This window comes from Pectobacterium peruviense, assembly GCF_003312355.2.
Lineage (GTDB): Bacteria > Pseudomonadota > Gammaproteobacteria > Enterobacterales > Enterobacteriaceae > Pectobacterium > Pectobacterium peruviense.
The window spans coordinates 3,285,619-3,343,289 of record NZ_CP161826.1 but is presented as its reverse complement, the minus strand read 5'-3'; the positions used below and the strand labels follow the sequence as shown (position 1 = coordinate 3,343,289).

Sequence of the window (57,671 nt, the reverse complement as noted above, 5' to 3'; positions counted from 1 at the left end):
CCAGAATCGAACCACTCCTGCATCTTGTTGGCGACTTGCTCCTGCAATGCACCAGAACGTGTCCAGGCTTGCAGCATGTCGCTGAAAGCCGGTAGATCGAAGAAGAAGTGTTCTGATTCACGCATCTCCGGCGTCGCACCAGAAACCGCGGACTTCGGTTCGATCAGCTCCGTTGTGCTGTAGGTTGCGCCACACACTTCACAGTTATCGCCATATTGATCGGCAGCCTTACATTTCGGGCAGGTGCCTTTAACGAAACGATCCGGCAGGAACATACCTTTCTCTGGATCGTACAACTGAGAAATCGTGCGGTTTTTAATAAAACCGTTCTCTTTCAAACGACCATAAATCAGGCCTGACAGCTCACGGTTCTCTTCGCTATGCGTAGAGTGGTAGTTGTCATAACTGATATTGAAGCCGGCAAAGTCCTGTTGATGCTCCTGACTCATTGCTGCAATCATCTGTTCTGGCGCAATCCCCATCTGCTGTGCTTTCAGCATGATCGGCGTGCCGTGAGCGTCGTCCGCACAGATAAAGTGAACCTGGTTGCCGCGCATTCGCTGGTAACGAACCCAGATATCGGCTTGAACGTGTTCAAGCATATGACCGAGGTGAATCGAACCATTAGCGTAAGGCAGCGCGCACGTTACCAAGATTTTCTTTGCGACTTGAGTCATGAGGAACTTGCTTTCTTTTGTGAATAGAGGGAGATCGATGTTAACCGATAGCGCCTTGCTGCGTAAACCGCTGGCGTGAGTAAAAACGGCAGGAAACACCCTGGCAGATTCTATTTTGCGTAGCGTTTCCACGTTTTTGATGCCGAAGGGCGTCAGGTGACTATGGCTCTGATATGCTATACACGATCTCAACGGTAAAATATGAGAATTTCAAGGAGCCGGAATGAACGCTACAGTCCCCGAACAACGTCCTGAAGCATTGCGTGCGATGGTCACCGGGGTTTTATCTACTTTTCAGCACCCGACACTGAAAAACAATCTGACGACACTGAATGCGCTACGCCATTGTGCGTTGCTGGATAATGTCTTGCACATCGAACTGACGATGCCGTTTGTCTGGCTCAGTGGTTTGGCAGTATTAAAAGAAACGGTTAGCGATGAGTTATTACGCTTATCAGGCGCGAAGGCAGTCGAATGGCGCTTAACGCACGATATCGCTACGCTGCGCCGGGTTAACGATCAGGCTGGCGTGAAGGGCGTGAAAAACATCATTGCCGTCAGTTCTGGTAAAGGTGGGGTCGGCAAATCGAGTACGGCGGTCAACATGGCGCTGGCATTGGCTGCAGAAGGTGCGAATGTGGGCATTCTGGATGCCGATATCTACGGCCCTTCTATTCCGACCATGCTGGGTTCTGCCAGTGAGCGTCCAACGTCGCCTGATGGTCAACACATGGCGCCGATTATCGCGCATGGCCTGGCAACCAACTCGATTGGTTATCTGGTGACGGACGATAATGCGATGGTGTGGCGTGGCCCGATGGCCAGTAAAGCGTTATTGCAATTGCTACAGGATACGCTCTGGCCGGATCTGGATTATCTGGTGTTAGATATGCCGCCGGGCACGGGTGATATCCAACTGACGCTGGCGCAGAGTATTCCTGTCACCGGTGCGGTTGTCGTGACGACGCCACAGGATATCGCGCTGATGGATGCCATGAAGGGCATCGCGATGTTTGAAAAAGTCAGCGTGCCGGTGCTGGGTATCGTTGAGAACATGAGCGTACATATTTGCAGCAACTGTGGTCATCTGGAACCGATCTTCGGAACGGGCGGTGCGCAGAAGCTGGCGGAAAAATATCACTGTTCTCTGTTAGGTCAGCTTCCTCTACATATTTCCCTGCGTGAAGACCTTGACCGTGGTGAGCCGACTGTGGTTAGCCAGCCGGACAGTGAGTTTACTTCTCTGTACCGTGAACTGGCGGGACAGGTTGCCGCTCAACTCTACTGGCAGGGGAACGTTATCCCCAGTGAGATTTCTTTCCGAGCGCTGTAACGCTTCTATCAATGCCGGGCATCGTCCCGGCTTGTTGACTGCATCAGTGCCTTGTTTCCCCTGACGCAATACGCGGAAAGGGTGGCGTGAAGGGGGCTAACTCCCTATAATTGCCGCGTCAAAGCGCCTGTTGGCGCATTCCCCTCTCTTTTATTTATGTTAATCAGGTCGTTAATACCATGACTGATCAGTCTCACCAGTGCGTCATCATCGGGATCTCAGGAGCGTCCGCTTCGGGTAAAAGTCTTATTTCCAGCACCTTGTATCGTGAATTGCGCGATCAGGTTGGTGATCAGCATATCGGGGTGATATCTGAGGACAGTTATTATAAAGATCAAAGCCACCTGACCATGGAAGAGCGAGTAAAAACCAACTATGACCACCCAAGCTCGATGGATCACAGCCTGCTAATCAAGCATTTACAGATGCTGAAATCGGGTCAGGCCATCGAAGTCCCGCAGTACAGCTACGTCGAGCACACCCGTAAACAGGAAACAGTGCATATTGAACTGAAAAAGGTCATTATCCTGGAAGGTATCCTGCTGCTGACGGATGCGCGCCTGCGCAATGAGATGAATTTTTCTATTTTTGTCGATACGCCACTGGATATTTGCCTGCTGCGCCGTATGCGTCGCGACGTTAATGAGCGTGGCCGTTCAATGGACTCCGTGATGGAACAGTATCAAAAGACCGTGCGCCCGATGTTCCTGCAATTCATTGAACCCTCTAAGCAGTATGCCGATATTATCGTGCCGCGCGGCGGGAAAAACCGCATTGCGATTGATATTTTGAAAGCCAAGATAAGCCAGTTTTTTGAATAATATGTCCTGAATCATTCAGGTTGCGTGACAAAACGTGAGCGTTTTGAACAACGCTCTGCGTTGGTCCTTTAGGACAAGGCCGTATGGCCTTGTAACGCGGCAATCGAGCGAATCCCCAGAGCTTACTCAGGTAAGTGACTGGGGTGAGTAATAGCCGCCAACGCATAAGTAGCGTGAAGTATGACGGGTATGGATGAGGTTTATCTGATAGATACCGGTGTCGAATGGAGAATAAGATGAGACTGTGTGACCGTGACATTGAAGCCTGGCTGGATGATGGCCGACTGGTGATTACGCCCCGTCCGCCAACTGAGAGGATCAGTGGTGCGACAGTTGATGTTCGTTTGGGAAATCAGTTTCGCGTCTTCCGCGGACACACTGCGGCTTTCATTGACTTAAGCGGCCCGAAAGATGAAGTCAGCGCGGCGCTGGATCGCGTCATGAGTGATGAAATTAATTTGCCGGAAGGTGAGGCATTCTTCCTGCATCCGGGAGAATTAGCACTGGCAGTGACGCTTGAGTCCGTAACGTTGCCGGATAATTTGGTTGGCTGGCTGGATGGTCGTTCTTCGTTAGCCCGTCTGGGATTGATGGTCCATGTCACCGCGCACCGTATCGATCCAGGTTGGCAAGGAAGAATCGTGCTGGAGTTCTATAATTCAGGTAAGTTGCCGTTGGCGTTACGCCCCGGCATGATGATTGGCGCACTGAGTTTTGAACCGCTTTCCGGGCCGGCTGCTCGTCCGTACAACCGCCGTCAGGATGCCAAGTATAAAGATCAACAGGGTGCGGTAGCGAGCCGGATCGATAAAGACTGAGCGTTTGGCGACAGGCCTGTAACGTAAAACACAGGTAGCCGTGCGTTTCGCAATGAGGATGGCATGAGAAGATTTCTGACGACGCTGGCAATTCTGCTTGTGGTGCTGGTGGCAGGAATGACGGCCTTGGTCGTACTGGTTAATCCAAATGACTTCCGCGCTTACATGGTGAAGCAGGTTGAGGAACGTAGCGGCTATCGTTTGCAATTGGATGGCGATCTGCGTTGGCATGTGTGGCCGCAGCTGAGTATTTTATCTGGCGGTATGTCATTAAGTGCGCCGGGTTCGAGTGCGCCTATTGTCAGCGCTGAGAATATGCGCCTTGATGTGCAACTGTGGCCGCTGCTGTCGCACAAGCTAGCAGTCAAACAGGTGATGCTAAAAGGAGCGATTATTCGCCTGACGCCGGAAAGTGAGGCCAAACAGTCGAACAATGCGCCCATTGCTCCTTCAGGTTCGCAGGCTCCATCTGAAGAACGACGCTGGCGGCTGGATATCGATAAGATAAAAGTTGCCGATAGTCTGTTGATTCTACAACGTAGTAATAATGAACAGATTAATGTTCGCGATATTAATCTTGCGATGGAGCAGAGCAGCGATCGCCAGATCAATATCGAATTATCTAGCCGTATCAATCGCGATCAGCGCGATATTGCCTTCTCTCTCGCCGCAGATGTCGATTTGCTACATTTTCCTCAGCAGGTCAATGCGAATATCACCAAACTGGATTATCAGCTCCAAGGGGCAGGGATACCGGCAAATGGTATCAGCGGAACGGGAAGTGTACTGGCGAGTTATCAACAGCAGCCTGAAAAAATCACGTTTAGCCAGCTTTCACTCAACACCAATAATAGCCAGTTATCTGGGGCGGGTAGTGTGACGCTGGGTGATATCCCGCATTATGAATTGGATCTGTTGTCTGAAAAACTGGATTTGGATTCTCTGCTGGGGATCGCGTCGGTCAAAGAGAACAACGCTCCTACGGTGGCTGTTAAACCATCTGCTCCCGTTATTTCAAATGAAAGTGGTGCAGCTAAGCCAGAAGATAGCCTACAGCAATTCACTGCTCGTCTGTCGTTACAGGCCGCATCACTGATTTACCGTGGACTGGATGTGCGACAATTTGCGCTACGGGCGGACAATCAGCCAGGGTTATTAGACATCACTACTTTAAGTGGCGAACTGGGGGACGGACATTTCTCATTACCCGCTAAAGTCGTGACAAAATCATCAACTAACATTACGTTACGGCCAGATCTCAAGAATATTGAACTGTCTCAGTTGATGTCCGCGTTTGCGCTGCCTGCTGAGACGGTCAGCGGAAAATTGTCGATGGCGGGACAATTTAGTGGCAATAGCTTTGCGCTTCCTGCATTGCTCCAACAATGGCAAGGAACGGCGACGCTGCAAGCCAATAATGTGCGTCTACAGGGCTTAAATATCCAGCAAATGGTGCAGATGGCCGTGGCGCGTAGCAACGGAAATGTACGTGGGCAAGAGCGCTACGAGCGTTATACCGAACTGCAACAACTGACCGGAAAAGCACAGTTGAACGCGGGTAAGTTGCGTCTTACCGAACTCAATGGTCGCTCAGAGTTGCTGTCACTAAGCGGTGTCGGCCAATTCGATTTGCCAGCTCAGACGTGTGACGTCAATTTGAATGTCTCTATCACGCAGGGGTGGCAGGGCGATGAGCAACTGGTCAGCGTGCTGAAAAATACCGCGATCCCATTACGCGTCTATGGCGAGTGGGATAAATTGAACTACCAGCTACAGGTGGATCAATTGTTGCGTAAACGTCTACAGGACGAGTTGAAGAAACGCCTAAATGACTGGGCAAGCCAAAATCAGCAAAACCAGAAGGGCAAAGATCTGAAGCAATTGCTCGATCGCCTTTAATTTTCAGACGCGCTGCGTTCTGGGCCGATTTGCTGTTTCCTGTCAGCAAATCGGCGGCTTCTCCCTAATACCTTTCCTTATCTGCCACCTTTCCCCAGACAAACTTTGTGCATGATGTCTCTTTTTTAACTCCGCATATTGATATTTTTCTCTTTTTTTATTTTCTAAAGCAGTAAACTCCGCTCCCTGTTTTCGGTGCGGTGCGACTCCGCTGCCGGGGAATTTCTGTCAGATAATTTATTACTCAGGTATCGAAACTCACTATGCTCGAACTTTTGATTGGTGTTGCTGTAACGATTCTGGTTGGTCGTTACATTATAAAAGGGTACTCCGCGACTGGCGTGTTGCTGGTGGGGGGCCTATTACTCTTGGCAATCAGTGCCATGCTGGGGAAAAACATATTGCCAGCCAGTGCGAAGGCGACGGGCTGGAGTGCGACGGATATTGTTGAATACGTAAAAATTTTGCTGATGAGCCGTGGTGGCGATCTCGGCATGATGATTATGGTGCTGTGTGGTTTTGCGGCTTACATGACGCACATCGGGGCGAATGATGTCGTCGTTAAGCTGGTTTCACGCCCGCTTAAAATGATCAACTCGCCTTATTTGCTGATGATTGCGGCCTATTTTGTCGCGTGTCTGATGTCGCTGGCGGTGTCATCAGCCACTGGGCTGGGCGTGTTATTGATGGCAACGCTGTTCCCTGTCATGGTGAACGTCGGTATTAGCCGCGGCGCGGCTGCGGCAATCTGCGCATCCCCTGTGGCGTTGATCCTGTCGCCAACGTCGGGCGATGTGGTGCTTGCTGCACAGGCATCGCAGATGAAATTAGTGGATTTTGCCTTTAAGGCCACGCTACCGATTTCCATCATTGCTATCATGTGCATGGCCGTCGCGCATTTCTTCTGGCAGCGCTATCTGGACAACAAAGCGAATGTTAGCCATGAGATTCTGGATGTCAGCGAAATCACGACGAATGCCCCGCGTTTTTACGCCATTCTGCCGTTTACGCCGATCATAGGCGTACTGGTCTTTGATGGTAAATGGGGGCCGGAGCTTCACATTATCACCGTACTGGTTATCTGTATGGTGCTGGCCGCGGTGTTGGAATTTGTCCGTTCGTTCAATGCTCAAAAAGTATTTGATGGGCTGGATGTCGCTTATCGTGGCATGGCAGATGCTTTCTCTAGCGTCGTAATTCTGCTGGTCGCGGCCGGTGTCTTTGCTCAGGGGCTTGGCACGATTGGTTTTATCAGCGGACTGATTAGCCTCGCGCAGTCATTTGGCAGCGGTGGGTTGGTGATTATGCTCGTGCTGGTGGTAATCACGATGCTGGCAGCGATGACGACAGGTTCAGGCAATGCGCCATTTTATGCGTTTGTTGAGCTGATTCCGAAACTGGCATCGCAAATGGGTATCAACCCTGCCTATCTGGCCATTCCGATGCTTCAGGCTTCCAATTTAGGCCGTACCATTTCCCCGGTATCCGGCGTGGTAGTTGCGGTGGCGGGGATGGCGAAAATATCGCCGTTTGAAGTGGTGAAACGCACATCGGTTCCGGTGCTGGTTGGGCTGATTGTGGTGGTGATTGCCACAGAAATTATGATACCTGCCTGATAACACATAGCAAGCAGCCCCTACCGTTCTGGAAGGGGCTGTAAGTACGGATATGCTGTCGGCTGTGCTAGATCGTCATCATCACACTTCAAAATCAGTCTGTGGCTCGTCGTTCGGCGTGATGCGGACCTCCACGATACGATGGCTTTCTACCGCCAGAATAGTGAACTGGTAATTATCGATTGATAATGTATCGCCCACTTGCGGAACCCGCTGCGTGTGCTCCATCAGCAGCCCTGCCAACGTATAGTATTCGCGTTTTTCATCCAGCGTCAGCGGAACATACATCGTCAGATCTTCCAGCGGAATATAGCCGTTTACGGTCCAACTGCCGTCGTCATTTTGCTGAACGCTGTGGCGCGCATCGCGATCTTCACCTTCGCGCGGTAGGTTACCTGCGATGGTTTCCATCACGTCGCTTAATGTGACAATACCTTCCATTGAACCAAACTCATCAACGACAAACGCAAAATGTGTCCTTCCTTCTCTAAACTGTTCTAACGCCTGCAAAAGCGAGAGTTGTTCGGGGAACACCAGCGGCTGACGGATCAGAATGCGTGGATTAAACGGCTCGCGGTTTAGCTGCTGCTGTAGTAAATCGGCAACATTTATGATGCCCAGCGGCTCGTCAGAGGTATTGCTGTCGGTGACCACGAGCCGAGAATGCTGGTTGGTCGTTAACAGCTTAGCAAGCGCACCCTGCGTAGTATCCAACTCAACCGACTCAATATCATGCCGCGACGTCATAATGCTGCTGATGGTTCGCTGTGCCAGCCCCAATACCCGCTTTATCATCCGGCGTTCCTGGATATTGAAAACCTCCCGGCCTGCTCGGGTGTTGTCGGCAATCATCGACGAGGTTTGATTGTCCAGCTCAGCTTCTTCATGATTGCCGCGCAAAATACGCAAAACAACCTCTGCGGTGCGCTGGCGTAGCGGAACCGTAGAAGAAAGAAAGCGTCGGCGGTTAAACAGGGAAACTTGATTTAACATCTCGATCAGTACCGAGAAACCTATCGCAGCGTAGAGATAGCCTTTGGGGATGTGGTAACCAAAGGCGTCCGCCACTAGGCTGAAACCAATCATCAACAGGAAGCTGAGACACAGGATAACGATGGTCGGGTGTTCCGCGACAAAACGGGTCAGTGGCTTGCTGGCCAGCAGCATCAGGAGAATAGCAATCGTCACGGCGGACATCATGACCAGCAGATGGTCGGTCATGCCGACGGCGGTGATCACGGAATCCAGCGAGAATATCGCATCCAGTACCACTATCTGAGCGACTACCGGCCAGAAACGTGCCCCTTTACGTTGGGCTTGCTGATCTTCATCCTTTCCTTCGAGACGCTCGTTGAGCTCCATGGTGGCTTTAAAGAGTAGAAATAGCCCGCCAATCAGCATGATGACATCTCGAGCGCTGAAGGTATGTTCAAGGAATGTGAAGAGGGGGGTCGTCAACGATACCAGCCAGGAAATAGACGCCAGCAAGCCCAGCCGCATAATCAGGGCAAGAAGCAGGCCGACGACCCTGGCTTTATCGCGTTGTTCTTTTGGTAATTTCTCAGCCAGAATGGCAATGAAGATAAGATTATCAATGCCCAGAACCAGTTCTAGGACAACCAGCGTGGCCAACCCGGCCCATATCGTTGGATCAGCGATCCACTCCATATCTATTTTTTCACCTTTAAATGAACATAACCCCGATAGCGTATCAGGGCGTGCACAGATGAACCAGAATTTGCAGGGATATTCTTTAGCGTGCGGTGCCGTCAGTAGAAACTATGGCGTATTTTTGTACGTTTTTTATGTGTATTAGGTCAGGTTAAGATTGACTAATGTTAAAAAATCCCATTATCGACCTTAAACAAAATTTTATGCTGTATAACGGCAATACAGTTCGTAACATTTGATCATGCTATGTATCCGAGCATAGAATAACGCGCCGTTGCTAAACTCCACATAATTATGTGGTTTTGCACTCGAGCAGCGATTTTTATAACTGGAACTGGCTGGCTGCAGTCTTTTAGTCGGTTTTTTATACTTATGGAGGTTTGCCACAATGGATGTTCATAGTCTTATTCCTAAAAGCCCTTTCCTAAACATCTTATTCTTGTGCTCCCACTTGGGTGGTTAATACTATGTTAGTTCTTTTGACTGAGCCATATCCCTCACTACGAGTGATTTGGACTGTCTGATGTATCTGTTGCCATAAGGGTATCCGGTTGACGGTATACTCTGCCTGTACAATAAAAATCATAATAAATACGTAACTTAACGCTCTAAAATTTAAACCACAGGACAGGGGCCGTACTTTGATAGTGCATTGGTAGCTACAAGCCAAGGGCGGTAGCGTGCCTGATGCATAACACACAACGGTTAATGATGGTGTAAAAAATGCAAGAATTCATAGTGATCTTTCTAAGCGCTTTCGCCGCACTTTTCTTAGCAAGAAAAGCGGCAATCCGTGTTGGTTTAGTCGACAAACCCAATGTACGCAAAAAGCACCAAGGCCATATTCCCCTTGTTGGCGGTGTGTCCATCTATCTTGCGCTATGGGTTTTATATGTGCTGCAGCCAGATTGGCTACCTGATTTCTCTCTCTATATGATTTGTGCCACCACGCTTTTGGTCGTTGGTGTACTAGATGATCGTTTTGATCTCCCTGTATTACCCCGCGTGGGATTACAAGCGGCTGTGGCTGCGCTAATGATGTATGCAGGGCTGTACTTAGAGACATTGGGAAACGTTCTCTTCGGACATGAGCTTGCCCTCGGTATCTTTGGCTACACGGTGACATTATTTGCTGTGTGGGGAGCTATCAATGCCTTCAATATGGTTGACGGTATTGATGGCTTACTGGGGGCGCTATCCTGTGTGACGTTTGGCGCACTTGCTATTGTGTTCTACCTTGGTGGTCATCATGAGCTAGCACTCTGGAGCGCCTGTCTGCTGGCCGCAACATTGCCTTATATCCTCCTTAATTTAGGTATATTGTGGGGGCGGAAATTCAAGGTATTCATGGGTGATGCAGGTAGTACGCTGATCGGTTTTACGGTGATATGGTTACTGATGCTGGCGACGCAGGGGGAAAATGCAGTTATTCGTCCGGTCACGGCGCTCTGGCTTATCGCTGTTCCTCTCATGGATATGGTAACAATTATGGTTCGCCGTATTCGACGTGGTGATAGCCCGTTTAAGCCCGACCGTGAACATTTGCACCATATCTTAATGCGTGCGGGCTTGACCCCGCATCAGGCTCTGGTTGTTATTCTTTTTGTAGCGATGCTATTTTCAGCTATAGGTATTTTAGGCGAGCGTATTGGCATCGCTGAGTCTATTATGTTTAGTGTATTTATGATGGCTTTCTGCGGTTATTTCTGGATGATCAGCCGGATATGGCGTGTGTTGACATGGTTTCGTAGAACAACGCGGGGTACGAATTCAGGCGTAACGAGCGTCGATAAAAATGGCACCACGCCGTTAAAACGGTGAATTGCTAGTATTTTATACCGTAGACCGCGGGTTAATTTAATAATTTATTCTCTATAATAATTGGCTGTTTTGTAGGGATTTGCGCAATATTCAATCAAGAGCGATGGCATAGACAGGATGATAAAGCACAAACGAAAATTGATGCCCTTGATGGTGTCGGTAGCGCTACTTAGCGGTTGTACCCTGGTTCCTGGTTCCCACCTTTCTACTAGCGGTAAAAATGTAGTTGAGCAGCAAGATGCGGACTTCAATATCGATAAACTGGTCAACGTTTACCCGTTAACACCATATTTAGTGGAAAAAATGCGCCCCAAGCCACTGATTGCGCAAACTAATCCTGCTTTGGAAAAGGAACTGCAGGGTTATGAATACCGCATCGGTATTGGTGATGTCATTATGGTGACAGTATGGGATCACCCTGAACTGACGACTCCTGCGGGGACGTACCGTACCGCGGCAGATACGGGAAACTGGGTTCACTCCGACGGCACGATTTTTTATCCATATATCGGCAAGGTGAGTGTTGCCGGTAAAACGGTCACCGAAGTTCGCGATCAGATTATGGGGCGTTTGGCACAATATATAGAGTCGCCACAGGTCGACGTCAGTATTGCCGCTTTCCGTTCACAGAAAGCTTACGTGACGGGTGAAGTAGCGACATCGGGGCAGCAGCCGATTACCAACGTACCGTTAACGGTGCTGGATGCGATTAACAAAGCTGGCGGGCTGACGGAAAATGCCGACTGGCGTAATATTGTGTTGACCCACAATGGCAAAGAGCAACGCCTCTCTCTTCAGGCGCTGATGCAAAATGGCGACCTTTCACAAAACTATCTGCTCTACCCCAGTGATATCCTCTACATTCCTCGTAACGACGATCTAAAAGTGTTCGTTATGGGTGAAGTCAAAAAGCAAAGTACCCTCAAAATGGACCGTAGCGGCATGACGCTGACGGAAGCGTTAGGTAATGCTGAAGGGATGGATCAAACATTTTCTGATGCTACGGGGATCTTTGTTATTCGTTCATTACGCGGAACACAAGGTCCTAAACTGGCAGATATCTACCAACTTAATGCCAAAGATGCCACCGCGATGGTGATGGGAACGGAATTTCAGCTACAACCGTATGATATCGTGTATGTAACCACAGCACCGATTGTTCGCTGGAATCGCGTTATTGGTCAGCTCGTACCTACTATTTCTGGGTTCAATGAGTTGACCGAGGGTTCGCTGCGAATTCGTACTTGGCCGTAGAGATAATTTATGTTTGATTCAATACTTGTCGTCTGCGTGGGTAATATTTGCCGTTCCCCTACGGGGGAACGGTTGTTGAAACAGGCTTTGCCGACGAAAAGAATCGCTTCTGCTGGATTAGGTGCATTGGTAGGAAAGCCCGCCGATGCAATGGCAACCGAGGTGGCAAATCAGCATAATCTTTCTCTCGAAGGGCATGAGGCGCAACAATTAACCTCTGCCTTATGCCGCCAGTACGACCTGATTCTGGTGATGGAGAAAGGCCATATTGATGGAGTGAGCCGCATGGTGCCAGAGGTGCGAGGCAAAACCATGCTATTTGGTCATTGGCTTAGTCAGCAGGAAATTGCTGATCCCTACCGTAAAAGCCGCGAAGCATTTGAATTCGTTTACTTACAACTTGAGCAGTCTGCACAAAAATGGGTGCAGGCGTTAAATCGTTAATCATCAGAGAATCCGATGACAGAGAAAACTTCAGTAAAAGTATCTGAAACTAATTCAGATGAGATCGATTTAGGGCGTTTATTAGGGACATTGCTGGATAACCGCTGGTTAATTATTGGTGTGACGGCGGTGTTTACCGTTTTAGGTATTATGTATGCCATGCTAGCCACGCCGGTTTATAAAGCCGATGCGTTGATTCAGGTGGAGCAAAGCTCTGGGAATTCTCTACTTAAAGATATTTCTAGCGTTTTGCCCGATGCTAAGCCAGAGTCAGCAGCAGAAATTGAGTTGATCAAATCTCGCATGGTAATTGGTAAAACAGTTAATGATCTTGCGTTGGATGTTAACGTTCAACAGAAATATTTTCCGATCTTTGGCAAAGGACTTAGTCGCATCATGGATGCGGAGCATCAGGAGATTGCTGTATCGCGGCTAGAAGTTCCTCAATCTTGGCAGGATGAAAATATTGAGCTACGTATTCTTGATAATGAAAACTATTCTGTCGAGGTTAGTGATGCCATAAAGTTTAATGGTAAAGTAGGAGAAATTAAAAAACACAACGGCTTGTCTTTACTAGTCAGTGATATCAATGCTGAAGCCGGTACCACTTTTTATCTGAGAAAACTTAATACGATCACTGCGATTAACTTTGTATTGGATAATCTGACAGTTGCTGATAAAGGAAAAGATACTGGGGTACTTGCACTTAGCTATGAAGGCGAGGAGCCAGAGCTAACGAATAAGATACTCAATAGTATCAGTCAAAACTATTTGCAGCAAAACGTTGAGCGTAAATCAGAAGAGGCAGGTAAAAGCCTAGAGTTTTTGAAAGAACAGCTTCCGTATGTTCGTTCAAATTTGGATGAAGCTGATAATAAATTAAACAGCTATCGTCAGAATAACGAATCAGTTGATTTGTCACTTGAAGCTAAGGCTGTTCTGGATACGATGGTCTCGGTAGAATCTCAATTAAATGAATTAACTTTTAGAGAGGCTGAGATTTCTAAACTCTACACTAGAGAACATCCTGCGTATCGTGCACTGATGGAAAAACGGAAAATCTTGGAAGAAGAGCGTGATAAAGTCAATAAACGAGTAGGAGCTATGCCAAAAACCCAGCAGGAAATCTTGCGTTTAACGCGTGATGTTAATGTGGGGCAAGATGTTTACATGCAATTACTGAACAAACAGCAGGAACTGAGTATCAATAAAGCCAGTACGGTAGGTAATGTGCGTATTATTGACTCTGCGGCGATCCAGATAAAGCCAGTTAAACCAAAAAAAATACTTGTAGTGCTGCTTGCGATGATTGTAGGAGGAATGATTTCTGTCGCATTTGTAGTACTCAAAGCTTTATTACATAAAGGCATTGAAAGACCTGAGCAATTAGAAGAGTTGGGAATAAATGTCTATGCCAGCGTGCCACTTTCTGAATGGCAACAGAAAAAAGACCGCGCTTTACTGGGCAATAAAAACAAGAAAGGTAATACTCGGGCGACGGATCTGTTGGCAGTAGGGAATCCTGCAGATTTAGCAATCGAAGCTATCAGAAGCCTGCGCACCAGTCTGCATTTTGCGATGATGGAAGCGAAAAATAATGTGTTGATGATATCTGGTGCTAGCCCTGCGATTGGTAAAACATTCGTTAGTGCTAATTTAGGGGCGGTGATTGCCCAATCAGGACAGCGCGTACTCATCGTCGACTGTGATATGCGTAAAGGTTATGCTCATGAGTTGATGGGGACTGATGGTTCAAATGGGTTGTCAGATATTTTATCCAGTCAGTGTAATGCAGGGAATAGCGTACGCAAAACTGCGGTAGAGAATATGGACTTTATACCCCGTGGACAGGTACCGCCGAATCCATCTGAATTACTGATGCATAGCCGTTTTGCTGATTTTGTAAGATGGGCTGGAGAACATTACGATCTTGTTCTTCTTGATACTCCCCCAATTTTAGCAGTTACTGATGCCGCAATTATTAGCCGCCATGTGGGCACTTCTCTGCTTGTCGCGCGTTTTGAGATGAATACGGTAAAAGAAATTGAAGTCAGTATTCGTCGCTTTGAGCAGAATGGTACTGAAATTAAGGGGGTAATCCTTAACGCGATTGTTAAGCGTGCCGCTAGCTATTATGGATATGGTAATTATAATTACTATACTTATGAGTATAAGTCTGACAAATAATTCGATTTTATAGCACCTGCTAAGATATTTAGCAGGTGCTATAGTGAGTGGGAATTCATATTTTTATTTTTAATCGCTATCTTTACCCTCAGTTTCCCTCCTGTGATACATATCTTCAGCATGTTCTTAAATATTGAAGCCTTTAGTGTTAAACATTGATGTTACGTGTTTAATGTTAATACTTTTATGTGTTCGGAAGGTCGGGCTAAGAGTTTAAGTAATAATGGTGATTAGGTTTTTTATCATAGAATATTAAACAATGAAATATAGCGCTACGAGTGCTGCATAATTCAATTTTCGTAAACGCTTATATTCAGGAGATAACTAGTGAAAGGTATTATTTTAGCTGGTGGTTCAGGTACGCGTCTTTACCCTATTACACTTGGTGTTTCAAAACAGCTTTTGCCCATTTATGATAAACCAATGATTTATTATCCGCTGTCGACATTAATGCTTGCGAATATCCGTGATGTGTTAATTATTACAACTCCAGAAGACAGTTCTTCTTTTTTTCGTTTGTTAGGTGATGGTTCAAAATACGGCATCAATATTACGTACGCAGTTCAACCGAGTCCTGATGGGCTAGCACAAGCCTTTATTATAGGTGAGTCTTTTATTGGTAACGATAAATGTTGTCTGGTTCTTGGTGATAATATTTTCTATGGTCAATCTTTCTCGCGAACCTTGGCTCAGGCTGCTAGCAATGATAGCGGTGCTACCGTATTTGGTTACCGTGTAAAAGATCCAGAACGTTTTGGTGTTGTCGAGTTTGATGATAATAACAAAGTGCTCTCAATCGAGGAGAAACCGAAAAAACCTAAATCTGATTGGGCGGTTACTGGGCTTTACTTTTACGACAATCGTGTAATTGATTTTGCGAAAGCGGTTAAACCTTCCAGCCGTGGTGAACTGGAAATTACTGCTGTAAATCAAATGTATCTGAATGATGGTAGCTTAGATGTTGAATTGTTAGGACGAGGTTTCGCATGGCTTGATTCTGGTACTCACGAAAGTCTGCATGAAGCATCTTCCTTTGTTGAAACCATTGAGCACGTCCAAGGACTTAAAATAGCGTGCCTTGAAGAAATCGCATGGAGAAAAGGGTGGTTGAGTGGTGAAGAGCTCGCCAAGCGCGCTGAGCCGATGCTTAAGAATGACTATGGACAGTACTTAATATCTTTGCTTAAATCTGCCAATTTGTGAGAGTTAAAATGAAAGTGTTAATTACAGGCGCGAATGGTCAAGTTGGCAGCCGTCTGGTAGAACGGTTAAATAGAAAGGCGGAAATATTGGCAATGGACCGAGATGTATTGGACATTACAAATAGGGAAGCTATTTTTAAAACAGTAGAAGGCTTTAAGCCGAATGTAATTATTAATGCCGCAGCTCATACCGCTGTTGACAGAGCAGAGCAGGAGGTCGAGTTATCTTATGGGATCAATCGCGATGGTCCTTTATACCTGGCAGAGGCAGCACAAAGTACCGGTGCTATAATATTACATATCTCTACGGATTATGTGTTTAACGGGGAAAACGAAAAACCGTATGTAGAATCTGATGCTGTAGACCCAAAGAGCATATATGGTAGAAGTAAGTTAGAAGGTGAGTTAGCTGTTGCAAATGCATGTCAGCGCCATATTATTTTGCGAACTGCATGGGTATTTGGTGAAGACGGGAATAATTTTGTCAAAACGATGTTAAGGCTTGGAAAGGAGCGCGATACATTAGGGGTAGTCGCTGATCAATTTGGTGGACCTACTTATGCCGGCGATATAGCGGATGCATTAATTTTGATCGCTGAAAAAACACAATCCCATGATTTTAATCAATGGGGAATATTCCATTTTAGTGGGATGCCTTATGTCAGTTGGTTTGAGTTTGCCGATAAAATTTTCTCGATAGCTATTGAAAAAATGGTCTTAGATAAGAAGCCGACTTTATCTCAACTAACCACTCAAGATTATCCGACCCCGGCACAGCGTCCGAATTTTTCTAAGCTTAACTGTGAAAAAATAAATCATACCTTTAAAATAAAACCTAGTGACTGGATTCGCGCATTAGAAGATATCTATTTATATAAATAAGTGATTAATTATGAAAATCATTGATACAAAAATACCAGATCTTAAAATTATAGAACCTGACGTTTTCGGCGATGATAGAGGTTTTTTCTTTGAGAGCTTTAACCAGAATAAATTCGAAGAGGGTATAGGTTTTTCAGTTAATTTTGTACAGGATAATCACTCTAAGTCAACTAAGGGGGTTCTTAGAGGATTACACTATCAATTAGCGCCACATGCACAAGGTAAGTTGGTCAGATGTGTTGAGGGTGAGGTTTTCGATGTAGCAGTAGATATCCGTAAGCCGTCTTCAACCTTTGGTCAGTGGGTCGGAGTTCATTTATCTGCAGAAAATAAGCGTCAGTTCTGGATTCCCGAAGGATTTGCCCATGGGTTTGTTACGCTGAGTGAGTCGGCTGAGTTTCTTTATAAGGCTACAAATTATTATTCTCCTCAAAGCGAAAGAAGCATTAGATGGAATGATCAAGACTTAAATATAATTTGGCCTCTAAGCACTGTTCTATTATCTGAAAAAGATAAAAACGCATCTTTCATAAAGAATGCAGATTGCTTTAAATAGTGATTATTTAGCCTAAGGAAGTAACTCTCTATGCAGATTAAAATAATTCAACTTCAGACTCATGGTGATGATAGAGGTTCTTTGATTGCTCTAGAGCAGGATCAAAACATTCCTTTTGAGATTAAACGTGTCTATTATTTATTTAGCACAAAAAAAAATGTCAGACGCGGCTTTCATGCACACAAAGAACTTAAACAGGCAGTAGTAGCGGTACGTGGTTCATGTCGGTTCTTACTTGATGATGGCAGTGAAAAGATAGAGTTACTATTAGACAACCCGGCACAGGGGTTATTAATTGAATCTTTTGTGTGGAGGGAAATGTATGATTTTTCAGAGGATTGTGTGCTAATGGTATTGGCTGACAGATTCTATGATGAATCAGATTATATAAGAAATTATGATGAATTCATCGGTTTAATTAAGGTGTAGAATAATGTTTATTCATCCCCTTAGCGATGTTTGCTCTAGTAATATCGGTGAAAAAACAAATGTTTGGCAGTTTTCTGTTATATTAAAGAATGCTGTGATTGGAACGAGTTGTAATATTTGCGCCCATACTTTTATAGAGAATGATGTAATTATTGGTGATAATGTTACTATAAAATGTGGAGTATATATTTGGGATGGGGTGCGTATAGAGGATAATGTCTTTGTGGGGCCTAATGTGACATTTACTAATGATAAAAGACCTCGTTCAAAACAAATTCCTGAAAAGTTTTTGAATACAATAATAAAAAAAGGTGCATCAATAGGGGCGGGCGCAACTATATTGCCTGGCTTAGTTTTAGGTGAGAATTGTATTGTTGGGGCTGGTTCGGTGGTTACTAGGGACGTCCTTCCAAACAGTGTTGTTATTGGTAACCCTGCTAGAGCGATTAAAACGGCGGATGATATAGATGATTAATTTTTTAGATTTGAAAAGTATTAATGAGCAATATAAGAATGAATTAAAAGAGGCATGTTCAAGAGTAATTGATTCTGGTTGGTATATTAATGGTCCTGAGCTAAATGATTTTGAAAAATCATTTGCTAAATATTGTGGTACAAAACATGCTATTGGGGTGGCTAATGGATTGGACGCATTAGTTCTTGTATTGCGGGCCTGGAGAGAGCTTGGAAAACTGAAGGATGGTGATGAGGTTATCGTTCCTGCTAATACTTATATAGCATCTATTTTGGCAATTACTGAAAATAACTTAACGCCAATTCTTGTTGAACCTAATCCCTCAACTTACAATTTATGTCCAGATAATGTTAGGGCGGCTATTAGTTCTAAGACTAAGGCCATTTTACCTGTGCATTTATATGGGTTGATATCCCCTATGCCAGAATTAATAGACATAGCAAATGAGTATAATTTATTAGTTCTAGAGGATAGTGCCCAGGCCCATGGAGCTAGTATCAGCGGTCGTAAAGTTGGCAACTGGGGAGATGCGGCGGGATTTAGTTTTTATCCTGGTAAGAATTTAGGTGCATTAGGTGATGCAGGTGCTATTACAACTAATAGCGATGAACTAGAACAAACAGTAAGAGCACTGAGAAACTATGGTTCTCACAAAAAATATGAAAATATATATCGTGGTGTTAATAGCCGCATGGATGAAATTCAAGCAGCTATGTTACATGTAAAACTCAGCTATTTGGATAAAGAGAACTCTAGAAGGAAAGAAATTGCTAATATGTACATGAATGGCATTAAGAATGTGCATATAACATTACCATCTTCTCCTAATGATGCTGCACATGTGTGGCATTTATTTGTTGTGAGATGTCAATGTCGAGATGAAATTCAAGTCTATCTGGAAGAAAATCAGATACAAACACTAATTCATTATCCAATCCCTCCCCACAAACAAAAAGCATATACTTGCTTTAACAAGAATTCTTTTCCTATCACAGAGAGCATTCATCAGGAAGTATTATCGTTACCAATAGATCCGACGATGCAGAATGACCAAGTCAATTACGTTATTGAAAAAATTAATGGTTTTCTGTATGAAAAAAATATTTAAAGTAACCGCGATGACTGCTGGACTTACCATTATGAGGATGCTAGTAGGATTCGTAATTGCTAAAGTTGTAGCAGTGTATACGGGTCCTACTGGCATCGCGTTGTTAGGACAAGTGCAAAGTACGGTTGCATCACTTACTGGGATAGTTAATGCCTCAACTGGCGCTGGGGTAATACGCTATACAGCTGAGCATAAAGATAAAGGATTTGAGGCTTGTGCCCCGTGGTGGAGCGCAAGTTTGCAGTGGGCTGTGGTCCTGTTGGGAGTAATAATGCCGTTGGGATTATTGCTATCTGAGCATCTTTCCCAATGGCTATTCTCCAGTAGCGGATATTCTTGGCTAATAATCGTTACCGTGATGGTGCTTCCTTTTGCTGTTATAGGAAATTTAATTAATTCAATAATTAATGGTCAGCAATTATATATACGCTATGTTCTTATGGGAGCCGGAGCTGTATTTATATCTGGTACAGTGATGGTAATCCTTATAGCTAAACATAACTTGCAGGGTGCTTTGTTAGCGGCATCAATGCAAACAGGCCTTATCGGTGTTGTCATGTTGCTTTCATCATTACGCCAACCTTGGTTGAAAGTTCGCTATTGGTGGCAATGGAACGTAAGTACACAACGTAAGGCTATCGGCGGTTATATCCTGATGGCGATCACCACTGCGTTAACGGTACCGATCGCATTAGTGTTGGTTCGTAAAATTTTAGTCGCAGAGGTCGGATGGGAACAAGCTGGACAATGGCAGGCAGTATGGAAGATATCAGAAGTATACCTCGGGGTTATTACAATGGCTTTGGGTACGTATTATTTGCCAAAGTTATCGTCTCTAAAAGATCCTGCATCGATACGCAATGAAATTAACCAAACCGTAAAAGTAATTTTACCGCTTGTTGGGTTAATGGCATTTTCCATTTACCTGCTACGAGATTTCGTTATTACAGTATTATTCACTGAGGCGTTTCGTTCATCTCGAGACCTTTTCGCAATTCAGTTGATAGGGGATGTAATTAAAATAATTAGCTGGCTGTATGCCTATCCTATGCTGTCTCGTGGTTGTACTAAATGGTTTATTTCAACCGAAATTATTTTTTCTGTTATTTTTGTATCTTTGTCATATATTTTTGTTCCTATGTTCGGTGTTCTAGGTGCCAATTTGGCTTATTTAATTAACTATACTATTTGCATGTTATATATTATTTTTTTTGTAAAACCATGGTTGCGATAAAGTGTATGAAAAAAAACGTCCTTAAGTTAAAGGAAAAAGTAAAAAAGTTAAAGGGAAATCATATTTTACTTTATTTTTTGATATTAAATATCAAAGAAAAACCCTTGGTAGGGGTATTTGTCTTTATTTATAAATACATTTATTCGTGGTGTATAAGTATGCGTCTTTTTGGAATTACTTTATATCCCCGAGTGTTTTTTTCTAAAAATGTATTTAAAGTGGTAGTTAATAAATCTAGTAGTTGTTTAATAAAATCAACTGAGAAGGTGGCAATAATATTTGAAGGTTTTTTTTCTGGGAATAATGCAACTGTGCTTTCCTTTTCTGATAGCTGCCAGATTAATTTTAACAAAAGGTTTTTATTAGGCGATGGAGTTAAAATGATTGTTCAGAAGAACGCGAAATTATATATTGGTGGTGGTGGAGATGGAAATGTTTCCGGAATAACTTGTAATTCTATAATAATATGCTCCAAGGAAATTAATATAGGAGAGGGTACTATTATTTCTTGGGGGTGTTATATTACGGACACCTCAAATCATAAAATAAATGGGAATATAAAATCACAAACTATCACTATCGAGAATAATGTTTGGATTAGTGAAGGTGTAACTATCTCCGCAGGAAGTGAGGTCGGAAGTGGTTCAATTGTAGGCGCGAAATCATATGTTAATAATAAATACCCTCCAAATTCACTCATTGTTGGGTGTCCAGCGCGTATTAAAAAGGTAAACGTATTTTGGGATAGATGATAAATAAAACTGTATTTGCTAATTTCAACGTTTTTTCCATTGCTTTAATCAGGTTTTAAATATGAATATTAGTGTTTTGGTTCCTGTCTATAATCATTCATTGTATGTTGAAAAATGTTTAGTAAGCATATGTGATGCTTACAGCGGCAATATAGAATTAATTGTTTGTGATGATTATTCAGTTGATGATAGCTATGATGTTGCAGATAGAACCTTAAGGAAATTAAAAGAAAAAAATGGAAAGAGACTGAATTACAAACTATTAAAAAATGATGCAAACCAAGGTGTCTGTTTAACACTAAATCGCTGTGTTTCAGAAATAACCTCTGAATATAGTTACTTAATAGCAAGTGATGATTTTTTGGTAGATAACTCTCTAGATTATGCAGTTGAAGAAATAAAAAAAAATAAATATGATGCTTTAATTAGTGATTGTCATGTTATAGATATGGATGGAAAAATATTATTCCATAGTTCTTTCTTTGATTATAGAAAAGCCTTTAAAAATGGACTGAAATCTAAATATATTCACGATGAGTTGGTAATGAATTGGACTGTGCCGGGGCCTGCACTATTATTAAAAAGCTCAGTATATGGCACTATAGGAAATTACCAAGTAGGTTTGAATGCCGAAGATCGGGACTTTTATCTTCGACTAATATCAAAGTGCAACGTTGGTTTTTCGGAGCATAAGATAGCATGTTATAGAATTCATGGTGATAATATTTCATCAAAACCAGTTTATTTAAAGGGGATTGAAAATGAAATGACACAAGTTAATTTTAAGTATAAAGATAACTTTCATGGAATATCAAGATTGTATCTTAAATCATATGGGTATGATTTAAGATATGGGCGTAATCTTCTGAGCAGAATATATAGAAAGTCATTATATTCATTTTTTCAAATGAAATTGATTTTTTTGAAAAAAATTAAAATGATTTGACCTTACTTTTCTCCTCTCGTACTCGTTAAATATTATAAATAATATTTCCATCTTTATGTTATCTCAAGGAAAATGAACATATGATGCCGATTAGTCGGATGGTTAGGCCTCTATTGTTTTTAATGCTGACTTTTTTTATTATTCCTGCAAAAATAAATCTCTTTAGTATTGAAATAACCACTCCTTATATAGCAATATTTCCTTTTTTATTTTTATATTTATTTAATATAATATATGCTCCACCAAGCAAGAGAGAGTTTTTTATATTGTTCTCTTTTTTAATTGCTCTGTGTTATTCTTTAATTATTATTTTGTTATATGGTGCCGTAGAGTGGTTTGTTTTAAAATTAGTCCTCATTGGGTTTGCTTTGTTTGTTTCGTCAATGCAGATAGTGCGGTTATATTTCAAAATTTATGGTGCCGACGCTGAAAAAATTCTAGTCAATGATTTAATTTTCATTGGAGTGATGAACGCTTTTATAGCAATACTGATGTTACTGTCCCCTAAGGTGTCTGATTTTTTTTATAATTTTATTTCTACTAACGAAAATAACATAACACATCTGCAGCAGGGATATAGATCATCTGGACTTTTTTACGCTGGGGCCTCTATATTGTCGGTGTTTAATGCAATGGTTTTTTTATTATGTGTTTTCCGCTTCGCAAATAATTCGTCCCGTAACAACATGAAAAATTATATGTTAGGGATTATATGTTCTGCAACTTTACTCTTGGGGACGTTCATTTCGGGGCGGTTGGGGATAATATTAATTATTGGAGTTATTGTGGCTGTTTTTTTCATTCCGAATAGCCCTGTAAGCTTCAGAAAAATGCTTTTTATAATTTTTTCTGTTCTTTGTATTAGCATGGCTACTATTTTAATAGTAGTACCATGGGAGCAAATCACTGGTATCGCAGGATGGGCTTTAGAAATCTTCATTAATATGTATAAGTCAGGGAAAATAGAATCTGGTTCTACAGGACTCTTATTCGATACAATGTATTTTCTTCCCAAGAACCCAATAGATATGTTTTTTGGGATGGGGACGTTTGGTCGTGGAGACAATGTTGAGTACATAAATTCTGATGTCGGTTACGTTTTAATGATATTTTTTGGTGGCTTTATTGCTATCCCAATTTTATTCCTACCCTATGTCGCTTGCTTTATTTTTGCAAAAACATTGAAAGATAAAAATATAAAATATATTGTTTGTTTTGTTTTGTTTTTTATTCTTATTGGTAATTTTAAAGATGTATACCTCTATGGCATTAATGGTGTCACACAAGTTTTGTTTATATTGGTTGCTGTTTTTATAATAAAGGGTAAGTATGCGAACATCGATAGTGATAGTTAATTGGAACTCAGGTGAACAGTTGCTCGATTGTGTTAATTCTATTTTTAAATATGGAATGGATTATGCAGATAAGATAATCGTCGTCGATAATAATTCAACAGATGATTCCATTTCTTATTTGCCAAAAAATGAAGAGAAACTGGATGTGATTCTATCTGATACTAACCTAGGTTTTGGTAAAGCATGTAATCTTGGGGCTTCAAATTTAAAATCAGATTTTATTCTTTTCTTAAATCCTGATGCGAAGTTACTAGAGGATACCCTAAGGAAAACAATGGAATTTATGACATCACAATTTGCAAAAGATAAAAAAATAGCAGTTTGTGGTGTTAGGCTTAATAATGAAGTTGGTTTAGTACAGAAATGTTGTACTTATTTTCCCTCTTTAATTACATATTTTGGTCACTCTACTGGTTTGTCAAAATTATTCCCTAAGAAATTCCCTTATATTTTCATGCACGATTTTGATCATCTTTCAAGTAGAGAGGTTAATCATTGCATTGGAGCATATTACTTCATGAGGAGAGATGTCTTTGAGGAACTAGAGGGGTTTGATGAAAGGTTCTTTGTTTATTTAGAAGATCTTGATTTGTCATTAAGGATATCAAACGCTGGATGGAAGGTTTATTATTATTCAGAAGCTACAGCTTTTCATAAAGGGGGGGGGACATCAGAAAAAGTTAAAGCCTTGCGCTTGTTTTATTCCTTACAGAGCAGGATAACTTATAGTTTTAAGCATTTTTCTAAGGTTGATGCACTATGGGTTGTTTTTTTAACTATGTTCGTAGAGCCTTTTTCTAGATTGATTTTTGCTATTTCTCACTTTTCTAAACAAGAAACGAAAGACACTCTGTTAGGCTATCAAATGCTTTGGGGAGAATTACCAGCTATTATAAAGAAAGGCTTTAAAAATGACTGATAAGAAATTATTGGTATTATCTCGCTATGATATCAATGGTGCCAGTAGTCGTTTAAGATCATTTCAGTATATTCCATTTTTTTCAGAGAATGGGTACGAGGTTACTGTCTCGCCGCTGTTCGATGCTAAATACTTAGATCAACTCTACAAATATAACAAACGTTCATTAATCACAGTTTTTTATTCTTACGTGCGAAGGATCTCTAGGCTGTTGAGGTTAAATAAATTTGATGTTTTATGGATAGAAAAAGAAACCTTACCATTGTTGCCCGCATTTTTTGAAAATATCTTAATATCATCTAAAATTCCGTATATAGTTGATTATGATGATGCTATTTTTCATAATTATGATCTTCATTCGGTACCATTCATTAGGAATTTACTGACGAACAAATTAGATTCTTTACTTAGAAATTCTTATTGTGTTCTTGTTGGGAACAGTTATCTTTATGATTATGTGAAAAATCACGGTGCGAAAAAGATAGCCTATGTGCCAACGGTAATAGATATAAATAAATATTCTTTTTCCTCTATTTCTCAGAATGTTGGGGAATATAGAATTGGCTGGATTGGTTCTCCTAGTACAAGTAAATATCTGCAACCAATGATGAAAGTGCTTGATAGATTGCCTAAAGAACTTAATGTTCGATTAGTAACAATAGGTGCTCCTCATTTGAATAATTGTCCTGTCCCATTGGAACAGCATCAATGGTCAGAAGAAAGTGAATCTGAGTTATTGGCTTCAATAGATGTCGGAATCATGCCATTACCAGATGAACCATGGGAAAGAGGTAAGTGTGGTTATAAACTAATTCAATATATGGCTTGCGGGCGTCCAGTCGTTGGATCACCGGTTGGTGTTAATAAAGATATAGTTACGGCTGATGTTGGTTTTTTAGCAGAAAGCGATACAGATTGGGGGACTAGTTTGGAGACTTTAGGGCGCGATATTTCTCTAAGGACTAGTATGGGAATCAATGCTCGCTGGAAGGTTGAAAAATTATATAATACATCAGTCACTGCTCCGGAAATATTAAAAATATTAAATTCAATATCTTTTCGTAAAGTAAATTGAAATTGTATTTGATATTGTATTTTTATTAAGGTAAATGTCATGAGTTCATTGAAAAATATACAAATTTGCATTGTGGGTTTAGGTTATGTTGGATTGCCATTAGCTGTTGAATTTGGTAAAAAATACAAAACGTTTGGATTTGATATAAACAAAAATAGAATATTGGAGTTGAATGAAGGTAACGATTCAACACTAGAATGTTCTTCTGAAGAAATAAAAAGTGCTGATAAATTAAAATATACTTCTAATATAGAAGATGTTAAGGAGTGCAATGTATATATTGTAACAGTACCAACTCCTATTGATGAGTATAAAAGACCTGATTTGAGTCCTCTTATTAATGCATCTAAGTGCTTGGGGAGCGTGGTCTCAAAAAATGACATCGTGATTTATGAGTCAACGGTATATCCAGGTGCTACAGAGGAAGACTGCATTCCTATTATTGAATCAGTGTCTGGATTGAAGTTTAATGTAGATTTTTACGCAGGATACAGCCCAGAAAGAATCAATCCAGGTGATAAAACTCATAGAGTAACTACGATAAAAAAGGTAACGTCTGGATCAACACCTGAAGTCGCTGAATTTGTAGATTCCTTATATCGTTCTATTATTTTAGCCGGAACTTATAAAGCTAGTTCAATAAAAGTTGCTGAAGCAGCAAAGGTGATAGAAAACACTCAAAGGGATCTCAATATTGCATTGATTAATGAACTAGCAGTAATTTTTAACCAGCTGGGAATAGATACTGAAGAGGTTTTAATTGCCGCTGGAACAAAATGGAATTTTTTACCATTTCGTCCGGGATTAGTTGGAGGACATTGTATTGGCGTTGATCCTTATTATCTCACACATAAAGCACAAGCAATTGGTTATCATCCAGAGGTTATTTTAGCTGGGCGTCGTATTAATGATAATATGGGGAAGTATATCGTTTCTCAATTAGTAAAAAAAATGCTTAAGAATAATATAAATTTTAGCAAGGCTAATATATTAATTATGGGGTTGACATTTAAAGAAAATTGTCCTGATATCAGAAATACAAAAGTTGTTGATATTATAAATGAGTTGGTTGAATATGGTATGTCCCCTGATGTTTATGACCCATGGGTAAATAACGAAGAAGCTTATGATGAATATAATGTAGAATTAAAAGACAATCCGGTTATAGGCCATTATGATGCAATAATATTAGCAGTCGCTCATGATACGTTTCGGGAGTTAGGTATCGATGGGATAAAAAAATATGCTAAGTCTAACCATATAATTTACGATTTAAAATATATTTTGAATTCAAATGAATCCGATTTACGCCTTTAATATAGGATGGAGGTGGTATTTATGAAGTATGAGCGTGTTTTGGCCGCGTTGGTAAAACATCCCAAAGTTTGGTTGGTTACTGGTGTGGCTGGTTTTATTGGCTCTAATTTACTAGAGCATTTATTAAAGTTAGATCAAACCGTCGTTGGGTTAGATAACTTTTCTACTGGACACCAGCATAATTTGGATGAAGTAGAAAGATTGGTTAGTCAAAAGCAGTGGGGGAGTTTTAAATTTATTGAGGGAGACATTCGCGATTTAACGACCTGTCAGCAGGCTGTTGTTGGTGTTGACTATATATTACATCAGGCTGCCTTGGGGTCCGTACCTCGTTCGTTAAATGATCCCATTAATACCAATTCAGTAAATATCACTGGTTTTTTAAACATGTTAGTGTCTGCAAGAGATGCTGGGGTCAAAAGTTTTACCTACGCAGCTAGCAGTTCTACCTATGGTGATCATCCTGTACTACCAAAAGTAGAGGAAAATATTGGTAATCCACTATCCCCATATGCAGTGACAAAATATGTCAATGAGTTATATTCTCAAGTTTTCTCTAGATGCTATGGCTTTAAATGTATCGGATTACGCTATTTCAATGTATTTGGTAAACGTCAGGACCCTAATGGTGCCTATGCGGCAGTAATCCCCAAATGGGTATCAGCTATGATCAAAGGTGAACCTGTTATTATTAATGGTGATGGAGAGACGAGTAGAGATTTTTGTTATATCGAAAACACTATTCAAATGAATATATTGGCCGCGGTTGCATCTGATGAAGCTAAAGATCAGATTTATAATGTTGCTCTTGGTGACAGGACATCTCTGAATCAATTGTTTTATGTGATAAAGGATGCCCTAAACAAAAACAATATCATCGTTGAATTACAACCTAAGCACGCTGATTCTAGAGCAGGAGATGTACGCCATTCACAAGCCAACATTTCTAAAGCGAAGAGATTACTTGGATATGAGCCAATCTATTTTATAAAGGACGGTATTGATCAGGCCATTCCCTGGTATATATCGTACTTCAAATAATGCACATGACTTATTTTTAATTTTTTATTGCCTCTTCACCACCATTTTTTAGTGGTGAATGCAATTATTTTTTTACGTTAAATTACTTCCCTTAACTTAACTATTTATTCACGTTAAGTTATATATTAATTTTATGGATAATATGAACCAGAAAGAAACAATTGTTTTAACGGCAAATACATCATGGTATCTCTATAACTTTAGGCGTAGTACAATAAAGAGATTAATGGATCTAGGGTACCGTGTTATTTGCGTCTCACCAGTTGATGATTATTCTAATAGATTTTCATTATTAGGCGCAGAGTTTCGAGAATTAAAAATTGATGCAAAAAGTATATCCTTTAAGACGGAGTTTTTAACTTTTATTGCTCTTTACTTCCTTTTAAAGGAAATAAAACCTTTTTTTGTATACAATTTTACCATTAAACTTAATGTATACTCTGGTTTGGCTTGTCGGATTATTAATTTACCTTATGCGAATAATATTTCTGGGCTTGGTACTGCTTTTATGCATGATGGGATTCGTTATAAATTAGCTAGGTATCTTTATGGAATAAGTAACAAAACCGCCGTGGAGATTTTTTTTCAGAATGATGATGATATGCAATTAGCGATCTCGAAAGGATTTGCAAGTAAGCATAGTTCTACTTTACTACCTGGTTCCGGTGTTAATGTGGATGACTTTTCATATCAGAGGAAAACCATATCTTCTGGGAAGGATTTATGTTTTTTAATGGTAGCTCGCGTAATAGCAGATAAAGGTGTCAGAGAGTTTATCGGCGCTGCTTGTTATATTAAATTAAAATATCCAAATTGTCGATTTATCTTAGTAGGGGATTGTAAAAGCAACAATAAAACATCCTTCAGTAAGGAGACTATTAACGAGTGGTGTAATCAAGGTGTTGTTGAGATTGTCGGACATCAAGATGATATAAAAAACTGGATCTATACCTCTGATATCGTAGTTTTGCCCTCTTATCGTGAGGGAATGCCGCGTACTATTCTTGAGGCTGCTAGCTGTGGCCGGCCAGCTATTGTTTCTGATGTTCCTGGGTGTAGACAAGCAGTTGTCAATAATGAAACTGGTTGGCTGTGTGAGCCCCATTCGGTACAAAGCTTGGCTACCTGCATTGAGCATTGCCTTCATCTTAGTGAGGAAGATATTATAAAATTTGGTCATAATGCACGGCGGCATGCGGAAAATTTTTTCTCAGAGGAAATTGTTATTAATAAAACAATTAAAGTGTTGTCAAAACTGTGAGGGTTAATTTTCAGTGAAAAGAAAAGTAATTAATAATTTTTTTATTTTCTTAATATATAACGATTTTCGTGCCTTTGTTGCGTTATTCGATTTTCGTAAAATAAAGTTATTATGATATAATAGTCGTGTTTTCTACGCTAATTAGTTATTGGTCTCTTCTCTTTGTTCAGTACCAGCGTAACATTACCTCTCCATTGTGCTTACATGATCCTACCCGGCATATATGGACGCTCAGCCAGTGTAAGGTGTTTCCTGCAATGATCAAAACGAGTAATTGCAGCCATATATCAGGTTTCTGATGGGGCTTTCATTACCCCGAACCATGATGAGCCCCGCTAGGTGAGTACCAATCAATAAGTACGGGCTATTATTGCCCCGTCTAAATTTCGCATATTACCTCTCCACTTTAGCCAGCCCATGTTGATTACCGGGGAACGGTGAGGCTGCGTTCATGAATTGATTTACCCGTTCCAGTAACTGCTATATATACCGACACTAATGGTTATGCGTTATGGTTTCGTGCAACGACAACCACAGCAACTCTATCGGATTCAGCCATGGTGAATAGGTTGGCAGGAACAGCAACCGGAACTTCTTGTTTTTTTCCTGCCAACGCTCCACCTTGCGGCTTTTATGGATAATGTAATTATCAACCACCGACGTAATGGATCCTTCCCGTATCCGAATGCAGTGCGCCTGCCAGATAATACTTTTGGTTCTGTCCTGGCGTAGTAATACGTTTCTGTTGCCCTTTCAACATCCCGTCCGCGCCGATTTTCGGATTCAGGTCGATATCAACTTCATCCTGATAAAATGCCGGATGGTCCATCTGCTTCTGGGCGACAGTGTGTTCGATGGCGAGTCGTTTTTCCTCATAATGCGGGCCTTTGATTTTTAGTGTGGGAGCGGCTCTGTGCCAAACAATGTCTGCCAACTTAAGGTATCGATGCAATGTAGCGGGATGAAGTGCCACGTCAAAAAGTCGTTAATGACGCGCGCCAGAAGTTCCGTACTCCATCGGGAGCTCAGCCAGCCGAAATCCTGCGGAGAGCGTTGTACCAGCAACGGAATAACCTGAAGAATATCAGCGACAGGCCACCGGGTAGCGCATCCGGGCATGAGTTTTTGTTGTCCTTCAACACCATGTAAAGTAAACCAATTTATCCATCGGCCGACGGATGAGCGAGCAGCGCAGAGCGCGTTAGCGACCCCGGAGACAGTCATACCCTGATGCAGCATCAGCATGGCAATTAGCCGTCTGGCGTAATTTTTATCGCGTGTCTGCTGGATTTCTTTACGCATCAGTAGTCGTTCTTCATCAGGGATTACTGCTATGATCGGCATCGCTCAGTCGGTTGGTGATTTGTTTTGATTTGGCGATTGTTCAGAACGCTCAATTCGGACTGAGTTCCCTTCAAGTTATCTACTATTTTGCAAAGTTATTTAGGACCGGGTCCGCATTTAGATGGGTAAGACCGAACGTCCACCCAGACACATACTTGCAACGTGCGGCACAATGGCTCCAGTATTATCATTACTGACCCTCGGTCGGCTGTACTTTAGAGTTTCAGCGCATCAGAAAAAGTCAGCTACCAGAGATCGCTTTGTGGCTGATTAGGTGTAATCTTAGTGCCATGAGTAGCGTTGTGGCATTACGCTACAAAGACAATAAACCAGATAAAAACCATCAGATTGAAGAGAGTCAATCCATGACATCATTGAAAGCGATTATCCCTGTCGCAGGTTTAGGGATGAATCTGTTACCGGTGACCAAGGCAATTCCTAAGGAAATGTTGCCGCTGGTTGACCGTCCGGTGATTGAGAAGATCGTCAACGAGTGTGTGAGGGCGGGGATTAAAGAAATTGTTCTGGTAACGCATGCGTCGAAAAACGCGATCGAAAACCATTTCGATACCTCGTTTGAGCTTGAGTCTCTGCTTGAAGAGCGCGCGAAGCGTCAATTGTTGGCCGAAGTTCAGGCCATCTGTCCGAAAGGCGTGACGATCATGAACGTCCGCCAAGGAGAAACGTTGGGGTTAGGGCATGCGGTCTCCTGTGCTCGTCCAATCGTCGGGGATAATCCGTTTGTGGTGGTATTGCCCGATGTGGTGTTGGATGAAAGCACGGCCGATCAGACGCAGGAAAACCTGGCGCTGCTGATCTCTCGTTTTGAAGAGACCGGCCACAGTCAGGTACTGGTGAAGCATCGTCCTTACGAAGTTCTTCCAGAGTATTCTGTCGTCGATTGTGAAACCCCGCTAGTGAATCCGGGCGATGCTGCTGCCATTACGTCTATGATTGAAAAACCCGAGGCACCGTCCGAAACGGGATCTGACCTTTCTGCGGTCGGGCGCTATGTTTTAACTGCCGATGCCTGGTCTTTGCTGGATAAAGCTGAACCTGGCGCATGGGGACGTATTCAGTTAACGGATGTGATTGCCGATATGATCGCGACCCAGCAGGTTGATGCGGTACAGATGTCGGGCAAGAACTTTAACTGCGGCCGTAAATTGGGTTACGCGCAGGCATTTGTGTCTTATGGGTTACGCAATCCTGAATTTGGTGCCGAATTTAAAGAAAGTATTAAGGCGCTGCTGAAAAAGTAATATTGGGTTGTGACACGCTGTAAAACCGCAGATCGTTGAATCGTTCTGCGGTTTTTCCTTTTCCCCGCCATACGTTCCGATTGGGTGAGCTTTCGCTATCAAACCAATCACTACCCACCCACGCAAAGCTGAGTTACCATGTTGGCCTGTTTTTAAATTGCCTGTGAGGCCGCAACGCGAGACGTTGTCGCCGTTGCAGGCAGGTTATCCTTCAGACTGGAGTTGCTTTAATGTCCAAACAGCAAATTGGCGTTGTCGGTATGGCGGTGATGGGGCGCAATCTGGCGCTGAACATTGAGAGCCGTGGCTATAGCGTTTCCATCTTTAACCGTTCTTCCGATAAAACCGATGAAGTTATCGCGGAAAATCCGGGCAAAAAACTGGTGCCTTCTTACACCGTTGAAGCTTTTGTCGAATCCCTGGAAAAACCCCGCCGTATTCTGCTGATGGTGAAGGCTGGTGAAGCAACCGATAAAACGATTGAATCTCTAAAACCTTACCTGGAAAAAGGCGATATTCTGATCGATGGTGGTAATACCTTCTATAAAGATACCATTCGCCGTAACCGCGAACTGTCCGCTGAAGGATTTAACTTCATCGGTACGGGCGTATCCGGTGGGGAGGAGGGTGCGTTGAAAGGGCCTTCCATCATGCCAGGCGGCCAGAAAGAAGCTTATGAGCTGGTTGCGCCGATTCTGGAACAGATTGCAGCACGTGCTGACGGTGAAGCTTGTGTGACCTACATTGGCGCTGATGGCGCAGGCCACTATGTCAAGATGGTGCATAACGGCATTGAATACGGTGACATGCAGCTTATTGCTGAAGCTTATGCATTGCTCAAGCAGGCGCTGAATCTGGACAATGCCGAGCTTGCTACGACGTTCTCTGAGTGGAACAAAGGCGAGTTAAGCAGCTACCTGATTGAAATCACAGCCGATATCTTCAAGAAAAAAGATGAAGAAGGTAAATACCTGGTTGACGTGATTCTGGACGAAGCGGCTAACAAAGGTACCGGTAAATGGACCAGCCAAAGCTCTCTGGATCTAGGCGAACCTTTGTCTCTGATCACGGAATCCGTTTTTGCCCGCTACCTTTCTTCACTGAAAGATCAGCGTGTAGCTGCATCTAAAGTACTGACTGGCCCAACGGCTCAGCCATTCGGTGGCGATAAAGCCGAGTTCGTTGAGAAAGTACGTCGTGCGCTGTATCTGGGCAAAATCGTTTCTTATGCTCAGGGCTTCTCACAGTTGAAAGCGGCATCAGACGAGAACAGCTGGGATCTGAACTACGGCGAAATCGCCAAGATTTTCCGCGCGGGTTGCATCATTCGCGCACAGTTCTTGCAAAAAATCACCGATGCATACGATCAGAAGGCGGATATCGCTAACCTGCTGCTGGCACCTTACTTCAAGAAAGTGGCAGACGAATACCAGCAGGCACTGCGCGATGTAGTGTCATACGCTGTCCAGCAGGGGATCCCGACGCCAACGTTCTCTGCGGCCATTGCCTATTACGACAGCTACCGCTCAGCCGTGCTGCCTGCTAACCTGATTCAGGCTCAGCGCGACTATTTCGGTGCGCATACCTATAAGCGTACGGATAAAGAAGGTGTATTCCATACCGAATGGTTGGAATAATCGTTTTTATGCTTAGCTTTCTTATGATTAGATAGTGCAGTTTGTTAAAAAACGCCAGATTAGGAAATATCTGGCGTTTTTTATATCGATGAATCAATGAATTGATATCGTTAAGATATCTATGACTTTTTTTCTGAAATATTGTAAATTTCATTAAAGAAATCTGCTCTTTTACCGAGATCATTGCTGTTTATTACAGTGGGATCTTGCTATTTTTAGCAGTGTTGCAAAAATTGAGTGGTAGTTTTGCTTTTTGGTATTACTTATCAGAGGGGGGTTCCTCTTAAAGATGCTTTGTATCATAGAAAGTTTTATCGCCATTGAACTGTAACTCATTACTGGGAGGATCCCAGTAACGGTTGGTAACGAGGCAAATAAGATGTGTTTGCTGCTGTGCTGGCTGAAATAAAGGACGGGGTATGGTCTTTTTTGACGGTACTCCACCCTGAAGTACTTCATGTTAAAAAGGAAATCGTAATGAAGAAAACGTTAATCACGCTGGCCGCTGTTCTGGCCATGTCGTCAAACGCGTTTGCTGTTGATGGCGTCTCGAGCAGTACTGCTGCTGGTACCTCTACCTCCACGACCACCGGCGCAAGCGTTGCTGGTGCAGCGGGTGCGGCGGGTGCGGGTGCTGCTGCTGGTACTACTGCACTGATTGCTGTTGGTGTTGCTGCTGCTGTTGCTGTTGGTGTTGCTGTTGCTGTTTCCAGCAATGACAACAACGATGCTACGGGCACAACGACGGTAACTACCGGTACTGCTGGTTAATTCCGTTTAAATTCTAAGGCCACTTCGGTGGCCTTTCTTTTTCCAGGCTGCGCTGTTCAACGAGAACTGCATTTCATGACAAAAATAAAACGAATGGCAAAGGTGCATTCGCTGATTGCCATACCTCTTTTATCGATTGTATTGACTGGCTGTTCCCAAAATGTGGAGCAGGTGGGGAAAACGTTCAAACTGGCATTTTTTGGTCAGGATGATACCCATGTGACGGCCAAGCAGGTTGCCAATACACCCTATGCGTCGGCCTATCTGAAAGTGGGAGAGGCACCGCAGGCGTTTGTCGTGCTCGCTTTTGCCGAACAGAATCAGTTGAAATGGATCGGGGCCGATAAAAATATGCTGGCGACCCAACATGGTCGTGTAGTGAAAACTCAAGGCTTCGGCGAAGATATTACCTATGTGGATAACCTGCAACAGGATCCCCTGACATTAGGTTTATTGAAGACATCGACGCCAATGACATGGCAAAGCCGGGTTGAGTGGGCTCAGGTCTTCCGCGGCGGTTACGATATCCGCTCTGTTTTTCAGGCCCGTGGCAAAGAAACGATAAAAATTCTGGATACCTCGCGTGAGCTGTTGCGCTTTGATGAGCAGGTGACCGTCCCCGCCTTAAATGAATCTTACACCAATAGCTACTGGCTCGATCCGACTAACGGAAGTGTGGTTCAAAGCCAGCAGTATATGGGGCCGGGTATGGCATTGGTCACATTCACCGTATTAAAACCCTACGTACAATAAGGGGCTACCATGTTGGCACTTAACCGTATCGCTGCCTTGTTGTTGCTGATTTCCGGCGTTGCGACGTCTGCGCAACTGACTGTGAAATCGCCTCAAGAGACGATCGCCGTCATTAAACTAGACGACGGTGTACGTCTTGAAAAATTTTATGAACAGGTTTCCTGGCCACAGAATATCAACTGGAAAACGGCGTTTATTTCTGATTTTGCGACGACGCAGAAGGTGCGTGCGCAGGGCGACGTCTTGCTGCAAAAGCTGGCTGAACTGGAAACGCGCTGGCGTAATTCAGGTGATGGCGATCTGGCTATCTCCACCTGGCTTCTGAGAAAGGCTATTACCCCGATTACTGTTGCGGGTCGTATCCGCACCGATTTGGATCCTGACCGCGTACGTGTCCATAGTGAAAATAACCGACCTTTGGTGGGGGAGTATGCATTATATGTGGCTCCTCATGATGATACGTTGTCGCTGATTGGCTTGGTGAATACCTCTGCGGATGTAGGCGAGTTGGAGACGTCGGGAAAAGTAGTGCTGCGTGCCGGATGGTCAGTCGAGAATTATCTCGCTGGACGGCGACTTCTTGCCGGATCTGATAACAGTTACGGCTATCTGATTGGGGGAAATGGCCAATGGCGCAAAGTGCCATTGGCGCTGTGGAACCGTCAGCATAGTGAACCTGCTGCGGGCGAAACGATCTTTATCGGTTTCAATCCTTCTGTTTTACCTCAGGATATGTCATCACTTAACGATCAACTTGCTGACTACCTTGCTAACCGGATCCCACTCGAATGACCAAGAACAGAAACGTTAAACTAGGCTGTCTGTCGTTGGCGATTGGCGGCATTCTGAGTGCGCAGGTGATGGCGGCTGAAACAGAAAACAGCCGTACTGCGACGAACCCGAATCTGCGCTTTCAGCCTGCGGGTGTATCGCAGTCTGATTTCGGTGGCTCGGGGCTATTGCAGACGCCGACCGCGCGGATGGCGGAAACTGGCGAGTTTAGCCTGAACTACCGTGACAATGAGGAATATCGGCGTTATTCCATATCCCTCCAGCTCTTTGAATGGCTGGAAACGACAGTGCGTTATACCGACATCCGTACTCGCCCTTACAGTAACAATGCTGATTTTAGTGGTAGCCAATCCTATAAGGACAAATCATTCGATCTTAAGGCCCGTTTGTGGCAGGAAAGCTACTGGATGCCGGATGTATCGCTGGGGTTCCGCGATATTGCCGGTACGGGGCTGTTCGATAGCGAATATCTGGTAGCCAGTAAGCGTATGGGACCGTTTGATTTCACCCTGGGTATGGGGTGGGGCAACATGGCCGAGAGTGGCAATATTAAAAACCCTGCTTGTTCATTAAAAGCCAGTTTCTGTCAGCGCAGTGGTTCTCATAGGGCTGGTGGGGGTCAATTTGAGGTAGATAATTTCTTCCACGGACCGGCCGCACTGTTTGGTGGCGTAGAGTACCAGACTCCCTGGGATCCGTTGCGCCTAAAGCTAGAGTATGACGGCAACGATTACAGTGCAGAACGAACATCATCCAATGGTGTGCCACAGGCGCTTAAGCATGATTCTCCTTTCAACATCGGCGCGGTTTACCGCGTAGGTGATGTTTTGGATACCACACTGTCGTGGCAGCGGGGCAATACGCTGATGTGGGGCTTTACCCTACGTACCAACTTTAACAGTTTGAAACCAAACTATTTAGACGATGCGCCACCAGTCTACGCGCCGGTGCAGGATGGTAAAGGGACAAACTGGCAGTTAGTCTCGAAAGAGCTGAATGATAAGGCCGGGTATAAGGACGCTGATATCTACGCGGACCAAAAACAGGTCACGATTGTTGCCGATCAGACAAAATATCGCGACAGCGATCAGGCCACACAGCGCGCGGCGACGGTATTGGCAAACCATGTACCGAACGGTATTGATGAATATCACATTGTTCAGCGCAGCCAGCGCTTACCGATTGCCAGCACGGAAGTGGATGCCAAAGCTTTCCATCAGGTCCAACAGGCGGCTGTTCCGCTGGGTCAACCCGAACCTGAAACGCATCGTAAAGAGCCGGTATCCGACGTGCGTGGTCAGCAGGTGCTGCTCGCGGAACCTAATCGCCTGACGTACTCATTAGATCCGACGCTGACGCAGTCTTTCGGTGGCGCTGAGTCCTTCTATATGTACCAGATTGCGCTGAAAGGTAACGTTGACTATCGGATCAGCGATCACTGGAGCGTGGGAGGAACCGCGACGCTGAACCTGTTGGATAACTACGACAAGTTCAACTATAAAACGCCGCCGGTGGATGGGTCAGCATTACCTCGTGTCAGAACCTGGGTGCGTGAATACGTGACCTCTTCGGATCTGCTGCTGACCAATCTGCAATTAACTCGTAGGGATAACCCTGCACAGGATTGGTATACCCAGGTCTACGGCGGCTATCTGGAAATGATGTACGCGGGTGTCGGGTCTGAGGTGCTGTATCGTCCGTTTGGTAAAAGCTGGGCGCTGGGGATGGATGTTAACTATGTCAAACAGCGTGACTGGAACGACATCATGAGAATGGCTGATTATGATGTGGTGACAGGCCATCTGACTGCCTACTGGGAACTGCCGTTTGTGGAAGGTGCGGTGGCGAAAGTGAGTGTGGGCCGTTATCTGGCAGGGGACAAAGGGGTCACCATCGATCTGTCTCGCCGCTTTGACAGCGGGATTGTTGCAGGTGCCTTTGCGACCAAAACCAACGTCAGCGCCGCTGAATATGGTGAAGGGAGCTTCAGCAAGGGCTTCTACGTCTCCATACCGTTTGATCTGCTGTTCACTGAACCAACGGTGAAACGTGGCGCGGTTGGCTGGGTGCCGCTAACGCGTGACGGTGGTCAAATGCTACAGCGTCGTAGCTCGCTGTATGGCCTCACCGATCACTAATCGATCCCGTTCGTTTAGGGCGTAAATCAAGCCCGTCATGGCCAAGTGCCACGGCGGGCTTTTTTGTGCGCGTTTGCTTTATCGATCAATATCACCACTTGATAACTTATTTGAACTATTTCATTTGGTCATTGTTTGTATCTTAATCATCTGATGTTGAGGATTGCACTTCTGAAGCCTTATTTCGCAGTCGCTTGTAATTTAAAGCGTTACTGGCAGAAAGCGTGACAGGGCAGGAAATTTTTAAGAGGAAGTGTGTCCTATGGGTAATGATTGAAATAGTTTCGTCATGGAATATTCATATAGTGAAATCTATTATCTCCTGCCGCAATGGCAAAATAAAAACATAGCCATAGATGTTCATGGTAGTGCTGACAGGAGAGTGCAACTCAATGAATTTGCCTATTTCCGCTGTTATCTCGTTAGTGATGAGTTCTGCCTGGTGTCTCCCTCTGCATGCAGCCGTGCAGGATAATTCTCTTGGTATCTATCAACTTATTCAGGAGAGGATGGCGCTCATGAAAGATGTTGCGGGGTACAAAGCCCGTCAACACCTGCCGGTTGAGGATTTGAAGCAAGAGGACCGTATTTTGAGTAAGGCGCGGGAACAATCTGCTGCCGTTGGTTTATCCCCTCAGAGTACACAGCTGTTTTTTACTTCATTAATGAATGCCAGCAAAGCCATTCAGTATCGCTACATGGCGGACTGGCTCGCGACACCGGAGAGCGACTGGACACCTCGTTCGCTGAACGACACGATCAGGCCCACGTTACTCACGATTGACGACCAACTTCTGATTAGTATTAAACGTTATCTCGCGAATGGCGGGCATTTTGCGCCTCAACAAGAGGCCACGTTTCTTTCTTCTATTAATGTTGAGCATCTGTCACAGAACGACAAACGCCAGATTTACGCGGCATTGAGTCACATTGAACCAGACGGCAAATAGCTGAGTGGGAGAGAAGACGATGACTTACCAATTATTGAAAGGGAGTGAGCGCGGAAACATCGCTGACGCAGCGTACCGTGAGCGCTGTAATGTTAATGAGAGCGTCAGGGTCATGTTGGTACTGCGTTTTACTACGCCAGATGATGAGTATTACACCGAACTGCACGATAGCATCGATCCACAATTTGGCGGCATCAACGCCAATAAGCCGCTGTCGCGTGCCAGTTATGCCAGAAAATTCAGCGCTGATGATGCTGATATAGAGCATGTTCGTGCGTTTGCGCGACATTATCGGCTATCTATCGAACGTGAACATCCTGCCAGCCGCACCGTCTTCTTGACGGGCACGGCAGGGCAGATAGAGCAAGCGTTTCGCGTGAGCTTAGCCCGCTATGATCACAAAAACGGGGCTTTTCGTGGGAGATCGGGAGGGATTTATCTGCCCGAATATCTACAGGGCGTGGTTATCGCCGTGCTAGGGCTTGATGAGCGTCTGGCGACGGAGTGTTGCCTGCGTATGAATCGTCCGTTCTCTAATACAGAAAAGCGCCCGCTGGGCTATACGCCGCTAGAGCTGGCTGAGCATTATCACTTCCCTGAGCATGATGGCGCCGGGCAGTGCATTGGCATCATTGAACTGGGGGGCGGGTATCGCTTACCGCAGTTGGAGCACTATTTTAAACGCATGGGCGTTAATCCACCGCAGATTGTCGATGTTTGTGTGGGAGGTGCCAAGAATGCCCCAGCATCGTTGGATAGCGATAAAGAAGTGAACCCGATTGATATCGAAGTACAGATGGATATCGAGATTGCCGGCACGTTGGCACCGGCAGCCAAAATTGTGGTGTATTTTGCCCCGAATACCGATGCAGGGTTTTTAGAAGCAATCAATACCGCGATTCATGATGAGAAAAACGCACCGTCGGTCATTTCGATTAGCTGGGGCGGCAGTGAGTCGAAATGGACAGCGCAATCATTACAGGTTTACAACCAGGCTTTTCAAACCGCCGCTGCATTAGGTATCACTGTGTGCGTGGCCTCTGGCGATCAGGGAGCGAAAGATGGCGAGCCTCACGGGCTGCATGTGAACTTTCCTGCTTCCAGCCCCTACGTTTTAGCCTGTGGCGGCACTCGGCTGCAAAAAACAATGGAAGAAACCACCTGGCACAGCCGAGACGGCAGCGCGACGGGGGGCGGCGTCAGCCAATATTTTGCGCTTCCCGGTTGGCAGTTAGGGTTATCTCTGGCAGACAAATACGGTGGCCATCACCCTCTGCAACACCGTGGCGTACCGGATGTCAGTGGTAATGCCGATCCCGAAACGGGCTATCTGATTGAAGTCAACGGACGGGAAGGCGTGGTTGGCGGAACCAGCGCCGTCGCACCGCTGTGGGCGGGATTGCTGGCGCGAATGCTCGCGCTGACCGAGTCGGCATCGCTGTTTATTCCCCCCTTGCTGTACCGTAATCGTAATAGCTGCAAGGATATCGTGCGGGGGAATAATGGGGCGTTTGTGGCTTCAGAAGGATGGGACGCCTGTACGGGATTGGGCTCGCCCGATGGAATGAAGCTACTCAGGCTGTTGAAGCGGCTCGTTAGGCTTAACGGTGCACGAGACCATGATGGTGCTGAACGGTAGTCTGCATTCTTGGGATGGCTGGCGTAGGGGACGAATCATGCTCAGACGAGGGGATTATCGGTGATATTCATCACAGATTGCCCGACCTTGGTTTGAGTCTGCGACGGTTAGCAGATATAACCCGATAAGAAGGACGTGATCGGGCTTAGGCCTGAGCGAAACCTGATACGACGCATGTGATTCAGACATGTCCGTATCAGGTTTTTTTTTGCCTGAATTCAACCCGATCGCGTGCCACCCATAACATCAGTGATGTCTTGCTGACATTATCTCGTTAAGGAAAGGAGAAAAACTGTGAAATACCGTCATCTTAAACGTTTCCCAGAGGGGTTTTTATGGGGCGCGGCGACATCGGCTTATCAGGTTGAAGGGGCATGGAATGAAGACGGCAAGGGGCCGTCGGTGATTGATGCCAGAACATCCTATCCTGAGGGCACCACGGATTTCAAAGTCGCCAGTGACCATTATCATCGCTACAAAGAAGATGTCGCACTGTTTGCCGATATTGGCTTCAAAACCTACCGTTTTTCCATCGCCTGGAGCCGCATCATCCCCGATGGCAGCGGTGAGGTAAACCCGGCAGGCATTACGTTTTATCACAACCTTATCGATGAGTTGTTGCATTACGGTATTGAGCCGATCGTCACGATGTACCATTTCGACCTGCCGCAGGCGCTACAGGAAAAAGGTGGTTGGTACAACCGGGAAACGGTGGACGCGTTTGAACGCTTCGCCAACGTACTGTTTGATGAATATGGCGAAAAGGTGAAGTACTGGCTGACCATCAATGAACAAAACATGATGATTTTGCACGGTTCTGCATTAGGCACGTTGGATCCGACGCTGGAAAATCCTAAGCAGAATCTCTATCAGCAGAACCACAACATGCTGGTGGCTCAGGCAAAAGCGATGAATGCGCTGCATGAAAAAGTGCCCGGCGCGAAAATTGGGCCAGCACCCAACATTGCATTGATTTATCCAGCCTCAGCGAAGCCTGAAGATGTGATGGCGGCCTTCAACTATAACGCGATCCGTAATTGGCTCTATCTGGATATGGCGGTATACGGACGTTACAACACGGCTGCCTGGCGCTATATGGAAGAAAAAGGCTATACGCCGGAGATTCTGCCCGGTGATATGGATATTCTGGCGTCGGCCAAACCTGATTTCATCGCGTTTAACTACTACACCTCGCAAACGGTTGAAGCCAGCAAAGGCGACGGGTCGGATGAGATCGCTCGCGGAGGTGACCAACACCTGAAATCGGGCGAAGAGGGCGTGCACCGTGGCGCAAGCAACCCGTGGTTGCAGAAAAATGCCTTTGGCTGGGAAATCGATCCTATCGGCTTCCGCAATACCTTGCGTGAACTGCACGATCGCTATCATTTACCGCTGATCATCACAGAAAACGGGCTGGGCGCGTTTGATACGCTGGATGAAAACGGTGAGGTTCAGGACGATTACCGCATCGATTACCTGCAACGCCACATTGAGCAAATTCAGCTTGCGATTACCGATGGTGTGGATGTCTTCGGCTATACGCCATGGTCGGCGTTGGATCTCATTTCTACCCATCAGGGATGCTCGAAACGCTATGGTTTTATTTACGTTAACCGTGAAGAATTCGATCTGAAAGATTTGCGGCGCATCCGTAAAAAAAGTGCATACTGGTATGCTGATGTCATTAAAAACAATGGGCTGGATAGCTCAGAAGCGTAAATGATGAAAGAAGACGCCTCGACAATACGACGTTCGAGGCGTTAAACGGCAGGGAAGGCCAGCGCGCTTTTCCGTGAGACAGGACGGCTGATGCGATGATCATTGAAAAAATACTGAGCAATAACGCCGTGCTGGTGTTGGCTGATGACCAACGGGAAATTGTGGCGATTGGTAAAGGTGTCGGCTTTGGCAAAAAGGTCGGTGATCCTATCGATCCGCTACGCATTGAAAGTCAATTCGTGAAGAAAAGCGACGGTATCGCGGACGTGCTATCACAACTGCTGGCGGATATTCCGCCTGACTGTCTGGCGGTCACGCAGCAGATTATTACTCTGGCGCAAAAAACGCTGCGGCTCGATGTGCAGGACACGTTGTTTCTGGCATTAAGCGACCATATCAACTTTGCAATCCAACGCCATAAGAAAGGACAGACGATCAAGAATCTGATGCTATGGGATATTCGCCAGTTCTATCGCGGTGAGTTTGCCGTTGGGTTAGAGGCGCTAGCGTTGATTCGCTCCAGATTGGATATCGATTTACCGGAGGATGAAGCAGGGTTTATTGCGCTGCATCTGGCGAATGCGACAAATAACAGCGACATGCAGAGCACGATGCAAAGCGCGGGTATCATTAAAGATATTTTGACCATTCTGAAATACGATCTCCACATCACGTTTGACGAGCACTCTCTCAATTATCAGCGTTTGATTACGCACCTGAAGTTCTTCGCGCTACGTTTGTTAAACCGGGAAACGGTGAGCCACGGTGACGACTCTATCTATCAGGGAATTACCGAACTGATGCCGCGTGCCTATGCCTGTGCGATGAAGGTGTATGAGTATGTGGAGAAGAATTACGACTGCCGGCTGACCACTGACGAAGTTATGTTTCTGACCATTCATATTAACCGTTTACAACCCTCTCCCTCTTAGCCACATCGGCCATCGTGACTGACATGGCGGCGCAATGACAGGTACGGAACGAAAGCCACGGGTAAGACCACCGGGAGTTAACATTCGTGTTACTCTGTTTAGCCGTTACGACACGAGTCTGTTATGTAACAGAATAAATTAAAATACTGTTCACTGATGCTCACATGCTTTCAGTCATAATGTTCTTTTTTCTCGCTATTCGTTAGTGAACCGCATGGGGGTCGCTATGTCAGCCTCGTCGCCGATGTTTTTGACGGTAGATGTACGTCGCTCAGGGCTACGCTTTTCCCAGCGAGTCTATATTCCACGTATTGTCGGTACGATACTGTGCTCTCTTTTTATTTCCTCGGTATTGATTGCCAAACCCGTGCCGATTCTCGCGTGGGGACTAATGCCTTTGTCTGGCCTCACATTGCTTACACTCTATCCCTACGTTCGCGCGATCCTATGTGGTGCGAGAAGCGTAATTTATTGATTGATGTGGCATTTGGTGGCATCTGGATAGGATTCATGGGCGTGAATCTTTTGCCCAGCGCACTGATTGTCGCGATGGTTGGTATGAACGGTACGGCGGGTGGTGGAATCAAGCTATTTGTTCAGGGCATCGTATTACAGTGTGTGACCTGCGTGCTGGTTCTTATGCTGTTTGCTGTACCCATTTCGCTGGATACCACGCCGGTTCAGCTTTATACCTGCTTGCCGATGTTGCTGATTTACCCGATTTTTTTGGGTTATGTCACCTACACGACCGCGCTAAAACTGGCAGAGCACAAGCGTATGTTGATGGAAGTCAGCATTCATGACGGTATGACCAGCCTCTATAACCGTCACCACTGGGAACGCCTGCTGAAGCACGAGTATGATATTTGCCAGCGTTATAAGCGTACCGCCACGTTAGTCCTGTTCGATATCGACCATTTTAAAGCCTTTAACGATAACTTTGGGCATAACGTCGGCGATCAGGCAATATTGCTGCTGGCGCGTGAACTGACATCCGGTTTTCGGGAGACGGATGTGATCGGGCGATTCGGCGGCGATGAATTTGCCGTTATTTTACCGCAAACCAGCGCGGGAGAGGCGCTGGATGCCGTGAATCGCATTCGGGAGAGTTTGTCGTTGAAGTTCCTGAACCAGACCCCGCAACTGGCGGTGTTTGTCAGCGTCGGTATTGCGGAGATTTCACCGGAAATGGGCCAATATATTGACTGGTTAAAGGCCGCCGATATGGCGCTTTATCGGGCAAAAAACAAAGGCCGCCGCCGAACCGAAGTTGCCTGAATACACCTGGCCACCGCCTGATTCCTTTTATCCTGTCTGACAATGACCAATAAACCCTTATCGCTATTGAGGTGGTGACAGGGGTTTTGTCTTCTTTATACCTTCAGCAATACCATACCCGTCGCAAACGATACCGAACTATCCCCGCCAATTTTTAGAAATAGGGGGAAATAATACGCATAATTCCTGTTTGATCTTTACATAAAGCAGGTAGGGATTCATGCAGTGAAAATTTACGTTTAAGTGGGGAAATATCGTAAAAAAAACGATATTTTCTTGATATTTATAACATATTTTTATTATCAGATTTTGTTAATGTTTTCGGGGGAAATGTTTCTTTTTAAAAGCTATTGTTAATAGATGTATTTTTATGAAAATATATCGGCAAGATCTTGTCTCTCCAGTTTTTTCCTTTCTTATCCGACACCCTCTGTCGGCGGGGACGGCGTGAACGAGTGATGTCTGGTCACAAAGAAAACATCATTTAAATTAAACATCGGGCAAAGAACAATGCGGCTTTAAGGAGTCCTGCTATGGTGTGGCGTAATTGGTTTACTCGATCTTCTCAGCCAGCGAATGCAGTCAAGCAGGCGGCGGCAAATCCGATTCAGGTCTCCTCATTACCGGTCTATGTTCTTGAGCCGCGTATATTGTTTGATGGGGCGATTGCGGCAACGGTGAATGACACTGCGGCAAACACATCGGAACCGATTGCCGATCGCGCTGCGTCTGACTCCCATGCCTCTACGGCAGATCAAACCACCCATGATTCCCAATCAACCGCGACGCAGGATATTGATATTACGGCGGTGGCTGATGGCACGACGTCCTCGCGTAAAGAAGTCGCCTTTATTGATACGTCGGTGAAGGATTATGAAACGTTGGTCTCGGGGATTAAGCCCGGCGTTGAGGTCGTATTGATTGACGGCTCGCGCGATGGCTTGCAGCAAATGGCCGACTGGGCGGCGACGCATACCGGCTATGACGCTATCCATGTCTTTTCCCACGGCTCGGAAGGCAAAGTGAATCTGGGTACGCAGGTGCTGACGGATTCATCGCTGAAATCGAGCGACGTGCAGGCACAGCTTGCTGCCTTAGGCGCAGCATTAACCACCGAAGGTGATTTACTGCTTTATGGGTGTGATATTGCCGGTGGCGCACAGGGCGATGCGTTCTTGGCAAATCTGGCGCTAGCCACCGGCGCTGATGTTGCCGCATCCGTTGATGTCACGGGCAGCAGCGCGATCGGCGGGGATTGGGTGTTAGAAAAGCACACGGGCGATCTCGAAACTGAAGCCCTGGCTATTGAAGCTTATAGCGGCGCGTTGGCTACGATAACGTTCACTGATAGCGACAGCGATTTGTATACCTCCACGCTAGTGCGAGACGTCGGAGGACGTCCTGTTACTTTTTCTGGTGGTGAAAATTCTGGTGGTTTGTATCTCGATGGGGATTTAAATAATCGTGGGCTCTATGCGCTGGAGGGCGCTGATAGCTCCACTGGAGGGAGCGATATAAAACTGACGATCGCCCCCAATTCTGGTTATATGTTTGATTTTAACGGGTTCCGTGCGCTTGCTGATAGCGGCACAGTGAATATCGTGGTGACCTACGCGGATAATTCAACGGAATCCTTCAATTTCGATGCGAGTAAAACCAGCCTTCTGGCGGTTAATTCATTCTCCACGATCGCTGGTGCCACCCAGGTTGTGATTACCTCCAGCCGATATGCGGTATTGCAGGATATCAACATCACCGATGTGAGAACGGCTGCGGTTATTCCACGGATCGCGGCAGCCACCTATGACGCCAATACCAATGTGTTGACGGTGACCGGGGCTAATATGGTCGCGGGTGACACCATTGATGTGTCCAAGTTGACGCTGGCGGGTGAAAACGGCAATACCTATACGCTAACCAGCAGCAATGTGACCGCAGTCAATGCCACCACATTCAGTATCACACTGAATTCGATTGACCAGCTCAACGTTGAAGGGCTGCTAAACAAAAATGGTACGACGTCGGCCGCAAGTGGGACAACCTTTAATTTGGCCGCGGCTGCGGGGTGGGATGCCACACAATCTTCTACTCCAGCCGATCTGGTTCGTAACGGCGTCACCGTCAATAATGTTCAAATGCCAACCATCACCTCTTCGACGTACGATAGTTCGACGGGCACATTGGCGGTTACTGGCACCAATTTGGTGAAGCAGAGCGGGGCGAATAATGATATTGACGTCTCTAAGCTCACCTTCACCGGTCAAAGCGGTAGCACTTATACGCTCAGCGCAACCAGCAATGTTGAAATCGTCAACTCCACTTCTTTTATAGTGGTATTAAGCGCAACCGATAGAGCCGGACTTAGCGCGATAATGAACCAGAACGGTACGTCCTCTTCGGGTGGGACGACCTATAATCTCGCCGCCGCCGACGACTGGAACGGGCCTATAACGGGTGGAAATATCGCAGATCTGACTGGCAACGGTATCACCGTCAGTGGGTTCAATACTGCACCGGTGATGGGTAACCTGAACGGCGATGGCGTTAACTTTACCGAGGGCGCGTTACCGATTAGTTTAGACGCGGGCGGTAATGCTACGGTTACGGATGCGGATTCAGCCGATTTCAACGGCGGCAGCGTGCGGGTAGCAATCACCACTAACCGTAACAGTAGTGAAGACGTGTTAGGCATCATGAACCTGGGGACGGGTATAGGGCAAATCGGCGTGTCTGGCTCGAATGTCACTTATGGTGGCGTCGTGATTGGCACCTTTACCGGGGGCTCTGGTGTGAACGATCTGGTGGTAGCTTTGAACGCCAGTGCGACTCCAGCCGCCGTTCAGGCATTAGTTCGCGTCCTGTCTTATCAAAACAGCAATACGACCGATCCTGCCATCACGACGCGTTCCGTTAGCATTACCGTGAATGATGGCGACGGCGGGAGTGCTTCCGCAATGGTGACCGTTGGCGTCACCGGGGTGAACGACGCCCCTACGCTGTCTGCCACCGGTAATAATGTGACCTATACCGAAAACGGTAGCGCCGTCGATCTTTTCAGTAACGTTTCAGTCAGCACGGTTGAAGCTGGGCAGACCCTCACGCAGTTATCGCTTGTTGTCAGTAATGTGTTGAATGGCAGCAGTGAACAACTGCAAATCGATGGAACAACCATTGCGTTGATCAACGGTAATAGCGGTACCACGACCACGAACGGTTTGTCTTATTCCGTCAGCGTGGCTGCGGGCACCGCCACGCTAACGTTGAGTAAAGCCGGTGGTATCAGTGCCTCGGCGGCAGCCACGACGATCGACGGCATCACCTATCGCAATACCAGCGAAAACCCCACGGGGCCGGCTCGTACTGTGACGCTGGCGAGTATTTCTGATAATGGCGGAACAAGTAACGGCGGAGTGGACACCACAACGCTGTCGATTACTTCCACGATAACCGTGGTAGCGGTGAACGACTCACCGACGATTAGCGCGCCTGCTTCGATCACAGTAACGGAAGATCAGGCTAAGGCGATTACTGGTATCAGTTTCGCGGATGTCGATGCTGGTAGTAGTAGCGTCACCGTGACTTTATCCGTGGGCAGCGGCGTGCTCAATGCTAACGGTGCCGGCGTCAGCGTTGTGGGAAATGGTACGAGTAGCCTGACGTTGACGGGTTCCATCACCAGTATCAACGCATTTATTGCAGACGGAAGTGTGCTATTTAACCCAGCGAGCAATGCAACAGGGGATGTCACGCTGACGGTTGGTATTGATGACGGTGGGAATACGGGAAGCAGCGGTGTCAAAACCGCGTCGAGCACTGTGACGCTGAGCATTGATGCGGTTAACGACGCGCCAGTCAATGGCGTACCTGCTGCACAGGTGGTACAACAGGATGGTTCGCTGGTATTTAATACCGCTAACGGCAACCTGATTTCCATCAGTGACGTCGATGTCGGCGGTAATACGATGCAGGTGACGTTGACCGCGACGAATGGGTTACTGACTTTGTCGTCATTATCCGTACTGACTTTCAGCGTGGGATCGGGCACTGGCGATAGCACGATGACCTTCCAAGGTAGCCTGACCAATATTAACAATGCGTTAAATGGCCTGACGTTTACCCCAACCAGTGGCTATAACGGCAGCGCGTCGATCCAAATGGTCAGTAATGATTTAGGCAGTTCAGGCTCCGGTGGCGCGCAAACTGACACCGATACCATTGCCATTACGGTGAATCCTAATAATCCCACGATTACCAGCGTCAGTGCGAGTAGCGCCGATGGGGTCTATAAAATAGGACAAACCATTCAGGTTACGGTGGCATTTGATTCCAATGTCGTTGTCGATACCACTGGCGGTGTGCCAACCCTATTACTCGAAACGGGCGCGTTCGATCGCGTGGCGACGTATGTGGCGGGGTCTGGATCTAATACGCTGACCTTCGAATATATCGTGCACAGTGGCGATCTGAGTGCCGATCTGAACTACGCCAGCACGTCTGCGCTGTCGCTCAATGGTGCGACGGTTCAGGACAATGCTAATCGCACGGCGGTGCTGACCTTGCCAGGGCTCAATAGCCTTAATTCACTGGCGGCACAGAAAGCCATTGTTGTCGATGGCGTGCTACCGACGGCGGCTATTACGGTAAGCGACAACGCCCTGAAAGCGGGTGAAAGTGCTGAAGTCACTATCACCTTCTCGGAAGCGGTGACGGGCTTCAGCAACGCTAATCTGTCAGTGGCGGATGGCACGCTAAGTAACGTGAGCAGCACCGACGGCGGCGTGACATGGAAAGCGACCTTCACCCCGAACGCCAATGTGACCAACGCCGGCACGGCGATTGGGATGAACTACACCGGCGTCACCGACGCAGCGGGTAACGCCGGCGTGGGCAGTGAGACTTCCGGTAATATCAGCATTGATACGGCGTTGCCGACAGCGACGATAGCTGTCAGCGACAACGCCCTGAAAGTGGGTGAAAATGCCGACGTCACCATCACCTTCTCGGAAGCGGTGAGCGGTTTCAGCAATGCCAATCTGTCGGTGACAGACGGTACGCTGAGCAACGTGATGAGTAGCGACGGCGGGGTGACATGGACTGCGACCTTCACCCCGAATGCCAACGTGACTAACGCGGGCATGGCAATTGGCCTGAACTACGCCGGCGTCACCGACGCGGCGGGTAACGCGGGCGTGGGCAGCGAAACCTCCGGTAATATCAGCATCGATACGGCACTGCCGACGGCGACGATAGCGGTGAGCGACAGCGCCCTGAAAGCAGGTGAAAGTGCCGAAGTCACTATCACCTTCTCGGAAGCGGTGAGCGGTTTCAGCAACGCCAATCTGTCGGTGACAGACGGTACGCTGAGCAACGTGACGAGTAGCGACGGCGGGGTGACATGGACTGCGACCTTCACCCCGAATGCCAACGTGACCAACGCGGGCACGGCGATCGGTCTGACCTACACCGGCGTCACCGATACGGCGGGCAACGCGGGCGTGGGCAGCGAGACGTCCGGGAATATCAGCATCGATACGGCGCTGCCGACGGCGACGATAGCGGTGAGCGACAGCGCCCTGAAAGCGGGTGAAAGCGCTGAGGTCACCATTACCTTCTCCGAAGCGGTGACGGGTTTTAGCAACGCTAATCTGTCAGTGGCGGACGGCACGTTGAGCGTGGTGACCAGCACCGACGGCGGTGTGACATGGAAAGCGACCTTCACCCCGAACACCAACGTGGCCAACGCGAGCACGGCGGTTGGGCTGACCTACACCAGCGTCACCGACGCGGCGGGTAACGCCGGCGTGGGCAGCGAAACCTCCGGTAATATCAGCATTGATACGGCGTTGCCGACAGCGACGATAGCCGTCAGCGACAACGCCCTGAAAGCGGGTGAAAGTGCTGAAGTCACCATCACCTTCTCGGAAGCGGTGACGGGTTTCAGCAACGCTAATCTGTCAGTGGCGGACGGCACGTTGAGCGCGGTGACCAGCACCGACGGCGGGGTGACATGGAAAGCGACCTTTACCCCGAACACCAACGTGGCCAACGCGAGCACGGCGGTTGGGTTGACCTACACCGGCGTCACCGACGCGGCGGGTAACGCCGGCGTGGGCAGCGAGACCTCCGGTAATATCAGCATTGATACGGCGTTGCCGACAGCGACGATAGCCGTCAGCGACAACGCCCTGAAAGCGGGTGAAAGTGCTGAAGTCACCATCACCTTCTCGGAAGCGGTCGGTGGTTTCAGTAACGCCAACCTGTCGGTGACAGACGGTACGCTAAGTAACGTGATCAGCAGCGATGGCGGCGTGACGTGGACAGCGACCTTTACTCCTAATGCCAACGTGACCAATGCGGGCACGGCGATTGGGCTGAACTACACCGGCGTCACTGACGCGGCGGGTAACGCGGGCGTGGGCAGCGAGACCTCCGGTAATCTCAGCATTGATACGGCGCTGCCGACCGCGACGATAGCCGTGAGCGACAACGCCCTGAAAGCGGGTGAAAGCGCTGAGGTCACCATTACCTTCTCCGAAGCGGTGAGCGGTTTCAGCAACGCCAACCTGTCGGTGGCAGACGGCACGCTAAGTAACGTGAGCAGTACTGACGGCGGCGTGACATGGAAAGCAACCGTTACCCCGAACGCCAACGTGACCAACGCGGGCACAGCGATTGGCCTGAACTACACCGGCGTCACTGATGCGGCGGGCAACGCGGGCGTGGGCAGTGCCACTTCCGATAGTTTTAGCATCGATACCGCTCGTCCTGTGCCGGTTAGCCTGACGCTGACGGAAACGTCAGGTTCGCAGGCACTGAGCTACACCCTTGTCTTTTCAGAAGCGGTGACGGGATTAGATGTTCGTGACTTCTCTCTACTTAACGCCAACGGCACCACGGCGACAATTGGTGCGGTGACAGCGCTGAGTCCGACAACCTATCGAATTGATTTAACCAATGTGACAGGGGCGGGTGCAGTGCAGTTAGTCTTTACCGGTAATCACGGTGGGGTGACGGATCTGGCTGGCAATAACCTGAACGGTCAGGGTATCAGCGGCGACGTTCATAGCAATACTGCACCGGTTGCCAATGGTATTGGAAATCAGTCCGCTAGCCAGGGGAGTGCGTTTACCTTCACGCTGCCTGCTAACGCGTTTGTTGATAACGATGCGGGCGATAGTCTGACTTACCGCGCCTCGTTATCCGATGGTTCGGTTTTGCCGTTCTGGCTGGTGTTCAATCCTCAGACGCAGACCTTCTCTGGTACGCCAGAAAATGCTGACGTGGGATCGTTAGCGATTCGTATTACCGCAACCGATAAAAACAACGTCTCGGTGTCCAGCGATTTTGCGGTTGTCGTGAATAACGTTAATGATGCGCCGACCACCACGGGCATTAGCAACCAAATGGTGAATGGTGATGGGGCATTTAGCTTCCAGATTCCTGCTAACACCTTCTCTGATATTGATGTGGGCGATACGCTGCGCCTCAGTGCAACCCGGGCGGATGGCTCCGCGCTGCCAGCCTGGGTGAGCTTCGATCCTGCAACCGGCACGTTTAGCGGATCTCCAGGGCTTGCAAATAGCGGTGAACTGTCAATTCTGGTTACCGCAACGGATGTAGCAGGTGCTAGCGTGAGCACCACATTTGTCTTGCGTGTCCTGTCTTCTACGCAACCGGATGGCGATCCAGAATTCAAATCGAATGCTGGTAAGCCAGCGGTGGCGATTGTTGGTAATAACGCTGCGGTCCAAAGCCAGCTTTCGTTGTTGACGATAGGGGCGGCGTCAACCAGTGGCGATGGCCTGTTGGGTGCACCGTCTTCACTCTTTAATGCTGGTGGGGTGGAAGGTACCACGCCGGGAACCGCCAGTGTGTTTAGCGCAGCAGCACAAGGCGGTGGTGTGGTGGGCGGTTCTGCTGTTGCCGTGGCTTTTGCCAACAATGGTGTAAATCGTTATGAGCCCGGTATACCACGCAGCAATGTCTCTGATTTCAACCAGCCGATGGGGGGGAAATCCACTCTGGCCGGGATGTTTGTGAATAATATCATTCCAGACAATACCGCGCTTGAGGTGTTCAGCGGCGGCAGTTGGCAATCCGTGTCGGAAGGCAACTCGACATCGGTAATGTCGCCCGTCTCCATCTTTGGCGCGCCCGTATTTAGCCAGCAGCTAAAAGCATTGGATGACTATGAGCGTCTGCAAATCGCCTCTCTCGAAGGCGCATTGCAAAACATGAGCAAACCAGCCTGAAACGGCGGTGGCAGGGTGTGATGAATACAATAAAAAACAGGGGTAAGGAATTGACTATGCAAAGATGCCCGAAAATTTTCAGCGTCACACTGCTGACGCTGTTAGTTAGTGGATGTGCGGTATCAACTCAGCCGCTCGATAAAGCAGAAAGTACCCGGCGTGCGGATAACGATCTGCGCGTGATGTTCAGCAATCAAGAGCCCGTGACGGCACCCATTACGTTACACGATGCGATGGCAAGGGCGCTGAAATATAACCTCGAAGCGCGCTTAAAAGTGATGGAACAGGCGCTGGCGCAGGAGCAGGTGGATCTGGCACGTTTTGATATGTTGCCAAAAATGGCGGCCAATGCGGGGTATGTGACGCGCAGTAACGTGAGCGCTTCCAGTAGCCGTAGTATAGAAAGGGGCGTCACCTCGCTGGAGCCGTCGACCTCGCAGGATCAGACCCGCCGCGTCGCGGATCTGAATATGGTGTGGAATATCCTCGATTTTGGCGTCAGCTATGTTACGGCGCATCAACAGTCGGATAAGCGCTGGATCGCCGAAGAGCGTCGCCGTAAAGTGGCGCACACCATCGTGCAGGATGTGCAGTCGGCCTACTGGCGAGCCGTGGCGGCTGAACGTTTGCTGCATCGTATTGATGCCTTAATCGAACGCGTTGACATGGCGCGTGAGAACAGCCAGAAAATGTCGGCGCAAAAAGTCGGTGACATTATTGAAGCCTACAGCTACCAGCGCGCACTGCTGGATGCGACGCGCCAGTTGGAGGAGCAGCGCCGTGCGCTGTCTCTGGCGAAAACCGAGCTGGCAACGCTGATGAATTTGCCGCTGGGCACAGATTACAAACTGGTCTTGCCGAAGGAGAATGAACTCGTCGAGCCAGAGCTGAAAGTGGCCTTTAGCGATCTGGAGAAGGCGGCGTTAGTGAACCGCCCTGAACTGCGCGAACAGGATTATCAGGTACGTATCAGCGCGGCGGAAACGCGTAAATCACTGCTTCGTATGCTGCCGGGGATTGAAATGTCAGTCGGGGGAAACTACGACAGCAACTCGTTTCTGGTTAACCAGCATTGGGCGGATGCTGGGGTGAAAGTGACCTGGAACCTGTTCAATCTGTTCTCCGGTCCGGCCGCTATCGATGTGGCAAAAGCGGGCGAAACCGTTTCCGAAATGCGCCGTCAGGCGATGTCGATGGCGGTACTGGCGCAACTTTATGTGGCCCGCGCCAATTTCAATGAAGCGCAGCGCCAATACCGTACTGGTAGAGAGTTACAGAAGCTGGATGTAGATATCCTTGAACAGTTGAATAACCGTTACAAGGCCGGAAATATCGGTGAATTACAGCTGATTCAGGGCGAGTTGAACGCGGTGAATACTTCTTTGCGCAATGATTTGGCCTATGCTGAATTGCGTAATGCGTATGGCCAGATCTTTGTTACCGCGGGCTTGGATCCTCTGCCAGCAACGCAGACCTTGAATGATATCCCGTCGGTAGGGAAGGCGCTCGATCAAACGGAGAAGCGTTGGGCGACCGGTAACCTTTCGCTGTAAGGAACGGTGTGCGGTCTGGATATTCTCCTTCAGACCGCCTCATAACACACTGCGTGTTGGATGACGATGTTGAATAAGAAAATCCTATTTGGGAAAACGATGCCGTTGAACATGATGTTTCCTCGCAGGAGGCTGCATGACATTCTGCCGAAAAAAACTGCGCTTTCTCTCGTGCTAATCGCGTTGCTCTCCGGTATGCCTTATTCCGTTATGGCAGAAAAGATAGAGGATGAGCTACAGCTCGCTCCGGTAAGCAATGCTTCTGCAAACCATCGTGCGACAGAGACCTCGACGAGAGAGGCCAGAGGCGTATTAAGAGCGGTGGATCAGGCGACACTGTCCGGTGAGCTGAATGCGAAAGTGGTTGAGATGCCGTTTCGCGACGGTGAAGCGTTCCAGAAGGGCGATTTGCTGGTGCGTTTTGACTGCTCGGCCTACCAGGCACAGTTTGCTGCTTCGCAGGCCGCCATGAGGGCGGCACAGCAGGAGCTGAGTCAGAACAGACAGCTGGCCGAGATGAAATCCGTCGGCCGCAATGCGGTCGCGGTGGCGGAGGCTCGTCTGGCGCAGGCCACGGCGGAAAGTCAGGTTTATCAGATTCAGACTAACCGCTGTCGCGTTGTTGCCCCATTCTCTGGTCAGGTTGTATCGCGGAAAGTTCAGGTCTCGGAATATGTCGGTCAGGGGATGCCACTGCTGGAAATTGTGGATAACCGCCATCTGGAAATCAACGTTCTGGTGCCTTCACGCTGGCTCGCCTCACTCAAACCGAAGCAAGCATTTACTTTCATTCCCGATGAAACTGGCGTGCCGCTACAAGCGGAAGTGCTGCGCATTGGCGCACGTATTGATGAAAGCAGCCAGACTTTGACGCTGATCGGGCGAGCGATCAAACCCGATAATAGTTTGCTCGCAGGAATGAGCGGCAGCGCTCGCTTCACGGGGCAACCGTGAGCGAATCGCATGCCTTCACGGTTGAGCGGGTATTTGCCGAATTCATTCATCTGGAGCGCCTGGCGCGTAGCGCCAAAAATAGCGAAACGCTCGCCTACTCGATGGTGAATGACAGCCAGAAGCTGTTCTGTTTCCGTCATGTCGCGCTGGTGATCAATGGGCGTGTACGTGCCGTTACCGGGGTTTCCGTTCCCGATCCGCATGCGCCGTTTGTCGCGTTTATTGAACGCGCAGGCAAGCAACTGGTTACTCAAAAAGCCGCTGAGCAAGTTACGACGGTGCGTGCCGAGTGGTTTGATACGCAAACGCAGAATGACTGGCAAACGCTGTCTGCACAAGAAGCGCTCTGGGTACCGTTAAAAGATCGGCAGGAACAGCTGATTGGCGGATTGTGGTATGCGCGAGACTTGCCGTGGCAGGAAAACGATCGGACGCTGATGGCGCAGTTAGCCGATGCCTATGCACATGCCTGGCTGGCGCTGGAGCCGCGCAAAGCGTGGCGGCCTGGGATTCCGAAAGCCAAAGCGCTGATTGGTCTCGCTGTACTCATTGGGGCGCTGCTGATACCGGTTCGTCAGTCGGTACTGGCACCGGCCGAAGTTGTGCCGCTGGATGGACGCATCGTGACGGCACCGCTGGATGGTGTGATCGCTGAAATCACGGTTAAGCCAAATCAGGTCGTGAAGAAAGATGAGGTGTTGGTACGGTTTGATAATACCATGCTGAAAGCTCAGGCTGATGTGGCAGAGCGGGCGCTGGGCGTAGCCGAAGCCGAGTGGCGATCTGGGTCACAGCGGGCTTTTCAGGATGCAGATTCCAAATCGAAGCTTGATTTGCTGTCGGCACAGGTCGAGCAAAAACGTGCCGAACTGATGTATGCCAGCGATCTACTGTCGCGCAGTGAAGTCAGGGCGGAGCGTGATGGTATCGCTGTGTTTGCCGATGGCGATCGGCTGCGTGGGAAGCCCGTCAGAACAGGGGAACGCCTGATGGAGCTGGCTAATCCTCAGCAGGCGGAACTGAAGATTGAGCTGGATGTGGGCGATGCAATCCAGTTTCCGGTGGAAGCCGATGTGGCACTCTTCCTGGATAGCGACCCACTGAAACGCCATGAAGCCACGCTACAACGTATCGCCTATGAAGCGGCGTTAACCGATCGCAGCACGTTAGCTTATCGACTCGATGCCCGTTTTATCGCCGACGCACCACGTATCGGCTTACGCGGCACGGCGAAGATTTACGGTGAATATGTGCCGCTGGGCGTTTACCTGTTCCGCCGTCCCCTCGCGGCGTTGCGCAAGACGGTTGGGTTCTGATGGCTGTTTTACCTCCGCTACGTGACGATCTACACCTCTCCCCGGCAGCGCCAGCGCGAGATGGTTCCCCCCAGTGGACGTTAGCGGATACGATTTCTGGCCGCTATTTTAAACTGAACAACACGGCAATCCGCCTGCTGCGTCACTGGCCCCTACGTGAGTCGGAACAGGTGATGGTCGCGGTGAATAAAGAGCCCGGTATACCGCTTGGGAATGACGATCTGGAGCAGTTCCTGCGCTTTTTGCGCGTACACGATTTGATCGCGGGCAGCGATAAAGAACAACGAAGTAGCTACGAGGTTAAAGCGGCCAGCCGCCGCCGTAGCCTGATCAAACAGGTGCTGCATCAGTATCTGTTTTTCCGTATTCCGCTGTGGCGTCCCGATCCTTTTCTGAATAAAACGTGGCCGTGGCTACAGCGCTATGGCGTCACGTTGCTGCGCGTGGCTTTTCCGCTGATCTTACTGCTGGGCATATTTCTGGTCAGCCGAGACTGGCCACGCTATCGCAGTTCGTTTCCGCATCTCTTCAGTCTTGAAGGGATGATGGCATTTGGCTGCGCCCTGATTTTCGCAAAATTTATTCATGAGCTTGGCCACGCCTACATGGCAAAAAAGGCGGGTTGTCGGGTTCAGAGTATGGGTGTGGCGTTCATCGTGATGTTCCCGATGCTGTATACCGATGTCAGCGATGCCTGGCGGGTCGGCGATCATCGTGCGCGTGTGCTGATTGGCGCAGGAGGAATTCTGGCGGAGCTGCTTTTGGCGACGCTGGCGCTGCTGGCCTGGTCGTTGTTACCTGAAGGGCCGTTGCATTCGGCGGTATTCCTTCTTTCCAGCGCCACCTGGATTACCACGCTGTTCATCAACGTTAATCCGCTGATGCGCTTTGATGGCTATTTTATACTGAGCGATGCCTGGCGTATCGATAATCTGCAAGGGCGCGCCTATGCCCTGTGCCGCTGGCACCTGCGAGAAAAGTTGTTTGGCTATGGTGACGTGCCGCCGGAGCGCTGGTCGCCTCCGATGGCGAAAAGGCTGCTGTTGTGGGGATATGCCTCTTGGGTGTGGCGTTTCTTCCTGTTCTTCGGTATTGCGCTGGCGGTTTACCACTATTTTTTCAAAGTGCTGGGCATATTCCTGATGTTGGTTGAAGTCGGCTGGTTTATCGTTCTGCCTATTGTGCAAGAGTGCGCACAGTGGTGGCATCAGCGCAAACGCTCGCAGCGCCGCGCCGTCTGGCGTACCGCGCTGTGTTTATTGCTACTGCTCATGGTACTGTTTTTCCC

General features: G+C 46.9%; 42 protein-coding genes and 2 pseudogenes (2 of these 44 only partly in view). 41 read left to right on the top strand and 3 right to left on the bottom strand.

All coding sequences use genetic code 11. The features are described from left to right. Positions 1–677 carry the start of a methionine--tRNA ligase gene (gene metG, locus DUT67_RS15130; RefSeq protein WP_113627367.1) on the bottom strand. The gene continues 1,354 nt to the left of window position 1, outside the view, so only the first 677 of its 2,031 coding nucleotides appear in the window; it begins with the start codon at positions 675–677; the stop codon falls past the left edge of the window. A gap of 223 nt (positions 678–900) precedes the next feature. On the opposite strand from metG, the gene apbC reads away from it, so the two are divergent. The 5 genes from apbC to dcuC all read left to right on the top strand — a co-directional run bounded on the left by apbC (position 901) and on the right by dcuC (position 7,164). Next, positions 901–2,010, top strand: a complete 1,110-nt coding sequence (gene apbC, locus DUT67_RS15125) for an iron-sulfur cluster carrier protein ApbC (protein ID WP_039290855.1) — start codon at positions 901–903, stop codon at positions 2,008–2,010. 179 nt (positions 2,011–2,189) lie between these two features. Then, positions 2,190–2,831, top strand: a complete 642-nt coding sequence (gene udk / locus DUT67_RS15120) for a uridine kinase (protein WP_011092995.1) — start codon at positions 2,190–2,192, stop codon at positions 2,829–2,831. Between the two features lie 236 nt (positions 2,832–3,067). Then, positions 3,068–3,649: a dCTP deaminase gene (dcd, locus tag DUT67_RS15115; RefSeq protein WP_039482649.1), complete on the top strand. Its 582-nt coding sequence runs from the start codon at positions 3,068–3,070 to the stop codon at positions 3,647–3,649. 63 nt (positions 3,650–3,712) lie between these two features. Next, entirely contained in the window at positions 3,713–5,548 is a 1,836-nt protein-coding gene (gene asmA, locus DUT67_RS15110) for an outer membrane assembly protein AsmA (protein WP_113627369.1), read from the top strand. Positions 5,549–5,811: 263 nt separating this feature from the next. Next, entirely contained in the window at positions 5,812–7,164 is a 1,353-nt protein-coding gene (gene dcuC / locus DUT67_RS15105; protein ID WP_113627370.1) for an anaerobic C4-dicarboxylate transporter DcuC, read from the top strand. An 81-nt stretch (positions 7,165–7,245) separates the two neighbouring features. On the opposite strand, the gene DUT67_RS15100 is transcribed toward dcuC, so the two are convergent. Further along, the gene (locus tag DUT67_RS15100; RefSeq protein WP_113627371.1) at positions 7,246–8,832 is read right to left on the bottom strand and encodes a TerC family protein; all 1,587 of its coding nucleotides are present in this window, start codon (positions 8,830–8,832) and stop codon (positions 7,246–7,248) included. A gap of 726 nt (positions 8,833–9,558) precedes the next feature. Between DUT67_RS15100 and wecA the strand changes: the two genes are divergently transcribed. The 19 genes from wecA (at position 9,559) to DUT67_RS15005 (ending at position 29,093) form a co-directional block, all read left to right on the top strand. Next, positions 9,559–10,656 carry a UDP-N-acetylglucosamine--undecaprenyl-phosphate N-acetylglucosaminephosphotransferase gene (wecA, locus tag DUT67_RS15095; protein WP_113627372.1) on the top strand — a complete coding sequence of 366 codons (1,098 nt, stop codon included), beginning with the start codon at positions 9,559–9,561 and terminating at the stop codon, positions 10,654–10,656. A 117-nt stretch (positions 10,657–10,773) separates the two neighbouring features. After that, entirely contained in the window at positions 10,774–11,910 is a 1,137-nt protein-coding gene (locus DUT67_RS15090; RefSeq protein ID WP_113627373.1) for a polysaccharide export protein, read from the top strand. 9 nt (positions 11,911–11,919) lie between these two features. After that, positions 11,920–12,354 carry a protein tyrosine phosphatase gene (locus tag DUT67_RS15085; protein WP_113627374.1) on the top strand — a complete coding sequence of 145 codons (435 nt, stop codon included), beginning with the start codon at positions 11,920–11,922 and terminating at the stop codon, positions 12,352–12,354. Between the two features lie 15 nt (positions 12,355–12,369). Then, positions 12,370–14,541 (top strand): tyrosine-protein kinase Wzc, encoded by a 2,172-nt coding sequence (gene wzc / locus DUT67_RS15080; protein WP_113627375.1) that lies wholly within the window; start codon positions 12,370–12,372, stop codon positions 14,539–14,541. Positions 14,542–14,868: 327 nt separating this feature from the next. Further along, positions 14,869–15,744, top strand: a complete 876-nt coding sequence (gene rfbA / locus DUT67_RS15075; protein ID WP_113627376.1) for a glucose-1-phosphate thymidylyltransferase RfbA — start codon at positions 14,869–14,871, stop codon at positions 15,742–15,744. Between the two features lie 8 nt (positions 15,745–15,752). Beyond that, a complete protein-coding gene (gene rfbD, locus DUT67_RS15070) occupies positions 15,753–16,625 on the top strand; it encodes a dTDP-4-dehydrorhamnose reductase (protein ID WP_113627377.1) in 873 nt (290 codons plus the stop codon). A gap of 10 nt (positions 16,626–16,635) precedes the next feature. Beyond that, entirely contained in the window at positions 16,636–17,181 is a 546-nt protein-coding gene (rfbC, locus tag DUT67_RS15065; protein ID WP_145962313.1) for a dTDP-4-dehydrorhamnose 3,5-epimerase, read from the top strand. Positions 17,182–17,211: 30 nt separating this feature from the next. Beyond that, positions 17,212–17,610 (top strand): FdtA/QdtA family cupin domain-containing protein, encoded by a 399-nt coding sequence (locus tag DUT67_RS15060; RefSeq protein WP_113627379.1) that lies wholly within the window; start codon positions 17,212–17,214, stop codon positions 17,608–17,610. 4 nt (positions 17,611–17,614) lie between these two features. Continuing rightward, positions 17,615–18,085 carry an acyltransferase gene (locus DUT67_RS15055; RefSeq protein WP_113627380.1) on the top strand — a complete coding sequence of 157 codons (471 nt, stop codon included), beginning with the start codon at positions 17,615–17,617 and terminating at the stop codon, positions 18,083–18,085. Continuing rightward, positions 18,078–19,193, top strand: coding sequence for a DegT/DnrJ/EryC1/StrS aminotransferase family protein (locus tag DUT67_RS15050; protein WP_113627381.1), 1,116 nt, complete (start codon positions 18,078–18,080; stop codon positions 19,191–19,193). Before DUT67_RS15055 ends, DUT67_RS15050 begins: the two co-directional genes overlap by 8 nt. Continuing rightward, on the top strand, positions 19,132–20,427 hold the full coding sequence (locus tag DUT67_RS15045) for an O-antigen translocase (protein WP_317616503.1): 1,296 nt from the start codon (positions 19,132–19,134) through the stop codon (positions 20,425–20,427). Before DUT67_RS15050 ends, DUT67_RS15045 begins: the two co-directional genes overlap by 62 nt. A gap of 5 nt (positions 20,428–20,432) precedes the next feature. Then, complete coding sequence (locus DUT67_RS15040) at positions 20,433–21,179, top strand: acyltransferase (RefSeq protein WP_189339512.1); 747 nt, start codon at positions 20,433–20,435, stop codon at positions 21,177–21,179. 61 nt (positions 21,180–21,240) lie between these two features. Further along, on the top strand, positions 21,241–22,125 hold the full coding sequence (locus DUT67_RS15035; RefSeq protein ID WP_113627383.1) for a glycosyltransferase family A protein: 885 nt from the start codon (positions 21,241–21,243) through the stop codon (positions 22,123–22,125). A gap of 80 nt (positions 22,126–22,205) precedes the next feature. Continuing rightward, the gene (locus tag DUT67_RS15030) at positions 22,206–23,480 is read left to right on the top strand and encodes a hypothetical protein (protein ID WP_113627384.1); all 1,275 of its coding nucleotides are present in this window, start codon (positions 22,206–22,208) and stop codon (positions 23,478–23,480) included. Next, positions 23,455–24,399 carry a glycosyltransferase family 2 protein gene (locus DUT67_RS15025; RefSeq protein ID WP_223254614.1) on the top strand — a complete coding sequence of 315 codons (945 nt, stop codon included), beginning with the start codon at positions 23,455–23,457 and terminating at the stop codon, positions 24,397–24,399. The genes DUT67_RS15030 and DUT67_RS15025 overlap by 26 nt, the downstream gene beginning before the upstream one ends. Then, positions 24,392–25,474, top strand: coding sequence for a glycosyltransferase family 4 protein (locus tag DUT67_RS15020; RefSeq protein WP_113627385.1), 1,083 nt, complete (start codon positions 24,392–24,394; stop codon positions 25,472–25,474). Before DUT67_RS15025 ends, DUT67_RS15020 begins: the two co-directional genes overlap by 8 nt. Before the next feature lie 39 nt (positions 25,475–25,513). After that, positions 25,514–26,791 (top strand): Vi polysaccharide biosynthesis UDP-N-acetylglucosamine C-6 dehydrogenase TviB, encoded by a 1,278-nt coding sequence (gene tviB, locus DUT67_RS15015; RefSeq protein WP_113627386.1) that lies wholly within the window; start codon positions 25,514–25,516, stop codon positions 26,789–26,791. 21 nt (positions 26,792–26,812) lie between these two features. Then, complete coding sequence (locus tag DUT67_RS15010) at positions 26,813–27,832, top strand: NAD-dependent epimerase/dehydratase family protein (protein ID WP_113627387.1); 1,020 nt, start codon at positions 26,813–26,815, stop codon at positions 27,830–27,832. A gap of 142 nt (positions 27,833–27,974) precedes the next feature. Then, positions 27,975–29,093 (top strand): glycosyltransferase family 4 protein, encoded by a 1,119-nt coding sequence (locus DUT67_RS15005; protein ID WP_189339513.1) that lies wholly within the window; start codon positions 27,975–27,977, stop codon positions 29,091–29,093. Positions 29,094–29,486: 393 nt separating this feature from the next. Here the strand turns inward: DUT67_RS15005 and DUT67_RS15000 are convergent. Next, positions 29,487–30,437: pseudogene (locus DUT67_RS15000) on the bottom strand (IS630 family transposase). Between the two features lie 365 nt (positions 30,438–30,802). Between DUT67_RS15000 and DUT67_RS14995 the strand changes: the two are divergent. The 17 genes and pseudogenes from DUT67_RS14995 to DUT67_RS14915 all read left to right on the top strand — a co-directional run. Further along, positions 30,803–31,699, top strand: coding sequence for a sugar phosphate nucleotidyltransferase (locus DUT67_RS14995; protein WP_113627409.1), 897 nt, complete (start codon positions 30,803–30,805; stop codon positions 31,697–31,699). Between the two features lie 230 nt (positions 31,700–31,929). Next, complete coding sequence (gene gndA, locus DUT67_RS14990) at positions 31,930–33,336, top strand: NADP-dependent phosphogluconate dehydrogenase (protein ID WP_113627390.1); 1,407 nt, start codon at positions 31,930–31,932, stop codon at positions 33,334–33,336. A gap of 477 nt (positions 33,337–33,813) precedes the next feature. Beyond that, positions 33,814–34,107, top strand: coding sequence for a hypothetical protein (locus tag DUT67_RS14985; protein WP_189339514.1), 294 nt, complete (start codon positions 33,814–33,816; stop codon positions 34,105–34,107). Positions 34,108–34,182: 75 nt separating this feature from the next. After that, positions 34,183–34,860 carry a YjbF family lipoprotein gene (locus DUT67_RS14980; protein ID WP_189339515.1) on the top strand — a complete coding sequence of 226 codons (678 nt, stop codon included), beginning with the start codon at positions 34,183–34,185 and terminating at the stop codon, positions 34,858–34,860. Positions 34,861–34,869: 9 nt separating this feature from the next. Then, complete coding sequence (locus DUT67_RS14975; RefSeq protein WP_113627393.1) at positions 34,870–35,652, top strand: capsule biosynthesis GfcC family protein; 783 nt, start codon at positions 34,870–34,872, stop codon at positions 35,650–35,652. Further along, positions 35,649–37,790 carry a YjbH domain-containing protein gene (locus DUT67_RS14970; protein WP_113627394.1) on the top strand — a complete coding sequence of 714 codons (2,142 nt, stop codon included), beginning with the start codon at positions 35,649–35,651 and terminating at the stop codon, positions 37,788–37,790. The genes DUT67_RS14975 and DUT67_RS14970 overlap by 4 nt, the downstream gene beginning before the upstream one ends. 392 nt (positions 37,791–38,182) lie before the next feature. Continuing rightward, positions 38,183–38,740: a chorismate mutase gene (locus tag DUT67_RS14965; RefSeq protein ID WP_113627395.1), complete on the top strand. Its 558-nt coding sequence runs from the start codon at positions 38,183–38,185 to the stop codon at positions 38,738–38,740. Positions 38,741–38,759: 19 nt separating this feature from the next. Beyond that, entirely contained in the window at positions 38,760–40,379 is a 1,620-nt protein-coding gene (locus DUT67_RS14960; RefSeq protein WP_113627396.1) for a protease pro-enzyme activation domain-containing protein, read from the top strand. Between the two features lie 294 nt (positions 40,380–40,673). After that, on the top strand, positions 40,674–42,098 hold the full coding sequence (locus DUT67_RS14955; RefSeq protein WP_113627397.1) for a glycoside hydrolase family 1 protein: 1,425 nt from the start codon (positions 40,674–40,676) through the stop codon (positions 42,096–42,098). A gap of 95 nt (positions 42,099–42,193) precedes the next feature. After that, complete coding sequence (licT, locus tag DUT67_RS14950; RefSeq protein ID WP_048259397.1) at positions 42,194–43,030, top strand: BglG family transcription antiterminator LicT; 837 nt, start codon at positions 42,194–42,196, stop codon at positions 43,028–43,030. A gap of 214 nt (positions 43,031–43,244) precedes the next feature. After that, positions 43,245–43,519, top strand: a pseudogene (locus tag DUT67_RS14945) (MASE2 domain-containing protein); the annotation flags it as partial. A 21-nt stretch (positions 43,520–43,540) separates the two neighbouring features. Beyond that, the gene (locus tag DUT67_RS14940; RefSeq protein WP_368350143.1) at positions 43,541–44,308 is read left to right on the top strand and encodes a diguanylate cyclase; all 768 of its coding nucleotides are present in this window, start codon (positions 43,541–43,543) and stop codon (positions 44,306–44,308) included. 533 nt (positions 44,309–44,841) lie between these two features. Further along, positions 44,842–52,560 (top strand): Ig-like domain-containing protein, encoded by a 7,719-nt coding sequence (locus DUT67_RS14935; protein ID WP_368350103.1) that lies wholly within the window; start codon positions 44,842–44,844, stop codon positions 52,558–52,560. Between the two features lie 56 nt (positions 52,561–52,616). Beyond that, complete coding sequence (locus DUT67_RS14930; protein ID WP_113628109.1) at positions 52,617–54,113, top strand: TolC family protein; 1,497 nt, start codon at positions 52,617–52,619, stop codon at positions 54,111–54,113. A 195-nt stretch (positions 54,114–54,308) separates the two neighbouring features. After that, positions 54,309–55,067, top strand: a complete 759-nt coding sequence (locus DUT67_RS14925) for an efflux RND transporter periplasmic adaptor subunit (protein ID WP_113628114.1) — start codon at positions 54,309–54,311, stop codon at positions 55,065–55,067. Next, complete coding sequence (locus DUT67_RS14920) at positions 55,064–56,383, top strand: efflux RND transporter periplasmic adaptor subunit (RefSeq protein ID WP_223254606.1); 1,320 nt, start codon at positions 55,064–55,066, stop codon at positions 56,381–56,383. Before DUT67_RS14925 ends, DUT67_RS14920 begins: the two co-directional genes overlap by 4 nt. Beyond that, positions 56,383–57,671, top strand: the 5' portion of a protein-coding gene (locus DUT67_RS14915) for an efflux RND transporter periplasmic adaptor subunit (RefSeq protein WP_113632150.1). Its footprint extends 814 nt past the window's final position; only the first 1,289 of its 2,103 coding nucleotides appear in the window; the start codon lies at positions 56,383–56,385; its stop codon lies off the right edge, out of view. Before DUT67_RS14920 ends, DUT67_RS14915 begins: the two co-directional genes overlap by 1 nt.

Excerpts from the sequence above, each read along its gene's own strand:
- apbC (WP_039290855.1), top strand. The coding sequence starts at position 901 with ATGAACGCTACAGTCCCCGAACAACGTCCTGAAGCATTGCGTGCGATG.
- udk (WP_011092995.1), top strand. The coding sequence starts at position 2,190 with ATGACTGATCAGTCTCACCAGTGCGTCATCATCGGGATCTCAGGAGCG.
- dcd (WP_039482649.1), top strand. The coding sequence starts at position 3,068 with ATGAGACTGTGTGACCGTGACATTGAAGCCTGGCTGGATGATGGCCGA.
- asmA (WP_113627369.1), top strand. The coding sequence starts at position 3,713 with ATGAGAAGATTTCTGACGACGCTGGCAATTCTGCTTGTGGTGCTGGTG.
- dcuC (WP_113627370.1), top strand. The coding sequence starts at position 5,812 with ATGCTCGAACTTTTGATTGGTGTTGCTGTAACGATTCTGGTTGGTCGT.
- DUT67_RS15100 (WP_113627371.1), bottom strand. The coding sequence starts at position 8,832 with ATGGAGTGGATCGCTGATCCAACGATATGGGCCGGGTTGGCCACGCTG.
- wecA (WP_113627372.1), top strand. The coding sequence starts at position 9,559 with ATGCAAGAATTCATAGTGATCTTTCTAAGCGCTTTCGCCGCACTTTTC.
- DUT67_RS15090 (WP_113627373.1), top strand. The coding sequence starts at position 10,774 with ATGATAAAGCACAAACGAAAATTGATGCCCTTGATGGTGTCGGTAGCG.
- DUT67_RS15085 (WP_113627374.1), top strand. The coding sequence starts at position 11,920 with ATGTTTGATTCAATACTTGTCGTCTGCGTGGGTAATATTTGCCGTTCC.
- wzc (WP_113627375.1), top strand. The coding sequence starts at position 12,370 with ATGACAGAGAAAACTTCAGTAAAAGTATCTGAAACTAATTCAGATGAG.
- rfbD (WP_113627377.1), top strand. The coding sequence starts at position 15,753 with ATGAAAGTGTTAATTACAGGCGCGAATGGTCAAGTTGGCAGCCGTCTG.
- rfbC (WP_145962313.1), top strand. The coding sequence starts at position 16,636 with ATGAAAATCATTGATACAAAAATACCAGATCTTAAAATTATAGAACCT.
- DUT67_RS15060 (WP_113627379.1), top strand. The coding sequence starts at position 17,212 with ATGCAGATTAAAATAATTCAACTTCAGACTCATGGTGATGATAGAGGT.
- DUT67_RS15055 (WP_113627380.1), top strand. The coding sequence starts at position 17,615 with ATGTTTATTCATCCCCTTAGCGATGTTTGCTCTAGTAATATCGGTGAA.
- DUT67_RS15050 (WP_113627381.1), top strand. The coding sequence starts at position 18,078 with ATGATTAATTTTTTAGATTTGAAAAGTATTAATGAGCAATATAAGAAT.
- DUT67_RS15045 (WP_317616503.1), top strand. The coding sequence starts at position 19,132 with ATGACCAAGTCAATTACGTTATTGAAAAAATTAATGGTTTTCTGTATG.
- DUT67_RS15040 (WP_189339512.1), top strand. The coding sequence starts at position 20,433 with ATGAAAAAAAACGTCCTTAAGTTAAAGGAAAAAGTAAAAAAGTTAAAG.
- DUT67_RS15035 (WP_113627383.1), top strand. The coding sequence starts at position 21,241 with ATGAATATTAGTGTTTTGGTTCCTGTCTATAATCATTCATTGTATGTT.
- DUT67_RS15030 (WP_113627384.1), top strand. The coding sequence starts at position 22,206 with ATGATGCCGATTAGTCGGATGGTTAGGCCTCTATTGTTTTTAATGCTG.
- DUT67_RS15025 (WP_223254614.1), top strand. The coding sequence starts at position 23,455 with ATGCGAACATCGATAGTGATAGTTAATTGGAACTCAGGTGAACAGTTG.
- DUT67_RS15020 (WP_113627385.1), top strand. The coding sequence starts at position 24,392 with ATGACTGATAAGAAATTATTGGTATTATCTCGCTATGATATCAATGGT.
- tviB (WP_113627386.1), top strand. The coding sequence starts at position 25,514 with ATGAGTTCATTGAAAAATATACAAATTTGCATTGTGGGTTTAGGTTAT.
- DUT67_RS15010 (WP_113627387.1), top strand. The coding sequence starts at position 26,813 with ATGAAGTATGAGCGTGTTTTGGCCGCGTTGGTAAAACATCCCAAAGTT.
- DUT67_RS15005 (WP_189339513.1), top strand. The coding sequence starts at position 27,975 with ATGAACCAGAAAGAAACAATTGTTTTAACGGCAAATACATCATGGTAT.
- DUT67_RS14995 (WP_113627409.1), top strand. The coding sequence starts at position 30,803 with ATGACATCATTGAAAGCGATTATCCCTGTCGCAGGTTTAGGGATGAAT.
- gndA (WP_113627390.1), top strand. The coding sequence starts at position 31,930 with ATGTCCAAACAGCAAATTGGCGTTGTCGGTATGGCGGTGATGGGGCGC.
- DUT67_RS14985 (WP_189339514.1), top strand. The coding sequence starts at position 33,814 with ATGAAGAAAACGTTAATCACGCTGGCCGCTGTTCTGGCCATGTCGTCA.
- DUT67_RS14980 (WP_189339515.1), top strand. The coding sequence starts at position 34,183 with ATGACAAAAATAAAACGAATGGCAAAGGTGCATTCGCTGATTGCCATA.
- DUT67_RS14975 (WP_113627393.1), top strand. The coding sequence starts at position 34,870 with ATGTTGGCACTTAACCGTATCGCTGCCTTGTTGTTGCTGATTTCCGGC.
- DUT67_RS14970 (WP_113627394.1), top strand. The coding sequence starts at position 35,649 with ATGACCAAGAACAGAAACGTTAAACTAGGCTGTCTGTCGTTGGCGATT.
- DUT67_RS14965 (WP_113627395.1), top strand. The coding sequence starts at position 38,183 with ATGAATTTGCCTATTTCCGCTGTTATCTCGTTAGTGATGAGTTCTGCC.
- DUT67_RS14960 (WP_113627396.1), top strand. The coding sequence starts at position 38,760 with ATGACTTACCAATTATTGAAAGGGAGTGAGCGCGGAAACATCGCTGAC.
- licT (WP_048259397.1), top strand. The coding sequence starts at position 42,194 with ATGATCATTGAAAAAATACTGAGCAATAACGCCGTGCTGGTGTTGGCT.
- DUT67_RS14940 (WP_368350143.1), top strand. The coding sequence starts at position 43,541 with ATGGGCGTGAATCTTTTGCCCAGCGCACTGATTGTCGCGATGGTTGGT.
- DUT67_RS14935 (WP_368350103.1), top strand. The coding sequence starts at position 44,842 with ATGGTGTGGCGTAATTGGTTTACTCGATCTTCTCAGCCAGCGAATGCA.
- DUT67_RS14930 (WP_113628109.1), top strand. The coding sequence starts at position 52,617 with ATGCAAAGATGCCCGAAAATTTTCAGCGTCACACTGCTGACGCTGTTA.
- DUT67_RS14925 (WP_113628114.1), top strand. The coding sequence starts at position 54,309 with ATGCCTTATTCCGTTATGGCAGAAAAGATAGAGGATGAGCTACAGCTC.